Source organism: Pseudomonas cyclaminis, assembly GCF_015163715.1.
GTDB classification, from domain to species: Bacteria; Pseudomonadota; Gammaproteobacteria; order Pseudomonadales; family Pseudomonadaceae; genus Aquipseudomonas; species Aquipseudomonas cyclaminis.
On the sequence record NZ_JADDUM010000227.1, the window covers coordinates 1 to 43,266 of the forward strand.

The 43,266-nt window shown below is 60.1% G+C and carries 33 protein-coding genes and 3 pseudogenes; 19 read left to right on the forward strand and 17 right to left on the reverse strand.

What is annotated here, in order from left to right; all coding sequences use genetic code 11:
- Positions 1-2 precede the first annotated feature (2 nt).
- From IQK56_RS25110 to IQK56_RS25135, 6 genes and pseudogenes are all read left to right on the forward strand, one after another.
- Positions 3-1,375, forward strand: a pseudogene (locus IQK56_RS25110) (UDP-glucose dehydrogenase family protein).
- Positions 1,376-1,378: 3 nt separating this feature from the next.
- On the forward strand, positions 1,379-3,001 hold the full coding sequence (locus IQK56_RS25115) for a phospholipid carrier-dependent glycosyltransferase (protein ID WP_193862515.1): 1,623 nt from the start codon (positions 1,379-1,381) through the stop codon (positions 2,999-3,001).
- Positions 3,002-3,273: 272 nt separating this feature from the next.
- Positions 3,274-3,432, forward strand: a complete 159-nt coding sequence (locus tag IQK56_RS25120) for a type VI secretion system contractile sheath small subunit (RefSeq protein ID WP_279646888.1) — start codon at positions 3,274-3,276, stop codon at positions 3,430-3,432.
- 164 nt (positions 3,433-3,596) lie between these two features.
- Positions 3,597-4,307, forward strand: coding sequence for an HPP family protein (locus IQK56_RS25125; protein WP_193862514.1), 711 nt, complete (start codon positions 3,597-3,599; stop codon positions 4,305-4,307).
- A gap of 142 nt (positions 4,308-4,449) precedes the next feature.
- Positions 4,450-5,553 carry an enoyl-CoA hydratase/isomerase family protein gene (locus IQK56_RS25130; protein ID WP_122305983.1) on the forward strand — a complete coding sequence of 368 codons (1,104 nt, stop codon included), beginning with the start codon at positions 4,450-4,452 and terminating at the stop codon, positions 5,551-5,553.
- A 3-nt stretch (positions 5,554-5,556) separates the two neighbouring features.
- On the forward strand, positions 5,557-6,708 hold the full coding sequence (locus tag IQK56_RS25135; protein WP_193862513.1) for an acyl-CoA dehydrogenase family protein: 1,152 nt from the start codon (positions 5,557-5,559) through the stop codon (positions 6,706-6,708).
- Between the two features lie 347 nt (positions 6,709-7,055).
- Here the strand turns inward: IQK56_RS25135 and IQK56_RS25140 are convergent, their stop codons facing one another.
- Genes IQK56_RS25140 through IQK56_RS25155 form a run of 4 tightly spaced genes read right to left on the reverse strand, consistent with a single transcriptional unit; the run spans position 7,056 to position 10,943 of the window.
- Positions 7,056-7,829 (reverse strand): enoyl-CoA hydratase, encoded by a 774-nt coding sequence (locus IQK56_RS25140; protein WP_150760003.1) that lies wholly within the window; start codon positions 7,827-7,829, stop codon positions 7,056-7,058.
- Between the two features lie 11 nt (positions 7,830-7,840).
- Positions 7,841-8,968, reverse strand: coding sequence for an acyl-CoA dehydrogenase (locus IQK56_RS25145; protein WP_193864343.1), 1,128 nt, complete (start codon positions 8,966-8,968; stop codon positions 7,841-7,843).
- Positions 8,969-8,980: 12 nt separating this feature from the next.
- Positions 8,981-10,165 carry an acetyl-CoA C-acyltransferase gene (locus tag IQK56_RS25150; RefSeq protein ID WP_150760004.1) on the reverse strand — a complete coding sequence of 395 codons (1,185 nt, stop codon included), beginning with the start codon at positions 10,163-10,165 and terminating at the stop codon, positions 8,981-8,983.
- A 10-nt stretch (positions 10,166-10,175) separates the two neighbouring features.
- Positions 10,176-10,943: an SDR family NAD(P)-dependent oxidoreductase gene (locus tag IQK56_RS25155; RefSeq protein WP_122310117.1), complete on the reverse strand. Its 768-nt coding sequence runs from the start codon at positions 10,941-10,943 to the stop codon at positions 10,176-10,178.
- Positions 10,944-11,163: 220 nt separating this feature from the next.
- Between IQK56_RS25155 and IQK56_RS25160 the strand changes: the two genes are divergently transcribed.
- The 4 genes and pseudogenes from IQK56_RS25160 (at position 11,164) to IQK56_RS25175 (ending at position 16,494) form a co-directional block, all read left to right on the forward strand.
- Positions 11,164-12,057 carry a bestrophin family protein gene (locus tag IQK56_RS25160; protein ID WP_193862666.1) on the forward strand — a complete coding sequence of 298 codons (894 nt, stop codon included), beginning with the start codon at positions 11,164-11,166 and terminating at the stop codon, positions 12,055-12,057.
- Between the two features lie 77 nt (positions 12,058-12,134).
- Positions 12,135-13,193: a tetratricopeptide repeat protein gene (locus IQK56_RS25165; RefSeq protein ID WP_150760006.1), complete on the forward strand. Its 1,059-nt coding sequence runs from the start codon at positions 12,135-12,137 to the stop codon at positions 13,191-13,193.
- A gap of 120 nt (positions 13,194-13,313) precedes the next feature.
- Positions 13,314-14,812, forward strand: a pseudogene (locus tag IQK56_RS25170) (ATPase domain-containing protein).
- Positions 14,812-16,494, forward strand: coding sequence for an ATP-binding protein (locus IQK56_RS25175; RefSeq protein ID WP_122310123.1), 1,683 nt, complete (start codon positions 14,812-14,814; stop codon positions 16,492-16,494). Before IQK56_RS25170 ends, IQK56_RS25175 begins: the two are co-directional and overlap by 1 nt.
- Positions 16,495-16,503: 9 nt before the next feature.
- On the opposite strand, the gene IQK56_RS25180 is transcribed toward IQK56_RS25175, so the two are convergent.
- A complete protein-coding gene (locus IQK56_RS25180) occupies positions 16,504-16,662 on the reverse strand; it encodes a hypothetical protein (protein WP_191632485.1) in 159 nt (52 codons plus the stop codon).
- A gap of 507 nt (positions 16,663-17,169) precedes the next feature.
- Between IQK56_RS25180 and IQK56_RS25185 the strand changes: the two genes are divergently transcribed.
- Positions 17,170-17,481, forward strand: a complete 312-nt coding sequence (locus IQK56_RS25185; protein ID WP_193901867.1) for a hypothetical protein — start codon at positions 17,170-17,172, stop codon at positions 17,479-17,481.
- Positions 17,478-20,777 (forward strand): DUF8038 domain-containing protein, encoded by a 3,300-nt coding sequence (locus IQK56_RS25190; RefSeq protein WP_193901868.1) that lies wholly within the window; start codon positions 17,478-17,480, stop codon positions 20,775-20,777. Before IQK56_RS25185 ends, IQK56_RS25190 begins: the two co-directional genes overlap by 4 nt.
- A gap of 40 nt (positions 20,778-20,817) precedes the next feature.
- Here the strand turns inward: IQK56_RS25190 and IQK56_RS25195 are convergent, their stop codons facing one another.
- The 5 genes from IQK56_RS25195 to IQK56_RS25215 form a co-directional block, all read right to left on the reverse strand.
- Positions 20,818-21,195, reverse strand: a complete 378-nt coding sequence (locus tag IQK56_RS25195) for a response regulator (protein ID WP_112195288.1) — start codon at positions 21,193-21,195, stop codon at positions 20,818-20,820.
- A gap of 79 nt (positions 21,196-21,274) precedes the next feature.
- Positions 21,275-22,468 carry a hybrid sensor histidine kinase/response regulator gene (locus IQK56_RS25200; RefSeq protein ID WP_193862662.1) on the reverse strand — a complete coding sequence of 398 codons (1,194 nt, stop codon included), beginning with the start codon at positions 22,466-22,468 and terminating at the stop codon, positions 21,275-21,277.
- Positions 22,462-23,061: a chemotaxis protein CheB gene (locus tag IQK56_RS25205; RefSeq protein ID WP_150760010.1), complete on the reverse strand. Its 600-nt coding sequence runs from the start codon at positions 23,059-23,061 to the stop codon at positions 22,462-22,464. The genes IQK56_RS25200 and IQK56_RS25205 overlap by 7 nt, the downstream gene beginning before the upstream one ends.
- Positions 23,058-23,888, reverse strand: a complete 831-nt coding sequence (locus tag IQK56_RS25210; protein ID WP_224793894.1) for a CheR family methyltransferase — start codon at positions 23,886-23,888, stop codon at positions 23,058-23,060. Before IQK56_RS25210 ends, IQK56_RS25205 begins: the two co-directional genes overlap by 4 nt.
- Positions 23,889-27,386: a response regulator gene (locus IQK56_RS25215; protein WP_122310129.1), complete on the reverse strand. Its 3,498-nt coding sequence runs from the start codon at positions 27,384-27,386 to the stop codon at positions 23,889-23,891.
- A gap of 282 nt (positions 27,387-27,668) precedes the next feature.
- On the opposite strand from IQK56_RS25215, the gene IQK56_RS25220 reads away from it, so the two are divergent.
- The 5 genes from IQK56_RS25220 (at position 27,669) to IQK56_RS25240 (ending at position 36,027) form a co-directional block, all read left to right on the forward strand.
- The gene (locus tag IQK56_RS25220) at positions 27,669-31,187 is read left to right on the forward strand and encodes a hypothetical protein (protein WP_246500288.1); all 3,519 of its coding nucleotides are present in this window, start codon (positions 27,669-27,671) and stop codon (positions 31,185-31,187) included.
- Between the two features lie 218 nt (positions 31,188-31,405).
- Positions 31,406-31,774 (forward strand): response regulator, encoded by a 369-nt coding sequence (locus IQK56_RS25225; RefSeq protein WP_150760012.1) that lies wholly within the window; start codon positions 31,406-31,408, stop codon positions 31,772-31,774.
- Between the two features lie 255 nt (positions 31,775-32,029).
- Entirely contained in the window at positions 32,030-33,430 is a 1,401-nt protein-coding gene (locus IQK56_RS25230) for a DUF1254 domain-containing protein (RefSeq protein WP_193862661.1), read from the forward strand.
- 63 nt (positions 33,431-33,493) lie between these two features.
- Positions 33,494-35,044, forward strand: coding sequence for a J domain-containing protein (locus IQK56_RS25235; RefSeq protein ID WP_193862659.1), 1,551 nt, complete (start codon positions 33,494-33,496; stop codon positions 35,042-35,044).
- Entirely contained in the window at positions 35,041-36,027 is a 987-nt protein-coding gene (locus IQK56_RS25240; RefSeq protein ID WP_150760015.1) for a DUF3829 domain-containing protein, read from the forward strand. The genes IQK56_RS25235 and IQK56_RS25240 overlap by 4 nt, the downstream gene beginning before the upstream one ends.
- Here the strand turns inward: IQK56_RS25240 and IQK56_RS25245 are convergent.
- Complete coding sequence (locus IQK56_RS25245; protein WP_193862657.1) at positions 36,024-36,695, reverse strand: DUF3313 domain-containing protein; 672 nt, start codon at positions 36,693-36,695, stop codon at positions 36,024-36,026. The genes IQK56_RS25240 and IQK56_RS25245 overlap by 4 nt on opposite strands.
- 121 nt (positions 36,696-36,816) lie before the next feature.
- Positions 36,817-37,311 (reverse strand): hypothetical protein, encoded by a 495-nt coding sequence (locus tag IQK56_RS25250; protein WP_150760017.1) that lies wholly within the window; start codon positions 37,309-37,311, stop codon positions 36,817-36,819.
- A gap of 163 nt (positions 37,312-37,474) precedes the next feature.
- On the opposite strand from IQK56_RS25250, the pseudogene IQK56_RS25255 reads away from it, so the two are divergent.
- A pseudogene (locus IQK56_RS25255) lies at positions 37,475-38,163 on the forward strand (aspartate/glutamate racemase family protein).
- Here IQK56_RS25255 and IQK56_RS25260 read toward each other — a convergent pair.
- From IQK56_RS25260 to IQK56_RS25275, 5 genes are all read right to left on the reverse strand, one after another.
- On the reverse strand, positions 38,160-38,672 hold the full coding sequence (locus tag IQK56_RS25260; RefSeq protein WP_122308512.1) for a GNAT family N-acetyltransferase: 513 nt from the start codon (positions 38,670-38,672) through the stop codon (positions 38,160-38,162). The pseudogene IQK56_RS25255 and the gene IQK56_RS25260 sit on opposite strands and share 4 nt — an antisense overlap.
- A gap of 61 nt (positions 38,673-38,733) precedes the next feature.
- Positions 38,734-39,060 (reverse strand): DUF1176 domain-containing protein, encoded by a 327-nt coding sequence (locus IQK56_RS31450; RefSeq protein WP_341869544.1) that lies wholly within the window; start codon positions 39,058-39,060, stop codon positions 38,734-38,736.
- A gap of 61 nt (positions 39,061-39,121) precedes the next feature.
- A complete protein-coding gene (locus tag IQK56_RS31455; protein WP_279649441.1) occupies positions 39,122-39,805 on the reverse strand; it encodes a DUF1176 domain-containing protein in 684 nt (227 codons plus the stop codon).
- 53 nt (positions 39,806-39,858) lie between these two features.
- Positions 39,859-40,998, reverse strand: coding sequence for a glycerate kinase (locus IQK56_RS25270; protein ID WP_193862655.1), 1,140 nt, complete (start codon positions 40,996-40,998; stop codon positions 39,859-39,861).
- A gap of 91 nt (positions 40,999-41,089) precedes the next feature.
- Complete coding sequence (locus IQK56_RS25275) at positions 41,090-42,196, reverse strand: sugar diacid recognition domain-containing protein (RefSeq protein WP_193862652.1); 1,107 nt, start codon at positions 42,194-42,196, stop codon at positions 41,090-41,092.
- 162 nt (positions 42,197-42,358) lie between these two features.
- Here IQK56_RS25275 and IQK56_RS25280 point away from each other — a divergent pair.
- Positions 42,359-43,266, forward strand: a 908-nt coding sequence (locus tag IQK56_RS25280; protein WP_193901869.1) for an MFS transporter, incomplete at its 3' end; no start/stop codon positions are given.

A 43,266-nucleotide genomic window follows, 5' to 3' on the forward strand; every position in this document is an offset into this window, starting at 1 on the left:
AAATCAGTGTATTTGGTAGTGGTTACGTCGCCTGGTACAGGCCACCGTATTAGCCGAAGTCGGTCATGATGTGATCTGCATGGACGTCGATCAAAACAAGGTCAGGCTGCTGCAGCAAGGCCATGTGAGCATCTTCGAGCCGGGGCTGGCCGCGATGGTCAAGGAGAACCTGGAAAGCGGGCGCCTGCATTTCACCTTTGATGAAAAGCTCGCCGTCGAACACGGTGAAGTGCTGTTTATCGCCGTCGGCACACCGTCGGATGAAGACGGCTCGGCCGACTTGAAATACGTGCTGTCGGTGGGTGACGCCGTGGCCCGTCATCGGGTGGCCCCGGTCATTCTGGTGGAAAAGTCCACCGTCCCCGTGGGCACCGGCGACACCTTGCGCGCCCATATTGAAAAAGCCCTGCGGGTCGCTGGTCGCCACCTGGAGTTCGATATCGTCTCCAACCCGGAATTCCTCAAGGAAGGCTCGGCGGTTGCTGACTGCCGCCGCCCGGACCGCATCATCATCGGCTGCGAGCGCGAAGAAGTACGCGAGGTCATGCGCGATCTGTACGCGCCGTTCAACCGCAACCATGACCGCATCATCTTCATGGACCTGCGCAGCGCCGAACTCACCAAGTACGCCGCCAACTGCATGCTGGCCACCAAAATCAGCTTTATCAACCAGATCGCCGAGCTGGCCGAGCACCTGGGGGCGGACATCGAAGCCGTGCGCCTGGGCATCGGTGCCGACTCGCGCATCGGCTATCACTTTATCTACCCCGGTTGCGGCTACGGCGGCTCGTGCTTTCCCAAGGACATGCGTGCCTTGATCCACAGCGCCAAACAGGCCAACTGCTCCAGCGACCTGCTGGAAGCCGTGGAGGCCATCAACCAGCGCCAGAAGAGCAAGCTGTTCGAGCGCATCAATGCGTTCTTCCAAGGCAACCTGCGCGGCAAGACCTTCGCCCTGTGGGGACTGGCCTTCAAGCCCAACACCGACGACATGCGCGATGCACCCAGCCGCGTGCTGATGGAAGCGCTGTGGGCTGCGGGCGCCAACGTACGAGCCTTCGACCCGGAAGCCATGCAGGAAACACAGCGCCTCTACGGCGACGAAGAGCGGCTGATGCTGATGGGGACGCCGGAGTCCACCCTGGTGGGCGCCGATGCGCTGATCGTGTGCACCGAATGGCAGCAGTTCAAGGCCCCTGATTTCGACCTGATCCACCAGCGCCTGAAAACCCCGGTGATCTTCGATGGCCGCAACCTGTACGACGGCGAACGCCTGTCGCGCAAGGGCTTCCAGTATTTCCCGATTGGCCGGGGCGACTCGTGCCAGTTGCCGATTCCGCAGCAGCAGTGGGTGCCACAGGTCGTGGAAGCCTGATACGTGAACACAGCCCGACCGCCTTTGCTGAGTACCACGACCCGCCGCCAATCCCTCGGTTTGGGATTGCTGGCGTTATTGCTGTTTATCGCCGGCAGTTGGCACCAGGCGATTATCGGGTTCGACTCACGCTTCGTGCTGTTCGCCCAGGAAATGCTGCGCCATGGGCCGGGGTTTTTTCCCACCACTTACGGGCAGCCGTATGCCGATTACCTGGCCACCTCGACGCTCATGACCTGGCTGTTGTCGCTGCCCTTGGGCCAGGTCACCAGCCTCACGGCGTGGCTGCCCACTTCGCTGGCCTCGGCAGTCATCGTCATCCTGGTCTATCGCCTCACGGCGCCCTACTCCCAGCGCTGGGGCCTGTTGAGCATTGCGGTGTTGCTGTTGAGCACCACGTTTATCAGCGAAACTCGCGCCGTCTCCCTGGACCAGATGCTCGCCGCCATCACCCTGACGGTGTTCTACCTCGGTTACGCCCACGACCACTTCGCTGCCGGCAAGCGCCTGCACTGGCTGTTCCTGCTTTTGATTGTGGGGTTCGCGATACGCGGCCCGATTGGCCTGGTGGTGCCTACCGGCGTGCTGTGCAGCTATTACCTGATCAACCGGCAATGGCGCCAACTGGTGAGCTTCGGCCTGGTGGCCCTGGCGCTGTTGGTGGCGTGTGTCGGCCTGCTGTTGCTGATGGCCAAGCTCAGTGGCGGTGAGGGCTTCATGCAGGATGTGATCCGCATGCAGTTCCTCGGGCGCATGGATGGCAGCGAAGGCTCCAGCGGCGTGCTGTATTACTTCACCAGTTCTGTGGGCAATTACGCGTTGGCCTACCCGTTGGCATTATTGGTGCTGCTGGCTGTAGCAATCGGTGGGCGGCGCACGCCTGACCCGACCTTGCGACTGGTGCTGTACTGCGCCGCGGCGGGCTTGCTGGTGATGCTTGGCCTGTCGATTCCCCAGGCGAAGAAGGCACGCTATGTCCTGCCGATGCTGCCCATGGCGGCGATTATTGCGGCGTATCCCTTCTGTATCGCGCACGGGCGGCTGTTTGCCTGGTTGCGCGGGCTGATGCTGGGTATATGGACGCTATTGCCCGCGCTGTTGATCGCCGGCCTGCTGTTCGCCCGCCCACGCTATCCGGAACAGTTGAGCGATCTGGGGCTGGTGTTGAGTGTGCTGGGCGTCCTGCAGGCACTGGCACTGGCGGCGTGGTGCGCGCCTCGCCTGCGGCCGTTGGGTCCGGCCTTTGCGGCGGTGTTGGCAGTGTGGTCCACGTACATCCTGGTGGTCGAACCGCTGGAGCGCAGTATCTATGACACCCGCACCTTTACCTTGCGGGTTCACGAACAGGTGATGCAACAGCGCGCCCCCGTGGTATTGCACGGCTTGGGCAAAGACGCCAAGGCCATTAAGTACATGGTCAACCTTGACTGCGACCAGGTGCCGTTGTTCACCCAACAGGCGGCCGACCTGACACCACTGCAAGGCCCGGCCTGGCTGGTGATGAGCCAGGTGGATTTTGAAGGCCTCAAAGACCCGCGCCTTGCCACTATCACGCCGACCTTGACCGGTGAGTTCGACCGCAACCCTTATGTGCTGCTGCACCTGGTCAAACCTACGCAGCCGTGAGTTACCACGCGGAAAACTCCTACGAACCTATACGTAATGGCTGGTGTCATTTCACTTTCCTGCGTCGGAACCCCAACGTTAAACTCGATCGCCAGGTGCGTTAAGTATCTACTGCCACTGGCCATGAATAACTACAAGGACGCTAGAAGGCGCAGCGCCTGCTGCGGCTCACTTCGTGAGAGGACAATGCCGTGCCAAATCATCATTTACTGGATACCCCTGCTTCATTGGCCCGCGATGAAGTGCATATCGGGTACCTGCCGATTCCGCCGCTGGATCGACTGATGGCGCTGCGCAATGCCCTCGTCGCCCTCAAAGGCCCCCTGGCCGGTGAACCTGGCATGCAGGAAAACCTGCAGAAGCAGCTGTTCAATGAAGAAGCGGATAACCGTGTGCTGGGCAAGCTCAATACCCAGTGCATTCGCATTTAATTCATTATTATTGTATTAGAACCTCACTAATATGCATTGGCGCTGCGCTATAGGGCACGGCACACTGCGCAGGTTCCTCCCCCAAATGCAGGAACTTTCAAAGGGCTTTTCCGGGCAACCAGACAAGCCTTTTTTTTTGCCCGCCGTTTATGGATCTCTTTTCAATGCTCGCTCGCTGGTTCCCCGCTGCAATCAACACCCGTCCCACCGAATGGAGCCGTGCTGCCATTGGCATGGCCCTGGGCACACTGTTCAGTGTCTGGCTCTGTGCCCAGGTGTTTGGCATGGAGGTCGCGCTGCACCTGCTTGGCCCGCTGGGCGCCTCGGCAGTTCTTTTGTTTGCGGTCTCGTCCGGTGCGCTGGCGCAGCCCTGGTCGATCATCGGCAGTTACCTGTGCGCTGCCGTTGTGGCATTGCTGGTTGCGCGAGTTCTCGGGCGCACGTTGGGCGGCGCTTGCCTGGCGGCAGGCATGTCGGTGGTGTTGATGTGCTGGCTGCGCTGCCTGCACCCACCCGCCGGTGGCCTGGCCATGACCCTGGTGCTGGCCGACCCGGCCTCGGCCGCGCTGGGCTGGCATGAGTTGGGCGCCGTGCTGCTCGGTGCCGGCGCGCTGTTGGCCTGTGCCCTGGCCTATAACAATGCCACGCGCACGCGCTATCCCAAGGGTGCTGTCGAGTCACCGTCAATGGTTTTGAATACCGCCAATGCGGATCGGGACCCTGCCGTGACCGCCGTCGACTTGAAGCTGGCCCTCGCCGAAATGGAACAGTTCTACGATGTGGCACCTGCCGAGCTTGAGCAACTGATTCACGCGGCCGAAACCCACGCGCGCCGTCGCAGCATCGGCGAAGTATTGGCCAATCGCACGCCCTGACCAAGGCCACAGGCCCCCTGCATAAATGCAACAACCACCTGCATGATTCCGGGTTGTACTGCGCAAATTTGCGCTGGTAGGATCGCGAGAGGGTTCGTCCGCGAACATCTTGATAAAGAACAATAAAAGCAGGGAGTTAGAGATGACTGCTCAGGTTTCATCCGAAGCAAGCCGTGCCGATACGCCTCAGGAAGAGGTCCTCGCCGACGTCCGCAACCATATCGGCCACCTCACCCTCAACCGCCCCGCCGGTTTAAACGCCATAACCCTGGACATGGTTCGCAGCCTGACCCGGCAACTGCAGGCCTGGTCAGATGACCCGTCGGTCTACGCCGTGGTCCTGCGCGGCGCCGGCGACAAGGCTTTCTGTGCCGGCGGCGATATCCGCTCGCTGTACGACAGCTTCAAGAACGGCGACACCCTGCACGAAGATTTCTTCGTCGAGGAATACGCCCTCGACCTCGCGATCCACCATTACCGCAAGCCCGTACTCGCCCTGATGGATGGCTTTGTCCTCGGCGGCGGCATGGGCCTGGTGCAAGGTGCGGATTTGCGCGTGGTCACCGAGCGCAGCCGCCTGGGCATGCCGGAAGTGGCCATCGGTTATTTCCCCGACGTGGGCGGCAGCTATTTTCTGCCGCGCATTCCGGGCGAACTGGGGATCTACCTCGGCGTCACCGGCGTGCAGATCCGTGCTGCCGATGCACTGTATTGCGGGTTGGCGGACTGGTACCTCGACAGCGCGAAGCTGGACGAACTGGACCAGAAGCTCGACCACCTGCGCTGGCATGACTCCCCCCTCAAAGACTTGCAAGGCCTGTTGGCAAAGCTTGCGGTGCAGCAATTGCCCGATGCGCCGCTGGCAGCCTTGCGCCCGGCGATAGATCATTTCTTCGGCTTGCCGGACGTCCCCAGCATGGTCGAGCAATTACAAGCCGTCACCGTTGCCGACAGCCATGAGTGGGCACTCAACACCGCCCACCTGATGCAGACCCGCTCCCCCCTGGCCATGGCCGTAACCTTGCAAATGCTGCGCAAGGGCCGCCGGCTGACGCTGGAACAATGTTTTGCCCTTGAGCTGCACCTGGACCGCCAATGGTTCGAGCGCGGAGACCTGATCGAAGGCGTGCGTGCCCTGATCATCGACAAGGACAAGACCCCACGCTGGAACCCGCCGACCCTGCACGGGTTGGCGGCGGCCCATGTCGAGAGCTTCTTCCAACAGTTCAAGCAGGTTGTGAGATAAGTTATGCAAGATATTGAATACACAGAAGAACAAGTGATGATTCGCGACATGGCCCGTGACTTTGCGCGGGGTGAAATCGCCCCGTATGCCCAAGCCTGGGAAAAAGCCGGTTGGATCGACGACAACCTGGTCGCCAAGATGGGCGAACTGGGCCTGCTGGGCATGGTGGTCCCGGAAGAATGGGGCGGCACCTACGTCGATTACGTGGCCTATGCCCTGGCAGTCGAAGAGATTTCCGCCGGCGATGGCGCCACCGGCGCACTGATGAGTATCCACAATTCAGTGGGTTGCGGGCCGATTCTCAACTACGGCACAACCGCGCAGAAGGAAACCTGGCTGGCCCGGCTTGCCAGTGGCCAGGCGATTGGTTGTTTCTGCCTGACCGAACCCCAGGCCGGTTCCGAAGCCCATAACCTGCGCACCCGCGCCGAACTGCGTGACGGCCAGTGGGTGATCAACGGCGCCAAGCAATTCGTCAGCAACGGCAAGCGCGCCAAGCTGGCAATTGTCTTTGCCGTGACCGACCCAAGCCTTGGCAAGAAAGGCATCTCCGCCTTCCTCGTGCCCACCGACACCCAGGGCTTTGTGGTGGACCGCACCGAACACAAGATGGGCATTCGTGCGTCCGACACCTGCGCGGTGACCCTCAACCAATGCACGGTCCCGGAAGCCAACCTGCTGGGCGAACGCGGCAAAGGCCTGGCGATTGCATTGTCGAACCTGGAAGGTGGACGCATCGGCATCGCCGCCCAGGCCCTGGGTATCGCCCGCGCTGCGTTTGAAGCAGCACTCGCCTACGCCCGTGACCGGGTGCAGTTCGACAAGCCGATCATTGAGCATCAGAGCGTGGCCAACCTGCTGGCGGACATGCAAACCCGGCTCAACGCCGCCCGCCTGCTGATCCTGCACGCCGCCCGCCTGCGCAGCGCCGGCAAGCCGTGCCTGTCGGAAGCGTCACAAGCCAAGCTGTTTGCCTCGGAAATGGCCGAAAAGGTCTGCTCGTCCGCCATGCAGATACATGGCGGGTACGGCTACCTGGAAGATTACCCGGTGGAGCGTTACTACCGGGATGCGCGGATCACGCAGATTTACGAAGGGACCAGCGAGATTCAGCGGATGGTGATTGCCAGGGAGCTCAAGAACTACCAGCTCTGAATGACTCACGCCCCCTCACCGGCATAGGTATCTACATAACTTCCCTTGGATGCTGAATCTATGGCAAATGGGCTGTTGTGGTGAGCGGGCTTGTCCCGCGCTGGGCTGCGCAGCAGCCCCAAAACCAGGCAACTTGGTTTTTCTGAAAAAACGCGGTGGCTTTGATGGGGCTGCTGCGCAGCCCAGCGCGGGACAAGCCCGCTCACCACAGAGTTATGTATAAGCCTTCGAGAGTTGTGTAGATACCTCTGCTTTCACCGGGCAAGCCGTAGCAACTGTAGAGCGCAAGCGAGGCTGCGTTGGCGCCCCCGCAGATCGCAGGGTGTCAATACGTCCGCCCCACACGCTTATTTGTCTTTGAACTCCGCCGCACGCTTGGCCACAAACGCCGCCATGCCTTCCTTCTGATCCAGCGTCGCGAAGGCCGCATGGAACACCCGGCGCTCAAAGCGCACGCCTTCGGACAGGCTCACTTCAAACGCACGGTTGACGCTTTCCTTGACCATCATGCTGATCGGCACTGACTTGCTGGCGATCAGGGTGGCGACTTTCAGGGCCTCTTCCAACAGCTCATCGGCCGGCACGATGCGCGCGACGATGCCGCACCGTTCGGCTTCCACCGCATCGATAAAGCGCCCGGTCAGGCACATTTCCATGGCCTTGGCCTTGCCCACGGCCCGGGTCAGGCGCTGGGTGCCGCCCATGCCCGGCAGGACGCCGAGGTTGATTTCCGGCTGACCGAACTTGGCGCCATCACCCGCCAGGATGAAGTCGCACATCAGCGCCAGTTCGCAACCGCCGCCCAAGGCAAAGCCGTTGACGGCGGCAATGATCGGTTTGCGGCGGTTGGCTACGCGGTCGCTGTCGCTGAACAGGTCATCGAGGTAGATCTGCGGGTAGGTCAGCTCGGCCATTTCCTTGATGTCGGCGCCGGCCGCAAAGGCTTTCCTGGAACCGGTCAGCACGATGCAGCCGATTTGCGGATCGGCTTCCAGGCCATCCAGCGCCTGGTTCAACTCGCTGACCAGTTGCGCATTCAGCGCGTTGAGGGCTTGCGGACGGTTCAGGGTAATCAGTCCGACGCGGCCCTGGACGTCGAGCAAAATGGTTTCGTAACTCATGTATCGGCTCCTTAGAGATTGCGTGAGATGACCATGCGCTGGATATCGCTGGTGCCTTCGTAAATCTGGCAGACCCGCACATCGCGGTAGATCCGCTCCAGGGGAAAGTCGCTCAGGTAACCGTAACCGCCCAAGGTTTGCAAGGCAGCCGAACAGACTTTCTCGGCCATTTCCGAGGCAAACAGCTTGGCCATGGACGCTTCCACCAGCGCTGGTTTGCCGCTGTCGCGCAGGGCGGCGGCGTAATGCACCATTTGCCGGGCCACGGCGATCTGCGTGGCCATGTCGGCCAGGCGGAAGGCAACGGCCTGGTGTTCGATCAGTGGCTTGCCGAAACTTTCGCGCTCGCGGGCGTAGTCGCGGGCCGCTTCAAATGCGGCACGGGCCATGCCCACCGATTGCGAGGCGATGCCCACGCGGCCGCCTTCAAGGTTGGCCAGGGCGATCTTGTAGCCTTCGCCCTCCTCGCCCAAACGGTTGGCCACCGGAACCTTCAGGTCTTCAAACAGGATCTGGCAGGTGTCGGACGCATGCTGCCCCAGCTTGTCCTCGACCCGCGCCACGCTGTAGCCCGGCGAGTCGGTGGGCACGATAAACGCGCTGATCCCGCGCTTGCCTGCTGCGGGGTCAGTGACGGCAAACACAATCACCACCCCGGCGTTTTGCCCGGAGGTGATGAACTGTTTACAGCCATTCAACACGTAGTGGCCGCCGTCCAGGCTTGCGCGGGTTTTCAGGCTGCTGGCGTCGGAGCCGGCCTGGGGTTCGGTCAGGGCAAAGGCCCCCAGCATGGCTCCGCTGGCCAGGGGCGTGAGGAACTGCGCTTTTTGCTGGTCGTTGCCGAACTTGAGGATCGGCACGCAACCCACCGAGTTATGCACGCTCATGATGGTGGAGCAGGCCCCGTCACCGGCTGCGATTTCTTCCAGCGCCATGGCGTAGGCCAGGTAGCCGGTATCGCAACCGCCCCACTGTTCCGGCACCAGCATGCCGAAAAAGCCCAGTTCGGCCATCTCGCCGATGGCCTCCTTGGGAAAACGGTGCTCGCGGTCCCATTCGGCCGCGAAAGGTTTGAGGCGTTCCTGGGCAAATTGCCGGGCCGCGTCGCTGATTTGCAGTTGTTCGTCATTGGGCAGCATGGTGGGCAGTCCTTAATACAGGCATTCAACGGCCATGGCCGTGGCTTCACCACCGCCGATGCAGATTGCGGCAACGCCTCGCTTGAGGCCTTTTTGGCGCAGGGCCGAGAGCAAGGTCACCAGGATACGTGCGCCGGAGGCACCGATCGGATGGCCCAGCGCGCACGCCCCGCCGTGGATATTGACCTTGGCGTGGGGGATTTCCAGCTTGCTCATGGTCACCAGGCTGACCACAGCGAAGGCCTCGTTGATCTCGAACAGATCCACCTGATCCAGGCTCCAGCCGGTCTTGCTCATCAGCTTGCGAATCGCACCAACCGGCGCTACCGGAAACAGCCCCGGCTCGTCGGCAAAGGCGGCGTGCCCGTGGATGACCGCCAACGGCTTGAGCCCACGCTTGTGCGCTTCGGACTCGCGCATCAGTAACAGCGCCGCGGCGCCGTCGGAAATCGAGCTGGAGTTCGCCGCTGTCACCGTGCCGCCTTCGCGGAAGGCGGGTTTGAGGCTGGCGATCTTGTCCAGCTTGGCCTTGGGCGGTTGTTCGTCGTGCAGGATGGTCTTTTGTTCTTTGCCGACAGTGACCTGCACCGGGACGATCTCGGCAGCGAAGTTGCCGTGGGTGATCGCCTCCTGGGCGCGGGTCAGGGAGGCAATGGCGAAGGCGTCCTGGGCTTCACGGGTGAAGCCGTTATGCAGGGCGCAGTCTTCGGCGAAGGTGCCCATCAGGCGGCCCTTGTCGTAGGCGTCTTCCAGACCATCGAGAAACATATGATCAAGGACGCGGCCATGGCCCATGCGGTAGCCGCTGCGGGCACGGTCGAGCAGATACGGCGCGTTGGACATGCTCTCCATGCCGCCGGCAATCACCACATCAACGCTGCCGGCCAGCAGTGAATCATGGGCCAGGATCGTCGCTTCCATGCCCGAGCCGCACATCTTGTTAAGGGTGGTGCAGCGGGTGGACTTGTCCAACCCGGCGCCCAACGCCGCTTGCCGTGCCGGTGCCTGGCCCAGGCCGGCGGGGAGTACGCAGCCGAACAGCACTTCATCCACGGCGTCGGTGGCGATACCGGCGCGCTCGACCGCCGCACGAATCGCGGCCGCGCCGAGTTGAGGTGCGGTCAAGCCCTTGAGGTCGCCCTGGAACCCGCCCATGGGCGTGCGCACGGCGCTGACAATCACGATGGGATCAGTCATGAAGCACTCCTTACTTGGCAGCCATGCGCAAGGCACCGTCGAGACGGATCACCTCGCCATTGAGCATGCTGTTTTCAATGATGTGCCGCACCAGTGCGGCGTATTCGGCAGGCTTGCCCAGGCGCGGCGGGAATGGCACGCCGGCAGCGAGGGAGTCGCGTACTTCGGGGGTCATGCCGGCCATCATCGGGGTTTCGAAGATGCCGGGGGCGATGGTCATGACGCGAATACCGAAACGCGCCAACTCACGTGCGGCGGGCAGTGTGAGGCTGGCGATTGCGCCTTTGGACGCAGCATACGCGGCTTGGCCGATTTGCCCGTCGAACGCAGCGACGGACGCGGTATTGATGATCACGCCGCGTTCACCGTCTGCATTCGCTTCGGTCTCAGCAATGGCGGCGGCGGCCAGGCGCAACAGGTTGAAGCTGCCGATCAGGTTGACGTTGATCACCTGGGCGAAGCTCGCCAGACCGTGAGGGCCGTTCTTGCCGAGGATTTTTTCGCCCCGCACCACACCGGCGCAGTTGACCAGCCCGTGCAAACCGCCAAAGGCCGCGACGGTGGCCTGCACGGCAGCTTCGGCAGCCGCTTCCTGGCTGATATCGGCCACGCTGCTGCGCGCGTTATCGCCCAACTGCACGGCCTTGGCCGCCACGGCCTCGGCGTTCAGGTCCACCAGCATCACCTTGGCGCCCGCCGCAACCAGCATCTCGGCGGTGGCCGCGCCGAGGCCCGAAGCGCCGCCGCTGACCAGAAAAACCTTGTTTTCAATCTGCATCATTGTTTCCTTGAACGATGGACCGGGTAACCTGCATATGGGCCAGATATTCCCTTGCGCGCTGCATAGCGGCAATGGTCAAAGCCTTCAACATGGCTGACTGGTTTGGCCAAGAGTGCCTTGATCATAGACCCCACCAATCAGCCCGTTGGCCCAAGCGATTGGACGCCCTCCCCGCCAGCTTCTAACCTGATGGCCTGCGCCACCAAAGAAGCCTTCCATGATCGTGCGTCCCAAACCCAATCTCCTGGGTATCCTGTTTTCCCTCAAGGGCTCGATTGCCAAGCGCATTGCCCTGCGCAGCCTGCTGGTCACGTTGCTGGCGTCGGTGATTGTGCTTGTGGAGACCCTGCACCCTGCGTATTTCTCCAAGGTCAACGCAACGCCTTTCACCTTGCTCGGGCTGTCGCTGTCGATCTTCATGAGTTTTCGCAACAACGCCTGCTATGACCGCTGGTGGGAAGGCCGCAAGCAATTGGGGCAGATGATCATTGAGGTACGCTCGCTGATTCGTGAAACCCAGGTGCTCACCGATACGGCTGAACGTGCACGCCTGCTACGCGGCTTAGTTGGTTTTGCCCACGGGTTGATCGCACGTCTGCGCCATGAAAATGAAGCCCAGGCGATACAGCCGTGGGCCAGCGTGGAAGCGGACCACCCCAACCTCCCCGACCGTGTGCTGCAGCAACTGGGCGCGCGGTTTTCGCTGCTGGCTGATCAAGGCGTCATCAGCGAATGGCGCTACACCCAGCTGGAAACCCGCCTGGTCAGCCTGAGCCAGGTACAGGCCTCCTGTGAGCGGATCAAGACTACGCCGCTGCCCTTCCCTTACACCTTGTTGCTGCACCGCACCATCTACCTGTTTTGCATTCTGCTGCCCTTTGCCATGGCTGAGCCCCTGGGCTGGTTGACACCCGTGTTCACTGCCATCGTCAGCTACACGTTTTTTGGCCTGGATGAAATCGGCGATGACCTGGAAGACCCGTTCGGCTTCGATGAAAACGACCTGCCCTGCAATGCGCTCCTGCGCACCCTGGAACGTGAAATTCTTGCTGCGCTGGGCGAAACCGAACTGCCACCACCACTGGAGCCAGTGGAGTACGTGCTGACCTGATGCCGGTTTGACACCTGCCCTGGTCTGACCGAAGCTGACGGCCTTTGTAATAGCTGCTCTAGCTTTCGGACGCCTGCATGTCAAAGTCACGCCGTTACGCCATCGTCGGCCTGTGCGCCCTGTTGTTCATTGTGCTGATCACTTGGTACTTCTCCCGCTCCGCCCCGGTGGCGGTGGCGCCTGCAATTGCCCATGGTTATTCCAAGGCCCTGAAGCAGGCGCGCAACGGCGAACCGGGCGCCGCACGTGTGCTGTATCAGCAATTGGGCCGCCCGGACCTGACTGATGAGCGCCGCGCCGCGCTGCATGCCGAACTGCACAATTACCCGAGCCCCCAGGCCCTGAAGCTGGCGGATAAAGACCTGGGCAATGACTCGCCCGTGGTCCGCGAAGCGGCGATCCACAGCATTGTCGGCCTGGTTCCCACGGGCCAGCGCACCCTGTTGCTCGGTCCGGCGCTGGATGACCCCGAACAGAGCGTGCGCTTTGCCGCCGCCAATGCCTTGCTCGGCCTGTCGCCGGACACCCTTGGCCTGTACTTCGGGCCGTTGCAACAGGTGCTGGATGAATTCGTAAAACACCTCAAGACCCAGCCCGAAACCGCCGAGGGCTGGATTCAACTGGCACGCCTCTACATCCACAGCGCCCTGCTGCCTGAGGCGCAACACGCCCTGGAGCAGGCGATGCGTTTGCAGCCGGACAACCTGCAGGCCGTGGTTGCGCAAATCGAGCTGCTGGACAAGCAAGGCAAGACTGACGAATCACGCCAACTACTGGCCCGACAGTTGGCGGCGCACCCCGAATCCGCCTACCTGCAACACGCCCTCGGCATGTGGTTGCTGCACCATGGCGAGCGGCCTTATGCGCTGCTCGGCCTGTCCAAAGCGGTGGAGCTGGAGCCGGACAACCAGGATTACCGCTACGACCTGGCCACCACCCTGCACGACCAGCAGGAACTGGAGGCCGCGCAGCGCCAATTGGAGGAAATCGTCCAGCGTCACCCGGCCAATCGCAAGGCGCGAGTGTTGCTGGTCAACTACTGGAAAGAGAGTGGGCAGTTGCAGAATGTCCAGGTGCTACTGGCTCAGCTTGAGCAACAAAACCCGGACGATCCGGCGTTGCAGCAAGGTCTGTAGAGTCGTCCTGCGCTTACAATTTGAAGCAAATGTGGAACGGTTGCAAAGTGCCACGGTCAAGTAAACATGGCGTGTCGCAACGGGCATGCCTTCTACTTGTACGTGACCCGAGGGCACTTCTTGTCTACATCCAAAGAGCTGTTCAGTGAAAAGGCGGCCATCGGCATCGACGGTCTTGATGACATTCTGTCCGGCGGGCTATCCCGCAGCCATCTGTTCCTGCTGGAAGGCGAACCCGGCACCGGTAAAACCACCGTGGCGCTGCATTTCCTCCAGGCTGGGGCGAAAAACGGCGAGCGATCCTTGTACATCACCTTGTCGGAAACTGAGCGCGAGCTGCGCCAGGGTGCCAAGTCCCATGCTGGGACCTGGATGACAACATCCATATTTTTGAGCTGACCCCACCGGAAAGCCTGCTCAATGCAGAGCACCAGCAAAGCCTGCTGTATTCCTCAGACCTTGAACTGGGTGAAGCCACGCGGCAGATTTTTGAGGTGGTGGAACGGGTCAAGCCGACCCGCGTGGTCATCGACAGCCTCTCCGAGATCCGCCTGCTGGCGCAGAGTTCGTTGCGTTATCGCCGGCAGATCCTCGCAATCAAGCACTACTTCGTGCGCTATGACGCCACTGTCCTGCTGCTGGACGACCTGACCACCGAGTCCCTGGATAAAACCGTGCACAGCGTGGCCCACGGCGTGATCCGCCTGGAAGAATTGACGCCAACCTACGGCGCCGAACGCCGCCGCGTGCGGGTAGTGAAATACCGTGGCCAGAAGTATCGCGGCGGTTTCCACGACTTCACCATCATGCAGGACGGCGTGCACGTGTTCCCGCGCTTGGTAGCGGCTGAGCATCGCGGTGGCTACAACCGCCAGACGCTCTCCAGTGGCATCAGCGAGATGGACGCTCTGCTGGGCGGTGGTATCGAAACCGGCTCCAGCAGCCTGATCCTCGGCCCGGCCGGTACCGGTAAATCGCTGATCTCGATGATCTTTGCCGCCGCCGCGGTGTCACGGGGTGAAAAGGCTGCACTGTTTATTTTCGACGAAGAGCTGGGGCTGCTGTTCGAGCGCATGAAAAACATGGGCATCGACCTCGAAGCGCTGCAGGCCACTGGCAACCTGATGATCGAACAAGTGGACGCTGCCGAGCTGTCCCCTGGCGAGTTCTCCCACCGGGTGCGCCGCGCCGTCGACGAAGCGGGCATCAAAACCGTGGTGATCGACAGCATCAATGGTTACCAGGCAGCAATGCCGGAAGAAAATGCGCTGATCCTGCACATGCACGAACTGCTGCTGTACCTCAACCGTCGTGGCGCGGCCACCTTCATGACTGTCGCCCAGCATGGGCTGGTGGGCGATATGCAAGCGCCGGTCGACATCACCTACCTGGCCGACACCGTGATTCTGCTGCGTTACTTCGAAGCCTTGGGCAAAGTCCGCCGTGCGATTTCGATCATCAAGAAACGTACCGGTGCCCACGAGTCGACCATTCGTGAGTACCGCATCGGCAGCCGTGGCCTGACCGTCGGCGAGCCGCTGGACAACTTCCAGGGCGTACTGCGCGGCATCCCGACCTACATGGGGGCCGGCTCCCCTTTGCTCAAGGATGAGGGATAGTGCCCACTCTACCTGGCATCTCCGAGCGGGCGATCATCCTGGCCCCCGTAGGGCGCGACAGCTCGCTGGCACTGATGATGCTCAACGAGGCCGGCTACACCGGCATCGTCGCGACCCACCTGCCAATGCTGTGCGACGCGCTGGAACACGGCGCGGGCCTGCTGATCATCGCCGCCGAAGCATTGCGCGGTGTCGACCTGGAGCCCCTGCTGGAGTACTTGCACCAGCAGCCGGCCTGGTCGGATATGCCCATCGTGCTGATGACCCACCATGGCGGCAGCGAGCAGAATGGCTCCTCCCAGTTCAGCGGCTTGCTCGGCAACGTCACCTTTCTGGAGCGGCCCTTCCACCCCGTGACGCTGATCAGCCTGGTCAGCACCGCCCTGCGCGGCCGTCGCCGGCAGTATGAGGCGCGTGACCGCCTGATCGACTTGAGCGAAAGCGAACTGCGCCTGCAACGCACCCTGGAAACCCTCGAACAGCAAGTCGAGGAGCGCACGGCCCAACTGCGTCACAACGAAGAGGCCCTGCGCCAATCACAGAAAATGGAAGCCGTCGGCCAATTGACCGGCGGCATCGCCCATGACTTCAACAATATGCTCACCGGGATCATCGGCAGCCTGGAGCTGCTGCGAAGGCGTGTGTCCCGTGGCAAATTGGACGACCTCGACAGCCTGATCGACCTGGGTGTCACCTCGGCCAACCGCGCAGCCGGGCTGACCCATCGGTTGCTGGCATTCTCCCGACGCCAATCCCTGGACTCCAAACCCGTGGAGATCAACACGTTGGTCACGTCCATGGGCGAGTTACTGCAGCGCAGCATCAATGAAAGCATCAAGCTGGACATGCGCCTGACCGACCAACTGTGGACCGCCGAGGCTGACCCCAACCAACTGGAAAGCGCCCTGCTCAACCTGGTTCTCAATGCCCGTGATGCGATGCCCAATGGTGGCAAGCTGATCGTTGAAACCACCAATCGCCACCTCGACAGCGTGTTCACCGCCGCCTTTGGCGCTTTGACGCCCGGGGACTACGTGGAGCTGAGCGTCAACGACACCGGGTGTGGCATTCCACAGAGTGTGATGGGCCGGGTGTTCGATCCGTTTTTCACCACCAAGCCGATTGGTCAAGGCACCGGGTTGGGGTTGTCGATGATCTACGGGTTTGCCCGACAGTCCCATGGCCATGTGACCATTCACAGTGAGGTGGGCGTCGGCACCACCGTCAGCCTGTTTCTGCCGCGATTCAGCGGCGAAGTCACTCAGGATGAAGCGGCTGATACAGCGCTGCTGCCGTCCGCCAATGCTGGGGAAACCGTACTCATCGTCGAAGATGACCCCGCCGTGCGGGTATTGGTCAGCGCGGTGCTGACGGAATTGGGCTACGCCTTTGTTGAAGCGGGTGATGCCGATACGGCGGTGCCGATCATCGAGTCTGACCAACGCATCGATCTACTGATCAGCGACGTGGGCTTACCGGGCATGAATGGCCGGCAATTGGCCGAAATCGGCCGTCAGATTCGACCGGAATTGAAGGTCTTGTTTATTACCGGGTACGCCGAGCATGCGGCGGTACGCGGGGGGTTTCTCGACCCAGGCATGCAGCTGATCACCAAGCCGTTTACCTTTGATCTATTGACGGCGAAGGTACGGGAGATGATTCAGCTGCAGCCCAGGGATTGAGTCAGCGGGTCAGCCTGTCAGCTCGCTGTAGGTTTTGGTGACTGCTGCTGTGTCGGCGGCAACGGTCGACCGTGTTTCATATACATCAGGCACGGGGCACTGATGATCAATGACCATGCAGGCAGCACGTTGCTTGAACTCGCGGGTATAGACCTTTCTTTTGTTCATGGATCCTCCAATTGGGCGAAATCATATCGCCCTTAAGAAGTGTCCGGAATCATTAGGCGAGGTCATTAATGGTTATGGACTGTCCGTAAGTTCCTTTTTTATACGGAGGACAGTGTTGCAAATATTACGAAGCGCAACCGACTGGATCAGGATCGACGCGTTGCGCGTGACCAGACTCTTTCATGGCCTTGAGTAAACATTGCATTGATATATCCAGATACTAAGCGTACTGCGACGGAGGGAACCGAAATACAGCTTTGGGTATAAAGACCTACATCAGGAGAAGGGATTATTTAGCCCTGATGCCCTTTGAAATTACCCAATGAGCCACGAATGATTACGAGCAACTCCACTCACTCCCCACGACCGACCCCTCTTAATCCCACGGCAGTGAATCCCCCGCCAGCAACGCCCCCCATTGATCAGCCACACATTATCAGGCCCGAGCGCAATACCGAGGCACCTGCCACCCCCGCTACCGGCTCCCGAGGCGGGGCCGACAGCGCTTTGGCCGTACTGTTTGCCGGCGAGCTGCGACAGGGTATTAAAGACGGCAGTTTTCCGTTGTTTATCGACAATATTCCAACAGCCTCGACTTTCGGAGAATGGTGGTCGCATCTGCACGATGTCATGAAAAGCCCGCGCGTGATCCAGTGGGTTAGCCAGATGAAGGTTGACCGCTCAAAACCGATTGAAATAGACCCTTTAGCTAACACCATCGCCGCTACGATTGGTGGTAAACGCCAGGTTCTCTGGGGGCCGCAACAAGGCGAAGCCTGGAACGGCACAATGGCCCCCATCATGCGGCCGCCCGTGTGATAGGGGCGGGTAAGTTTCCTGTTTTCGCCCCAACTAGCAATACATCGGCCCCCTACATCACCGTTGCCAATTTTTATGGTGCACCTTCCAGCGCGCAACACAACCCGGCAATTGAGGCGCAGGCCACCTACCTTGAAACAAACAAGGCCTTTCCTCCGATCCCCCTCAACGATCCGCACAGGAAAGTTGCGGATAGATCATCAGACGCTTTGCAAACCGAAACCCAAAAACTCGGGGATACCTACGACAGATATACGCTGGCAAATAAACTAATTAGAGTGATCGTCAACCACAAGGAATTGGAAAAAAACTTGAAGTACCGGTCGAGCGCATCGACCTACGAAAAGCACAATGTACAACCGAAGTTCGCTGAAGAAAAATTAAAACGCGCAATTCTCAATGCGCTGAAAAGCACTCACATGAAAGTCAAGGAAGGCTCCTCTTACAGCGACGCGCATAATCTAAAACCTGGCCAAACGGTGTCCCTGGAAAAGTTCATCAGCGATCATGGTTGGGAAACGCCCAAGACATTTGACGAGATCGCGAATATGGGTCAAATGCTGCTCAACAACGGACTGACAGCACCGCCTCATGCCGATTTGACGGGAGCCATGTCTTGGCCAATACCGTTGGGGGGGATCAGCCACGACAGTCTGCACACCGCCCTGACTGATAACAGCCTGGGGCTCCCGGGGCTGCAACGCAAAATTCATGAGAGAGGGGTACTGGGTTATCTGGCCACGCCCCACAGTTTCAGTGCTCACCAGTTGGGTAATCCACGCGGCGTTATTGAGACGATTTTGAGTTCGCCCGAGGCGCAAAGCCTTGGCAGCGCATTGCAGAGCACGTTTCAAAGCGTGTCGACGCCCAGCAGCATCAACGACTGGACTCTGGCAGCGCTCCACGCCACCCTTGACCCTGAAAGCAGCTCAGACTCGAACAGGACGAAGGTTGCAGGCTTTGATCTGATGCAGAGCAAATACTGGGGCATGCATCCTTCAAAGGTGGTTAAAGGCTTGGCTGATCACCTGATCACCCAAAAGCGCGCCAGCATCGAAATGGCCCCGATTGCCGCCTGCCTGCTGTTGTCACACAAGGCACCGGAGTTACTGGTTAAGGGCATTCCTGAACGGGTCACTTACGGCTCCCATTCATGGGTCACATTCAGTACCGCGGTAGCTCGGGTTGAAGCCGATCTACCCGGATCGTCAGCTACGATGACGTATGCCGATATCATGCGCCGCGCCAATGTGGCACCTGTGAATGCGGGCGGTCGGCAAATTGAATATGCCGCTCAACATAACGCCCTTAAAGATTGGGGAGTCGTGAATGGCATTATCCCGTCGGCCACCGATGATGCGTATACCGAAGAGCAGATGGGGGCTGTTCGAACTGTGTTCAACGAGCAGATGAAGGAGTTGAGTGCGGCCTCCCAGGCTCAAACCATGCCATTTCCGACACGCAAGGAAATGGCGCTCAAGGAGCTGCGACGTGTATATGGCGAGGACATAGGCTTTGAGGAGAAATGTATAACCTCGTATCCTGAGCACCGAGACTACCCGGGGCCTTATTCGATACTTGATCTTTATTTGAATGAAAGTATTAGCAAGCCGCCGGTACTCGACTGGGTCAGCTCCAACAGTAACGTTGATGTCAGGCAGATTCAGGGACAAGCCGACCGCTTGGAAAATATTAACGCCGCCTTCACAGCTGCGCTCCCAACATACTTCGATAACACAGAAAAAAGTATAGCCACGCAAGTTAAACACATCATAGCGACACAGCCTGTCGGCATTCGTAAAGATTTTGAATTCGGAAAGATCACTCTTATTCAAGAGAACACAATTGATTATGAGCCTTTCAGTCAAATTGCGAGTGTCAGGGCGCCCGCGAATAACAACTTGCTGGTAAACATTGAACGGGAAAATCAACTGCGTACTTATGAAGTCGACCTGAAAAGTGGTCAAATCACTGAACGCCCTGAGTTACGCGACGTCCAAGCGGGAAAATTCCCGGCCAACAGCACTCATCCCAACCTTCTACGCTCAGAGGTCATCCCCTCCGGCCAATACCCATCGGATGTGGCCGATGAAAGAATCAGTCCCCCTGACAGATTCAGCAATTTTAGTAGTGAAAGGACAGCCTACATAGCGGACGCTTTTGTAAAAGTCACCAATATACGCGCCTTTGAAGCCGAGGCCCGGGGGACGACGACCTTTGATGAGGAGGAGCCATTTTACGAAAAAGCCCGAGAGTTTCTGCTCAACCTGATTCCATTCAGATCAGCCATTGTCAATTTCCAGAAGGGCAATATCGGTGAGGGAGTTGCAGATCTGTCAATGGACATCTTCGGCTTTTTGATTGGCCTCGGAGCCGCCGCAAAAGGCACGAGGCTTTTATCGTCAGCGACATCGACCTTTAGCAAAGCGCTCCAAGGCGCCAAAATTCTGGGCCGTGCAGCCATCGGCAGCCTTAATCCATTGAGCGGCTTGGACGACCTGGCTCGTTCAGGCTGGCAGGGCTTGAAGTCTGCGCGAAACGGCGCGAGGAAGGTGTACGCGGGGCTAACCAAGGTTGATATGGTGTCTCTGGCTAAACGTCCCGGTATTGTCGAGGGGACTATAAAATCCGTTAATCATGTTGACGATATCAAGATAGTTGCAAAGATGGATGATGCGACAGGTCATTGGCATGCCCTGGATCCTCGCTCCGGAACCCCCTCTGGCAGGCCTCTCGATGATTTTCAGCCCAAGGTACTTTCTACCGACGAACTTAAAGATAACGTAGAAAGTTTATATAAACGTCTTGATCCCAAACGCGAGCTCGATATTTGTTATGGCACTGCCCTGCGCACAGCTCAGGCCGATAAAAAGATCACCGACAAAGCATTCAATACGATTATTAAAGAAACTTTAAATGGTGGTACTCCTCGGTACAACACCCTTATGAATATTCAGCCCGATACGCTGAAAGACACCTTCAATGCCGCCGACATTACCGAATCCGGGGTGATCACATTCGTCAGCAAGAAAGGGTATAACAAAGACAAAATTACTCATGCCGTCTATATCAAGAAAACACCTGAGGGTGATCTCTACCTTTATCACTCCAACTCACACGAGCTGGACAATCAACTGGGAGGGCTGACCACCACGCCGCAAACTGCGGGCAAGGCCAATGTTTACAAACTCGGGAGTGAACAACACGCAGGCATTCAGAGGTTCATGGAGTCCGGACCGGGTTACAGCGTGGTTTTCACACCCGCCAGCGGGATCAACGCACAGGCATTGGCGTAAGCCTGGTCGCATGACTCAGGCTCAGGAAGAGCCTGATCGTTCAGGCCAACAACCGCTGGATATGTTCCTGCAGGGTATCCAGATCAAATGGCTTGGCCAGGATCGGTGCATTGCGCGTGATCGGGCTGTTGCAGTCGAGGATTTCCTGCGGGTAACCGCTGATAAAGATGACCTTCAATTCCGGCCGCAACTGAATCGCAGGTTCCGCAATCTGCACACCGGATATTCCACCCGGCAGGCGGTAGTCGGTGACCATCAGGTCCAGGTGCGGCTTGGTCGCCAGAATCTCAAACGCTTCCTTGCCGTTGATCGCCTTCAACACCCGATAGCCGAGGCCTGCCAGGTATTCGCCCAGCACAAACATAATGGATTCGTCGTCTTCGACAATCAGTACGACATCTTGTGCATCTTCACTCATGGGAAGCCTTTGTCCGGTCAGTTGCTGCATGTACGACCATGGGGTCACGCAGAAGGTTGCGTCGACGTGACGATTGATTTCACGCCGACGTATCGAGGGGCAGGCACACCCGAAACAGCGCGCCCTCGCCTATCTGGCTTTCGACCTCGATGGTGCCACCATGGGCCGCAACGATCTGCTCGGAAATAAACAGCCCAAGGCCCAGGCCTGCTGCCACTTGGCTGGCGGACACGCGCTCGAATTGCTGGAAAATACGCTTCTGGTTCTCTTCGCTGATGCCGATGCCGTGATCGCGCACCTCCACCCGCGCTTCGCCGTGCTCACTGTACACCCGCACTTCAACCGGGCTCTTGGCCCCGTAGCGCAGGGCATTGGTCAGCAGATTGGTGACCACCTGTTCGATGCGGAACTCGTCCCAGCTGCCTTCGACGGGCTCGTCTGCAACCAGTTGCATCGATGAATCGGCGGCCGCCACTTGCGGCGCAAAGTTCTCCACCAGGTTGCTGACCAGTTGTGTGAGGTCAAACCGCGCCGGGCGTATCGATAACTTGCCGGTACGGATACGCGACACGTCGAGCATGTCTTCGATCAAGCGAATCAGGCTTTTGATTTGTCGCTCATCGCGGTCGACCATCGCATGCATCTTGTCCAGGGTGAAGGCGGCGGCGTTGTCACGGGCCAGGTGCATCTTGCGCAGTTGGGTTTCCAGGATCAGCCCGTTGAGGGGCGTACGCACTTCGTGGGCGACGATTGACATGAAGTCGTCACGCATGCGCACGGCCTGCTCCAGCTCCGCCTGGGTGGCCTGCAGGCGGTTCAGCAGCAACTCCTGCTCGCGGCGGCTGCGCTCCAGGGCTTCGACCTGTTGCTTCATGGCCTTGCTCTGGCGATACAGGTCGACAAACACATTGACCTTGCTCTTCACCGCGTGGATATCCAGCGGTTTGTGCAGGAAATCCACGGCGCCGCTTTCGTAGCCCTTGAAGGCGTAGTTGAGTTCGCGGCCAGCAGCGCTGACGAACACAATCGGGATGTTCTTGGTTTTTTCGGTGCCGCGCATCAACTCGGCCAGTTCGAAACCGTTCATGCCGGGCATCTGCACGTCGAGAATCGCCATGGCGAATTCGTGCTCCAGCAACAGGGACAAGGCTTCATCGGCGCTCAATGCCTTGAAGACCTGGCGATCCTCGCGCTTGATCAGCGCTTCGAGGGCCAACAGGTTCTCCGGCAGATCGTCGACGATCAGCAGTTTGGCCTGGACAGTACTTAACATGGGGAAGATTCCAGCAAAGCCAGTAACGAGCCGATTTGGCTCAGCGTAAGAATATGGTCAGGGGTGTGCAGGGCCAGGGCCGCACGGGGCATTACGGCGATGCGCGCTTCGTCCGGGTCCTGCACGATGGTGGTGCCACCCGAGCGCTTGACGTGGGCCAGACCACGGGCGCCGTCCTGGTTGGCGCCGGTCAGCAGAATGGCCAGCAGATTTTTGCCGTAGGCATCGGCGGCCGACGCGAACAGGTAATCGATGGCGGGTCGGGAATGATGCACGCGATCCTCTTGGCTCAGGGACAGGCTGTAATCATGCTCCACCGAGAGGTGATAACCGGGGCCAGCGAAATACAGAGCGCCCGCCTTGATCACCTCTTTGTCACGCGCCTCATGCACCGGGATACGCAGGCGCCGGGCAAACACGTCGGCCAACTGGCTGCGACGCTCATCCGGCAGGTGCAGCACGGCAATGATGGGCAAGCCAAAGCCCTCAGGCAGCTCGTTAAAAATACTCAGCAACGCCTCGACACCGCCGGCAGACGCGCCGACGACGATGGCTTCAATCCCGCGAATCGGGCTGGCTGGCGCTTCGTTCATGATTTGCGGTAGATCCGTTCCTGTTTGACCAAGGGTTCGAATTGCTTGCTGTAGGCCGAAAAATCCAGGGTTTCCTTGCTGCCCAGCACCAGAAAGCCGCGATGGCACAGCGACTCATGAAACAATCCAAACGCCCTGTCCTGCAACTTTTTATTGAAATAAATCAGTACGTTACGGCAGGAAATTAATTGAGTTTCTGAGAATACACTATCGGTCGCCAAGCTGTGATCGGCAAAGGTCACGTTCTCCCGTAGCGTCTTGTCGAAGATGGCGTAATCGTAAGCCGCCGTGTAGTAGTCGGCAAATGAACGTTGCCCACCGGCCTGCTGATAATTGGCGGTGTAGGCGCGCACGTTCTCCAGGGAGAAGATGCCTTGCTTGGCTTTATCGAGCGAGGCCGGGTTGATGTCCGTGGCATAGATGATCGTGCGTTCCAGCAGGCCCTCTTCACGCAGCAGGATCGCCATGGAGTAGACCTCCTCCCCCGTGCTGCAGCCGGCGATCCAGATCTTGATCGACGGATACGTCTTGAGCAGCGGCACCACCTCCTGGCGGATGGCCAGGAAGTGCGACGGGTCGCGAAACATCTCGCTCACCGGAATCGTCAGGAACTGCAGCAGTTGCATGAACGCCGCCGGATCGTGCAGCACACGCTCCTGCAAGGCCGAGATGGTCGCGCAGTCGAACTGGCGCAGGGCGTGCGCCACACGGCGTTTGACCGACGCACCGGAGTAGTCGCGAAAGTCATAGCTGTACTTGAGGTAGATCGCCTCAATCAGCAGGCGCAGCTCGATGTCGCTGCTCTTGTCCAAAAAAACGTGCTCCACTTAAATGCGTTCCATCTTCGGCAGCCATACGCGAATCAGTGAGAACAGACGGTCCAGATCGATCGGCTTGGCCAGGTAATCGTTGGAGCCCGCCGCGAGGCAACGCTCCTGATCGTCCTTCATGGCCTTGGCCGTCACCGCGATGATCGGCAGCTTCTTCCAGCGCGGGTCCTGGCGGATCAAGGCGGTGGCCTCGTATCCGTCCATCTCCGGCATCATCACGTCCATCAGCACCAGGTCGATATCGTCGACTTCATTGAGTTTGTCGATGGCTTCGCGGCCGTTACGCCCGATCACCACCACGGCGCCTTTGTGCTCAAGCGCACTGGTGAGGGCGAAGATGTTGCGCACATCGTCGTCCACCAACAGGATTTTGCGCCCCTCGAACACCTTGTCGCGGCTGCGGGCGGTCTTGAGCATCTTCTGACGGTCATGGGACAGCTGGGATTCGACTTTGTGCAGAAAGAGTGTGACTTCGTCCAACAGGCGCTCCGGTGAACGTGCGCCCTTGATGATGATCGAGCGCGAGTACTTGCGCAGCTCGGCCTCTTCATCGCGGGTGAGGTTGCGCCCGGTGTAGACGATCACCGGCGGGAACGAGCAGATGTCCTCGGTGGCCATGCGCTTGAGCAGTTCATTGCCGAGCATGTCCGGCAGCTTGAGGTCGATGATCATGCAGTCGTAGACGTTGGTGCGCAGCAGGTCCAACGCGGCCTGGGCGAAACCGACATCGGTGATCTCGATGTCATCGTCGCCGATCAGGCGGGCAATGCTGTCGCGTTGCAGGTCATCGTCCTCCACCAGGAGTACGCGCTTGACCTTCTGGGTCAGCTTGGCTTCCAGCCGCGCAAACACGTCCTTGAGCTCTTCGCGGGTGGTGGGTTTGACCGCATAGCCGATGGCGCCCATGTGCATGGCGGCTTCGACGCGGTCTTCCACGGAGATCACATGCACCGGGATATGACGGGTACTGGCATGCTCCTTGAGGCGTTGCAGCACGGTCAGCCCGGAATGGTCCGGCAGGCGCATGTCCAGCAGAATCGCGTCGGGGATGTACTCCTCGGCCAGGCTGTAGCCTTCATCCGCCCCGTGGGCAACCAGGCAGTGGTAGCCCAGTTCGTGGGCCAGGTCGAACAGGATACGGGCGAAGTTGGGCTCGTCTTCCACCACCAGGATGCAGCGGTTGGTGAACGGGGCCTTGTCGCGGTCGTCGGCAAAGCGCGGGATCAGGTCAGCGTCGGCGACCGGTAGCGGCGACACCTTGATCGGTGCCGGGGCAGGCACTACCACGGCGTGGCGCGGCGGCTCGATCGGCGGCGCGTCGTCGGCGCGCTCCAGGTACTGCTCCGGCAATATCAGGGTGAACACGCTGCCCTTGCCCGGTTCGCTGGTCACGCTGATGTAGCCACCGAGCAAGGTTGCGAGGTCGCGGGAAATCGACAGGCCCAGGCCGGTGCCGCCGTAACGGCGGTTGGTGGTGCCGTCGGCCTGGCGGAAGGCTTCGAAGATGCTTTCCTGCTGGTCCGGCGCGATACCGATCCCGGAATCGCGCACGGTAAAGGCAATGCCCTCCTCCGATGCGCGGGATACCGAGAGGCTGACCTGGCCCTGCTCGGTGAACTTGACCGCGTTGGACAGCAGGTTCTTGAGGATCTGCTCCAGGCGCTGGCGGTCGGTAAACAGCATCGCCGGCGCGTCGGCCTGGACCTCCACCTGGAAGCCCAGCTTGCGGTCGGCGGCCAGCGGCTCGAACATCCCGCGCAGACCGTCGACCAGACGCGCCACGCTGGAGTTTTCCGGGCGCACTTCCAGCTTGCCGGCTTCGACCTTGGAGATATCCAGGATGTCGTTGATCAGGTTGAGCAGGTCATTGCCGGCCGAGTAAATCGACTCGGCAAACTTGACCTGTTCGGCACTGAGGTTGTCCTGGGGGTTTTCCGCCAGCAACTTGGCCAGGATCAGCGAGCTGTTCAGCGGCGTGCGCAACTCGTGGGACATGTTGGCGAGGAATTCGGACTTGTACTTGCTGGAGCGCTGCAACTCTTCGGCGCGATCTTCCAGCTCCACCTGGGCCTGGTTGAGTTCGACATTCTTGCGGTCCATGGCGTCGCGCTGATCGGCCAGGGTCTGGGTCTGCTCGGCCAATTGTTCGTTGGTCTGTTCCAGCTCAGCCTGTTGGGTCTCCAGGTGGGCCTGGGATTCCTTGAGGATGCGTGACTGCTCCTCCAGCTCTTCGTTGGCGGTCTTGAGTTCTTCCTGCTGCACTTGCAGCTCTTCGTTGAGCTGCTGGGTCTCGGCCAGCACTTCTTGCAGGCGCTGGCGATAACGCGCGGCCTCGATGGAGGTGCCGATGTTGCCGGCGATCAGCTCCAGCAATTCAATGTCGCGGTCATTCAGCGGGCGCAGGAAGCCGAGTTCGATCACCCCGTTGACACGGTCGTCATCGCTGGTCGGCACCACGAGCACGCTGCGGGTAGCACCTTCGCCGAGGCCGGAGCTGACTTTGAAGTAATCCACCGGCACATCATCCAGGCGGATCAGACGCTCCAGTTGCGCGGCCTGCCCAACGATACCTTCGTCGCTGTAGATTGATTGCTCCAGCTGCTCCTGCTCGCGGGAGAAGCCATACGTGGCCACCCGTTTCAGGCCGCCGTGTTCCTCGCGCACATACAGCGCCGCAACGGCCGAGCCCATGTATTGGGCGAAAAATTGCAGGATATTGCGCCCCAACATGTTCAGGGTCAGTTGGCCCAGCACTTGTTCGGCCAGTTCAGTCTGCCCATTGCGCAACCAGGCCTGCTGTTCGAGGCGCCGTGCAATCTTCTGTTGTGACGCGAGGGTTGCGGCATAACTCTCTGATAGAGCTAACAAATTTCTTCTGCCGATATACGCCAGAAAGCCACTCAAGCCGAGTACGAACGCCAGGTACAGGGAGACGCTGATCACAGTCGTGCGCGTGACATCCTCATTGCGGGTGAGGCGGAACTGCTGCTCCATCGCCACCGCTTCGTCGTATTCCTTGCGAATCTCATCGGTGAGGCGCTTGCCACGGCCGGCCTTGACCGCGTTGCGGTAATCACCGTTCTCGCGCTGCATATCAATCATCGACTGGGCGTATTTGTTCCACTCGGCCTGCATGGCCTCAAGGCGCTTGAGGCGGTCGACCTGCTGCGGGTTATCCGCCACCAGCTCCTGCAAATTACGCAGGTCGGCAATGATGCGCGGCTTGGCCACTTCGTACGGGTCGAGGAAATGCTCGTCACCGGTGATCAGGAACCCGCGCATGCCGGTTTCCAGGTCAACGGTGAGCTTGGAGGACTCGTTAAGGTTATTGATCACCCGATCGGTGTGCTCCACCCACTTGATCACCGTCAGCAAATACGTGATCAGGCACACAAAAAACACGGCGCTGAGCACACCCACACCCAGGGGTAATGCCACGTTTCGGCTCAGGAGGGTACGAAAGCTCTTTTCATCGACTGACGACGCGGGAGTCATGGGCATGCCTTGGCCAAGTGCGGAAAAACCGGGAGTTTGCCCCAAAGTTGCGGTTGAACGCTATTTTTCTAAGGCCGGGAGTGCGAAGAACTGCTGCCACTTGGTGCAAAAGTGCCTCTATCAACGGCATGTCACATCATGTCAACGATTTAACTGCTCACACTGTTGTGCACGTGCAATCGGAACGTGGGCGCGTCGGTTTTCCACCCAATGCTGCGTCTCGGAAACAGGGAGTCTCCATCAGGAGGGCGCTTAATTCCTATCCGTAAAGGTATTTGCAGCATGTTGAATATCTCGACACACGTGTCTACCGCCACGCCCCTTCCCGTCGTTACAGCCACGCCCAGGCCGAGCCTTGCTGAGTCAGCCCCTTCGGCTATCGGCACCCCGGACACCCCATCGTCACCCGGGAAAACCGACCTCCCCCGCAAACTGGCCGATAAGGCGAACTTGAAGACGTTCGGCCAGGCGCTCAGGGACCTGGCGACAAGATTGGGCAAAGACGCAACGCCCGAGGCCATTCTTGAGGGGATAAAAAACACCTCCATGGCTATCGATCCGGCCTCTTCGTACCTCGCGCCGGGCAATGGCAGCGTGGGCCTGGAGGCTTTCATCGAGCACCTGGGAGTCAAGGTGCCCGCCGCCCACTTCCACCTCAATGCACTCGCTGATGCGGTCATCGACAGAGCATTGGAGCACCCTCTGGGCAATCTGGGAGGCGCGCTGTCCTGGCCAACGCCCTTGGCGTCAGACGAACAGCGACGCCTGCGGGCCATTACGCTCAATCACGCCCACCATCTGGGTGACAAACCGTTGGTGATGCAAACCCAAGGCGGTGTACTGGAGTTCCTGCGTTATCGCCAGCCGTTACCGGCGGATGCGCAGAATGATCCCGCGAAGATACTGAATGCGCTGATCAGCTCACCGCAGGCCCAACTGATGGGCAAAGAGATACAAGAGAAAATGCAAGGCATTGACACCGGCAGCAGCGTGACGGATTACCTGCTGGCGGGAATTGCGCTGCAGATGGACCCTGAGTCCATCACCGCGCCTCGTCGCAACAGCATTGCCGGTTTCGATCTGGCAAGCGAGCAACATTGGGGTAAGCCTGCCTCCGCCGTAGTTGAAGGCCTGGCCGCTCATTTGAGCGCGACAAAGCGCACAAGCCCCGCCTTGGCACACGTCGGTGCCCACCTGCTGTTGGCCAGCCGCGCCCCGGTGTTCCTGATCAAGGACATACCCGCCTCTGTGACCTATGGCAGTACGGCGTGGATGAACCTGGCGGTGGCTGCGGCCACAATCGAGGCCCGTACGCCGGGCAAAGTCCCGAACATGACGTTTGCCGACGTCATGCGCGAGGCCGAAAGTGCATCCCTGGCAGACCGTTCGATTACCCAGCACGCCCAGGCTGCGGCCCTGGTGGATTGGGGAGTGGCCAACGGTGTTATCCGCAAAAACCTCAACGACGACTATTCCGACGCACAACTCGATACGGTCAGAACCGCCTTCAACGAACAACTTGACGCTCGGCTCACGGCGACCAAAGCGCTGGACGAGCCAATACCCACCCGAAAAGAAATTGCACTGGCCAGACTCCAAGAGCGTTTTGGCGACCTGGGGCCGCTTTTTGAAGAGAAAGTGCTGAGTACGGACGCTTATCGCGGGACCGATAAGCAAATCAGGCTGGTGGGCAAGCATTCGATGTTGGATATCGCCATGATGGACTTGCCGGATCCGGCGCCCTTCAAGTCGGATGACCCCCGTATTCCGTTGGAAGCATTGAACGCCAACTTGAGTTTTGGCGTGCGAGGCGCCTTCGAACAAGAGTTCAGCCAAAGCATCAAGGAGAAAAAATCCGCTGTAAACACCACGATCCGGCACTTGATTTCACAGCTGCCGTTGGCGGATCGAAAAAATTTCGAATTCGGTAAAGTCACCTTGTTCCAAGAAGGTTCGCATGAGTTAGGCCTGGGGTTTACCGATAAGACCTACGGCCCAAACAAGCCAGGCCTGCTGGTCAGGACTGAACTGAACGGCGTATCGGCAGCGTACGAAATCAACTTCAACAAAGGCACGATTGAACCCACGTATCTGTGGCGGGCGGAGGAACAGAACTCACGTCAATCACGGTGGGTATCCACGACTAAACCCTTCAAGCCTGAGGAGGGAGCCGACCTGCTCAGTGTTGAACGACCGGTGAATGAATCACAGTTGAACACCTTCAATGGCGATCGATCCCATGCCATTGCCAACGCGTTTGTTCAGCACCTTGAACTCGACGACCCGTCTATAAAAGCCAATGCGCTGGGCCAGACCACCCTGGACGAATTGCAAGGCGGCCCCAAGCCACTCACCGAATTTCTGTTGAACCTGATCCCGTTTCGATCGGCCATCGTCAATTTCCAGAAAGGAAACTATGGCGAGGGCGCATTCGATCTGGTGCTGGATGTATTCGGCTTTCTCACCGCCGGCGCCGCAGCCGCAGGCAAACTGATGAAGATAAGCAGCTCCGCGCTCTCCAGCGGCGCCAAGGCGCTACGGGCCGCCAAAGTGATCGGCGCAGCGACCATAGGGGCGCTGAACCCCTTGAGCGGTTTGGGTGATCTGGCGGCGGGAGGCGCCAGGGTATTGGGCCAGGGCGCCAGTTTCCTCGCGACCAAAGGGGCTGAGGCCATTCATAAACTCAGGGGTGCCAGCGGTAGCTATGACCTGCTGAACGCCGTCAGCAAAGAACACGGCACGGCCTTGATCGGTACGTTTACCTCCGGGAACCGCAGCATCGAAACGGTTTCAGTACTCAAGAACGATCAGTGGTACCACTACAACCCCGACAAAAACGAGCTGTATGGCTTGCCGATCAAGGACTTCAAGCCCAAGGGCGCAAGTGAGCCCCCCACGCTTAACGCCCAGGAAGAGCGCGAGCTCTATCATGTGGACTTCAAGAACAACATCCTCGCTGCGCAAACGCCGTCCAATCTGCCGCGGTACAACATGGGGCATTCACGCGGCCTCCTGCAGAATGTCGAGGGGTACCAAAAAGGCATGGGCAGCGCTGAACTCAGGCAGTTGGCATCAAAACCCGAGCGAACCCCGGAAGAAATGGGGGTACTGACAAGGGAAATCAAAAAGAACGACCTCGAGGAGGCTCAGTATGCATCTCGTCTCTTGACCCACGATGTCAACGCGCCCGGCGTTCGCGTCGTCCCGGTGTCACAAGTTCATTACCTGACGAATGTTGATATTACGTCGCGTGGCGAGTGCGCGGGTCTATCCAATGCAATGGCCTTGGCGGTCCACCAGGGGAAAGAAGATAAGCTGATGCAAAACCTCTACAGGGCAGCCGGTAACCCAAGCGATCCCAAAGCTGCTTTGTTCATCCAACAGCTAAAGGATCTTCAAGAGTCGGCCGGCAGGAAAACCACGTTCCATATGGGCAAACCGCATACGAAGACACCTTACCAAGACATCATCGAGGACTTGACCAACTCCCCCCAATCAAAAACCCTGAGAATCACTACCAAAAACCATGCAATGCTCGCCGGGATAAGAGTTGAAGCCGGCAAGACCGATTGGTTTTTCTACGAACCCAACTCCGGGATGGCCACATTCACCACCTTGCAATCGATGCAGGAGGGCATGGAGAAAGCACTGAACAGCGGGAACATTGCCGCCACCCTGTCCCCCTATGGCAGCAAGCGCGGTACACGGGAATACTCTGTCAGCACATTTGACCCAACTGACATGAATGTCGATTTCGTGAACAAGCCGGCTCTACAGCAACTCATCGATGCCCAATTGTAATGCCTTGATTGGCGCTGTTGAGCACCCCAGCCTTGCAGCAAACCCTGCGGGGCTGGGCCTACGAATTCAATTTGTACGGCCCTGGAAAGAGACAACGCCGTCCAGTGTCGTCACAATGCGCGCTTCAGGGGAACTTGCCTGGATCGGGAAGACTCACTAGTGCAGTGTCTTTTTGACTTTTTTATCACCGCCCCCCCCTCTTTTCAGGAACTCCCACTATGTCGTCCGCGCCAACCTCCATCATCCTTGTCGTTGAAGATGACGCCATTGTGCGCATGCTGATCGTCGATGTACTTGAGGAGTTGGAGTTCGAGGTGCTTGAAGCGGCCGACGCTGAAGAGGCCTTGGTTCAGGTTCAGGACAATGGCCAGGTGATTGACCTGATGATGACCGACGTTGGCCTGCCGGACATGGACGGCAAGCAGCTGGCAACGAAAGTCCGTGAGCTGCGACCCTCGCTGCCGATCCTGTTCGCCAGCGGCTATGCCGAGAACATTGACGTGCCCGCAGGCATGCAGGTGATTGCCAAACCGTTCTCGATTGATCAACTGCGTGACAAAGTCAAATCGATGCTGCCGCACGCTTGATTCTGCCGCTGCCCTGAAGTGATCGCCTTCACCCTGTGAGACTGATTCGACTGCTGCGCGGCACCTTGCCCATCGCGCCGTCGGACGTTATCGATGTGCCGCGCCAGCACTCTGCCACAAACTTCACTTCGGACCGCACGCGCCAAAAGACTTCGAGAGCAACTGGGTGCAAACTCTGCCCGGCAAACATGGGTTCAGCTATAAAAGCTGGAAACTGGTCGACATCATCCCCTGCTCATTAAGAGACGCAACAACATGATCAAACAACCGACGCGCCTGCTGTTGGCGAGCCTCTCGATACTCATGAGTACCGGCGCCTGGGCCGACTTCACCGCGACCCCGGGCGAAGCGCGGGCCATCGCCAAGGAAGCCTACCTGTATGGCTACCCGGTGGTGGAGATGTACAAGACGCTCTACACCCAGGCCGTTGATAAAGGCGGCGCCAACTTCAAGGCACCGTTCAACCGGATCGGCAACACCGCCGAAGTGTTCACGCCCAAGGACACGGCGCTTGCGACCCCGAACGCCGACACGCCCTACTCCTTTGTATGGATGGACCTGCGCAGCGAGCCGTTGGTGCTGACGTTGCCGAAGATCGAAGACAACCGTTACTACTCGGTGCAGTTGATCGACCTCTATACGCAGAACATCGCCTACCTGGGCACCCGCAGCACCGGCAACAATGGCGGCCACTACATGATTGCCGGCCCGGACTGGAAAGGTCAGCAACCGGTCAACGTGGACCGCGTGGTGTACAGCGAAAGCAACATCGCCTACGCCCTGTACCGCACGCAGCTGTTCGATGAAAAAGACCTGAACAAGGTCAAGCAGATCCAGAACGGCTACAAAGTGCAGCCGCTGAGCAGCTACGTGAAACAAGCCGCGCCGGCCAAGGCGCCGAAGGTGGCATGGCCCAAGCCCACCGCGACCATGGCTGAAGGCCCGCAACTGTTTCGCTACCTGAACTTCATGCTGGCCTTCGCCGCGCCCCAGGACAGTGAAAAAGACCTGCTGGCGCGCTTTGCCAAAATCGGCGTCGCCCCCGGTGCGCCGTTCAAGTTCAACCAGTTGACGCCTGAGCAGCGCAAGGCCCTGGAAGATGGCATCAGCGATGCCCGCGCCGAGTTTGCAGCGTTCAAGAAGGACAAGCTCGACACCCACCAAGTATCCAGCGGTGATCTGTTCGGCAGCCGCGACCACCTGCAAAACAACTACCTGTACCGCTACGCCGGTGCGGACATGGGCATCTTCGGCAACTCCAGCGACGAGGCCGCGTACCTCGGTTACTACGTCGACAGCGAAGGCAAGCCGGCCAACGGTGCGCGTCACAGTTACACCGTGCATTTCGCCAAGGACCAGTTGCCTCCGGCCGATGCGTTCTGGTCCCTGACCATGTACGACGCCAAGACCAAGCTGCTGGTGCCCAATCACAAGAAACGCTACCTGATCAACTCGCGCATGTTGGGTGACCTCAAGCGCGACGCCGACGGCGGTGTGACCCTGGCGTTGCAGCACCATGAGCCACCGAAAGCCGAACAGAGCAACTGGTTGCCGGCCCCGCCCGGCCCGTTTTTCGCTGTACTGCGGATTTACCTGCCCAAGCCTGAGGTGGGTAGCGGTCAATGGAAGCTACCGCCACTGACACCGCTCAAGTAACGCCACGCGCCCGGCCGCAACAGGGTCAGACCGGGCGCGATTGTTTAGGGAGTTGTACCGCACATGACTTGCTGGAATGTTCTCGGCCTGACGCCGGATGCCGATAGCCGCACGATCAAGCGTCAATACGCCGCCTTGTTGAAAAAAACCCGCCCGGACGATGACCCCGAGGGCTATCAGCGTCTGCGCGAAGCCTATGAGGCAGCACTGGCATGGAACCCCGACGAGCAGGTCGCGGATGACGTGCTTATCGAGACATCCGACCACAGCCTCGCCCAGCATTACCAAGCGGCCATGGCCGATGGCACCGCGCTGTTGCTGGAAGTCCACCTGTTGCAACGCTGTATCGACGGCGACCTCAATGCCGAAGACACGCGGTGGGCCTTCGAGACCTTCAACTGGCTGACCGCCTGGCAGCGGTTGGAATTGCCCAGCGAATTGATCAGCACCCTGGAGTTCCAGCACCGGACCCAGTTGCAGCAACCCTTGCACCAAGCCCTCGGCCAGCAAGACGACGCTGCGTTCCTGGCCGCCTACGCGGCTACAACCGGCACGCATGCCTGGGTCAACAATCATCCCCATGCCGAGTGGTTCAACGAATGGTTGGCCAGGCTGCTTGCCAATCATCATTACTGGTCGAGCACGGTGTTCGACGCAGTGTGCGCCGGACAAAACTGGCACGGCGGCGCGGAGCATGGCTGCCCTGCCGGCGACTGGGCGCTGTTGTTGAAGCGCCAGCAAGGGCCAGCCTTTATGGCACGCCAACGTGCATTGGCCGCAGAACCGCCCTACAGCCCGCAACAGCGCGCTGCCCGTTTACTGCTGGCACCGATGAGCCTGGGCCAGCGCCGTGCTTTCGCCCAACGCTTCGACGAAGACGACTGGCAGGCCTGCAAGACCCTTAGCGCCGATATTTATGCCGATCACGTCAGCGTTGCCGAAGGCATGCCCGGTGGCACGGTGTATTTCTGGCAGGGCTGGGAGTCGGCCATGGACACCTGGCCGTGGATCGTTGCGCTGGTGCTCAGTTGCCTGGTGGGCGTGCTGGCAAAGGCCGACGCCTTGGCCGGCAACGTGCTACCGACCTTGGGCCAGGGGATCCTATGGTCGATCGGTGCCGTGGTCTGTGCGGGCATCGCCTGGCAGGCCTGGCGTCCGTTGGCTCATCAATACCGCGTGCTGGATGAACAGCTGAGCCAACGCTTGCCCCGCTGGATCACCCCGACCCACTTGCCGCTGTTGCCGATACGCGACCTGGTCCCCGGCCTGGTCCTCGCGGCGGCGTTGGGTTATGTGTTCAGCCCGTTCGCCAGCTTGACCCTGGTGGTCGCGCTGGCGCTGGTGGGGTTGATCAAGCGGCCGTTCATGAATCACCACACGCCTTGGACCGCCAGGCATCCACGCTGGGCCGCACTCGGCGGTGCGCTTTGCCTCGTCAGCGCGGTCGCGCTCTACGCTGGCTTGAAGGTGCTCGACAACCAGCACCTGCTCACCCGCAACCAAGGCCTGCAGCAGTGGACCGAACGCCTGTGCAGCCGCATGCCACGCACTGCAGATAACTGCCAAGCTCCTGCCACGAAGGCGCAGTGGTATGGCCAGGAGGTGGGACGATGAACTCCAATTGGTTTATTGCCCTGGGCATTGCGCTGGTTTTTGGCTTGTTCGGCATCGCGAGTGCAGGGAAACAAGTCCATTTGCTGGAGTTGTGGTGGGACCAGCGCGAGGGTCCAGAAACGGCAACTGCCAGTGCATTGGCGCCGATCATCGACTGTGTAAACCGTGTCGATAGAGACACACGGCTGGCGTACTACCAGCTTGTTAACCCTCAGGGTGAAAAGACACAGCAAGCACTCGCCGACCGTGAAGAGTTCGGCGACACCAGGGAACCGCAGCCGGATGTGATCCGCAAAGATGTGTGTGCACCGAAGATTACCGTCAAGTTGGAGCGACTGCTGCCGGATAGTCGGTTGATCGGCGTGACTGAGCGCTACGTGTCAAGCCTGGAGGCGATGACCACGAAGGCCACCGACCTGAAACTGTTCGAGTCCCAGGGCCAGTCGCGGCGGTTCGCGGACAGCACGCAGGCATTCCTGAAAAAAGAGCTGATCGGCACAGGCATTGACTACGCGTCCAAATCTGCAGAACTGCGCCGCTCCCTGGAACGCGAAGAGCAACGCTTGCGTCCCGCGCAACTGGCGTTGCTGGAGGCGCGTTTTGGCCGGGACATGCAGTGGCACCTGCTCAACTACATGATCACGGCGCGCCAGGCGGTCAACCAGATCGAGCAAGGCATGCGCGACGCCAGACTGACCCCGCAACACGTGGCCGACCTGACCGAGGCGGTACGCAAGGCTGCCGAAGACAGCCGAGTCTTTCTGAATGCCATGCCCAGCAGAAGGCCCGACGATGAGGCGATTCACCTCTGGTACAACATCAAGGCGCCTGCCGATGAATACCTCAAGGCCTTGGATACCCTGCGCCAGGACTGGCAGAACCACGCCGCGCCGCAGCAGTTGAGTGACGACTATTACCTCGTCACCCGCCGCTACGATGCCCTGCTCAGCTACTACAACCGGCTGGCCAGGAATGCGTTCTAGTGTTTTCTAAGCTTCACGTAGGACTGATGCAGGTCGGACGCCCAACCGTCGATCACGCTTTTCACGTCATCGGCCTTCATCACCTGCGAATCGTTTTCCAGCGGCTTGCCGGTACCTTTGCGCACCACTTGGGCGATGACCTTGCCACTGGCGCCGTCCAGGAACTGCGCCTCGGTGCCCAAGGTGGTTTCCTGGTCACGGATGCCGGTGCCGGTACTCACCGCCGCCGCCACCAGGGCCACCGGGATGAACTCATAGGGTTTCAGGCCTTCGGTCTTGCTGCTGACGGCGGTGATTGCCGCACGCACCACGATCACACCGGGGCCGGGCGCGTTGGCCAGGGGCAGTGACTTGGCCAACTCACGCTTGAGCGCCTGGTTGTAGTAGGCATTGATGCCGTTGAGGGTGCTGTCGGGGATTTTCGCGGTGGCGTGGGGTTTGGGGAAGAACTGCGTGGGTTCGATGTAGACCGCGTTGTAGCGGCTCAGGTCCAGCTTGGGATCGACCCAGCGCATCACCTCGGCGCCCGACGGTGACTGGGCCTGCTTGAGATGGCTGTAGTCGGAGAGAAAGCCCGAATACTCATCCGGTTGCGTAACCTTGCTGGCGCAGCCCGTCATACCCATCGTGGCGATGCATAGCGTGCTGATCATTAGCCTTAGCTTCATCATTGAACTCCCTGGCGGTTTTCATCGAAACAATGAGCTGTAGGTATAGCCAATCCTGGGGGAATGCACCTTATTTAGCCCCAGGTATCTGGCAGACCAGCGGGTATGGTGACAAGACGACTCAGCTGCGCTCGCGAGGAATCAGGCTCTGCAACTGCGAGGCCAGGAAGTTGGCGTCGAAACCGAAGGTATCCGGGTCCTTCAGGCCATTGGTTTTCTTCCACAGCCAGTCGTTTTTGTCGGCCGCCAGCACCAGCGAAACGCTGCCGTGGCGGGCTGCGGTCAAGCCCATCACTGCCACGGAAATCGAGCCGCCCGCGCCCATCACATCCGGCACGAACTCCACGGTTTTGCCGGTAATCTGCACGTTGAGCTTCTCGGTCTTGAAGGTGGACGTTTCCACCGGCACGCTGGGTCCGCTGGCCACATAGGCTTCACGATGGACCTCCAGCAGCCCGACGGTTTTCACCGGCTCCAACCACTGTTCGATCTGCCCGAACAACTCACCGAGCTTTTGTGCCCAGCGGGCCGACTGCACGTCGAATTGCTGTTTCTTGTGCGCTTCGCTGTCGGCGAAATGACGAAGCATCTCGCCCAGTTGCTGTACATCGTCCATTGCCAGATTCCTTGGGTGAGCCGGGTTGCGAGGGCTGATCATGGCAGATGCGGCGGTTCGGCGTACGGCTTAAAACTGCACCGGTCATTTGGCCGGCAACTGCGTATGACTATTGGCTGGCCAGTGGGTAAGGTGAAACCACATCCCTTGTCAGGAATATCACATGCGCACCATCGGCCTTATCGGCGGCATGAGCTGGGAGTCCAGCGCCGAGTATTACCGGATCATCAACCAGCGCGTGCGCGACCAACTCGGGCCGCTGCGCTCGGCGCAACTGCTGATGTACAGCGTGGATTTCGGCCCTGTGGAGCAGGCCCAGCATGCAGGGCGTTGGGATGACGCCGCGCTGATCCTGGAAGATGCCGCACGTCGCCTGCAAGCGGGCGGCGCCGAGTGTGTGGTGCTGTGTACCAACACCATGCATAAGGTGGCGCCACGTATTGAGGCGGCGGTGTCGATTCCTTTCCTGCACATCGCCGATGCCGCCGGTTTGGCCGCTGTGGAAGCCGGCACGTTGACGGTCGGTCTGCTAGGGACAGCCTTCACCATGGAGCAGGACTTCTCAAGTCGCGCCTGGCCGAGCATGGCCTGACGGTTTTGGTGCCGGACACGGATGAGCGCGAGGACGTGCACCGCATCATCTATGAAGAGTTGTGCGTGGGCGTGATCAGCGACACGTCCCGCCAGATCTACCAACGGGTGATCGAATCCCTGGCTGCCCGTGGCGCCCAGGCCATCATCCTCGGTTGTACGGAAATCGGGATGCTGATCAAGCCGGAACACAGCGACCTGCCGCTGCTGGACACCACCGAGCTGCATGCGCAGGCTGCGGTGGCGTTTGCGTTGGGCTAAGCCCGCTGGCGCAGACGGGCCATGCTGACAGTGTCGACAAACACGCCGTCACGCAAAGCGTAATCGCGCAGCAGGCCTTCCACCTCGAAACCGAATTTACGGTACAGGTGTTGCGCCGCTTCGTTGTCGGCGTACACCGTGAGTTCCACGCGGTGCAGGTTCATCCAGTTGTCGGCCACGTCCAGCGCGGCCGCCAGCAGGCGCGAGCCCACGCCCTTGCCCTGCCAGGCCGGCGCGACGCCCATGCCGAACGAACCCACATGGGCCCGGCGCACGCGCAGGTACTGTTCCAGGCCGAGCTGGCCGATCACCTCGCCCCCGTGCACCGCCACCAGTTGTAGCCGACGCTCGTTGTCCATCACCAGTTTGTTGCGCCAGGCCTCCACGGATTGGAAAGGCATTTGCAGCACCTGTCGACACACGGCCGGTTCGTTATAGAGCGCTGCGACGCCCTCAAGGTGGGCCTCGGTAAAGCGCTGGATCACGATGTGGGGTTCAGGCGTGTGCATGGTGTTTCATCCTTTGAAAGACACGTGGCCAGCCAGTGTAGAGGCCCTGCCCGTCCGATGGCTAGGGCGCCGGCGCTGTCGACCACAGCGCCGGCCAATCGCCGTAACCGACCCCGGTGCAGCGCGGCATGGCGTGCAGTTCACTGAGCTGGAACCCCTGGCCATCAAACACCCAGACGGCACCCGCGCCACAATCGCCGAGCCCGCGCAGCTTGTAGAAATAACTCAAGGTGCCGCTGGCCGGGTCATACCCCACCGAGCCTTGCAGCGGCTCGATCCCCAATGGCAAGGGCTCAAGGTGCATCGGGGTTTGTGCGTACGGCGCCTGGCGCTGGCGGCTGACCACATCGTATTCACAGTTGTAGGCTGCGCAGTCATAACGCACCACCGTCATTGCCTGTTGTGCAGTCAGGGCGCCAGCGTTGGCCTCGGGCGCGCTGCCGGTGCCGTTATCCTCGGGGCGTGATGGTATGCAACGCCGTCGCTACGAGGCCAGCCTGCTCCTGCGCAGTCAACACCGGCGCTCCTGGGAATCTGCGCAACACCGGTGTCTGCAAGCGTGCGGGCACGACGCTGGCCGCGTCCTTGCCCGGCCGGGCCAGGGCGGTGACGTTATCCACCCGGCCCTGCACGGAATCCATCAACAACAGCGAAGCACTCAGCCCACTCAGCAACACATGTGCCTGCTCATCCCCCGGCAACTGCACGCGCTGGCCATTGCGCAAACGCTGTACCCACCGCCGCGCCGCCGCGTCCTCGATGACCCCGTAGGATTGCACCTCGGGATCACCGCCCTGATCGTCGAGTTCTATGTGCAGGTCCCGGGTCAGCTCCAGCCCCAGCGGCTGGCCGTCCAACAGCAGAGTCGACAGGTCTTGCGCCTCGCCGCGATGGTCGAAACGCAAACGCAGGAACCCTTCAGGCCCGGCCTGATGCCAGATGTGCAAGGTCAGCGAGCTGTAGTCCTCTTCGTCAACGCCACGGGGAGCGCTAAGGGCATGGCAATTACGCAGGTTGTCGCAACCCGTGACCCAATTCTTGATTTCCCGGAGCAAGGGTACGGTTTCGGGGTTGGCTTGAGCGAAAGTGGCAGTGCCGGTCAACAGCAGGGCCAGGAATGCGGGACGCAGCATGGGGACTCTCCGTGTCAAAAAAGCGCGGATTGTCCCATGTTCCGGAGGTGACGTCAGTGCTTGGCCGCCGCCCGCCACAGCCGCGCAATATCCGCCGCCCGCTCACGCAACAAACGCGGTGCCTCTCCGCACGCCTGTTCCAGGCTCATCGGGCCGCAAGGCAGGGCGAACGCAGCGTCGACGCCGTGGGCGTACATCTGTTCATAACCGTCGCCCAGGGTGCCGGCAATGACGATTACGGGGACGCCGTGCTGTTGGGCGATACGGGCGACGCCGAAGGGGGTTTTGCCGCGCAGGGTCTGGGCGTCGAAGCGGCCTTCGCCGGTGATGACCAGGTCGGCGCCGCGTACGGCCGCGTCCAGGCCAACCAGTTCGGCGACGACGTCTACACCGGCTCGAAACTGTGCGCCGAGAAAGGCTTTGGCGGCGAAGCCCAGGCCGCCGGCGGCGCCGCTGCCGGGTTCGTCGCGCACGTCCTTGGGCAGAACCTTGGCGCAGTGATCGGCGAAATGGCTGAGGGCGGCGTCCAGCTTCTGGACTTGCTCGGGATTGGCGCCTTTCTGCGGGCCAAAAATCGCTGAGGCGCCGTGGGCACCGCACAGGGGATTGTTGACGTCGGCGGCGATTTCGAAGCGCACCTCGGACAGGCGCGGATCAAGCCGCTCCAGGCTGATATGGGCCAGTTGGGACAAGGCCAGGCCGCCCGGCGCCAGCACGTGGGATTGGGCGTCGGACAGTTGCACGCCCAGCGCCTGCATCGCCCCTGCCCCGCCATCATTGGTGGCACTGCCGCCAATCGCCAGGATGATGCGCTGTGCGCCAGCATCCAACGCGGCGCGGATCAGTTCGCCAGTGCCGTAGGTGCTGCTGATGCAGGCATCGCGCTGCCCTGGCGGGACCAATTGCAGGCCGCTGGCTTCGGCCATTTCAATGATCGCCGTGTGGCTGTCGGCCAACCAGCCCCAACGCGCATCAACCGTGGCGCCCAACGGCCCGCGTACCGCTTGGCGGCGCAACTCGCCATTGCAGGCCGCGAGTACCGAATCCACCGTTCCCTCACCGCCGTCTGCCATCGGGCACTGGATCAACTGCGCATCCGGCCAGACCTGGGCCAGGCCTTGGGCAATGGCCTGGGCGACGCCTTCGGCACTCAGGCTGTCCTTGAACGAGTCGGGGGCGATGATGATTTTCATGGGCTTTCTCCGGTTTTTATGACGCCCATGCTGCCAGTTGGCACCGGGAATGACGCCGGTCCGATGCACAAGTGCGGGTGGGGTTTGTTGTTCATTCCGACAAAGGCTGGGGCAACAGCTGGACGCCCAGGTACAGGGCAAGCATGCCGTCCAGGGTCAGAGGGTCGACGCCACTGAGTTCGGCGATGCGCTCCATGCGGTAGCGCAGGCTGTTACGGTGGATACCCAGTGCATCGGCGCAGGCCTGGCTTTGCCCGTCGTGATCGCACCAACTGCGCAGGGTGGCCAGCAGTTGGCCGTTGTTGTCCTTGGCCAGCACCTTGCGCAGGGGGTTGAGCAGTTCGTCGAGCGCGTCGTCGTTGCGATGGCGCCAGAGCATCACCGGCAGGCGATAACGGTTGAGGGTCAGCAACCGCGAGTGCGGCAGTACATCGCGGCCGTAGGCCAGCAAGTCACCGACGCGCCGGTAGCAACGGCGCAACCCGGCGAGCCCCTCTGCCTGCCCGCCGACGGCCACCCGCAGGACATTCCAGCCCTGGCCTGCGAGTTTTTCCAGCATCCGTGGATTATCCACCTGTACCGCCGCCGGCCGGCACCACAGCAACGAGAACTGCGCCGAGCTGACGCACCAACTGTCCGGATAACGCGACGTCAGCCAGGCACTCAACGCCTCCGCCGACTGGCCGTCACCCAGTTCGAACAAGTACGGCGTGCGCGCCAGTTGGGGCTTGAGTCCCAACTGTTGAGCTTCATCGACCAGGCGCGGCGAGTCACCGGTTTCGGCGAGGAGTAAGGCCAACAGATCGTCGCAACGCTGGCGTCGCCATTGCTGCTCGGCTTGCTGATGACGGTGGCTGACCAGCATTTCAGCGGTCATGCGTACCAGTTCAGCGTAGGTGCGCAGCAGCTCAGGTTCGCCAGTGATGCCCAGCACACCGATCAAGCGCTGATCGTGCATCAGCGGCAGGTTGATACCGGGTTGCACGCCCTTGAGGTGCTTGGCGGTCTGGCCGTCGATTTCCACCACGCGACCATTGGCCAGCACCAGTTGCGCGCCTTCGTGGCGGGTGTTGATCCGCTCGGACTCGCCACTGCCCAGAATCAGGCCCTGGCTGTCCATGACGTTGACGTTGTAGGGCAAAATCGCCATGGTCCGATCAACGATGTCCTGCGCCAAGTCATGATCCAACTCGAACATGAGTCTAAATTCCTGAAAAAAACATGATTGTTCATCGGCACAGCGCAAAGTACCCATCACTGTGCGCGAGCACAAAGACAGCACCCCGCCCGGTGGCCGAGACTCGTTGGGCGATCAACGTTACCCTCGCATCGCGAAAAATCATAATAAAGAGAGAACGCCATGTCACAGAGCGCCGCTGCCACACTGGCCACCGATGACGATAAAAACGCCATCTACAAGCGCATTACCCTGCGCCTGATCCCCTTCATTTTCATCTGCTATCTGTTCAACTACCTCGACCGGGTCAACGTTGGCTTTGCCAAGTTGCAGATGCTTGATGCGCTGAAATTCAGTGAAACCGTGTACGGCCTGGGTGCCGGGATTTTCTTCATCGGCTACGTGCTGTGCGGTGTACCGAGCAACCTGGCACTGACCAAGTTCGGTCCACGGCGCTGGATTGCGTTGATGATGATCGTGTGGGGCACCTTGTCCACGTGCCTGCTGTTTGTCACCACACCGACGCATTTCTACACCCTGCGCCTGTTCACGGGCGCTGCCGAAGCCGGCTTCTTCCCTGGTGTGGTGCTTTACCTGTCGCAGTGGTTCCCGACCTTCCGCCGCGGCCGGATCATGGCGCTGTTCATGTCGGCGATCCCGGTGTCCGGCTTGCTCGGCAGCCCGTTCTCCGGCTGGATCCTCAACCACTTCGCCGCCGGCCAAGGCGGTTTGGCAGGCTGGCAGTGGATGTTCCTGCTGCAAGGCATCCCCACCGTGATTCTCGGCGCCCTCGCTTACTTCCTGCTCAGTGACACGTTTGCCCACGCCAAGTGGCTCAAGCCCCACGAACGTGCGGTGCTGGAAGCCGACCAGGCAACGGACCTGGCCAACAAGCCGAAGACCACCACCGACTCCCTCGCCGAAGTGTTCAAGAACCCGGCGATCTGGGCATTCGGCCTGATCTACTTCTGTATCCAGAGCGGTGTGTACGCAATCAACTTCTGGCTGCCGTCGATCATCAAGAACCTGGGGTTCAGCGATAACCTGGTGATCGGCTGGCTCAGTGCAATTCCGTATCTGCTGGCGGCGGT

Excerpts from the sequence above, each read along its gene's own strand:
- IQK56_RS25125 (WP_193862514.1), top strand. The coding sequence starts at position 3,597 with ATGCTCGCTCGCTGGTTCCCCGCTGCAATCAACACCCGTCCCACCGAA.
- IQK56_RS25130 (WP_122305983.1), top strand. The coding sequence starts at position 4,450 with ATGACTGCTCAGGTTTCATCCGAAGCAAGCCGTGCCGATACGCCTCAG.
- IQK56_RS25135 (WP_193862513.1), top strand. The coding sequence starts at position 5,557 with ATGCAAGATATTGAATACACAGAAGAACAAGTGATGATTCGCGACATG.
- IQK56_RS25140 (WP_150760003.1), bottom strand. The coding sequence starts at position 7,829 with ATGAGTTACGAAACCATTTTGCTCGACGTCCAGGGCCGCGTCGGACTG.
- IQK56_RS25145 (WP_193864343.1), bottom strand. The coding sequence starts at position 8,968 with ATGCTGCCCAATGACGAACAACTGCAAATCAGCGACGCGGCCCGGCAA.
- IQK56_RS25150 (WP_150760004.1), bottom strand. The coding sequence starts at position 10,165 with ATGACTGATCCCATCGTGATTGTCAGCGCCGTGCGCACGCCCATGGGC.
- IQK56_RS25155 (WP_122310117.1), bottom strand. The coding sequence starts at position 10,943 with ATGCAGATTGAAAACAAGGTTTTTCTGGTCAGCGGCGGCGCTTCGGGC.
- IQK56_RS25160 (WP_193862666.1), top strand. The coding sequence starts at position 11,164 with ATGATCGTGCGTCCCAAACCCAATCTCCTGGGTATCCTGTTTTCCCTC.
- IQK56_RS25165 (WP_150760006.1), top strand. The coding sequence starts at position 12,135 with ATGTCAAAGTCACGCCGTTACGCCATCGTCGGCCTGTGCGCCCTGTTG.
- IQK56_RS25180 (WP_191632485.1), bottom strand. The coding sequence starts at position 16,662 with ATGAACAAAAGAAAGGTCTATACCCGCGAGTTCAAGCAACGTGCTGCC.
- IQK56_RS25195 (WP_112195288.1), bottom strand. The coding sequence starts at position 21,195 with ATGAGTGAAGATGCACAAGATGTCGTACTGATTGTCGAAGACGACGAA.
- IQK56_RS25200 (WP_193862662.1), bottom strand. The coding sequence starts at position 22,468 with ATGTTAAGTACTGTCCAGGCCAAACTGCTGATCGTCGACGATCTGCCG.
- IQK56_RS25205 (WP_150760010.1), bottom strand. The coding sequence starts at position 23,061 with ATGAACGAAGCGCCAGCCAGCCCGATTCGCGGGATTGAAGCCATCGTC.
- IQK56_RS25215 (WP_122310129.1), bottom strand. The coding sequence starts at position 27,386 with ATGACTCCCGCGTCGTCAGTCGATGAAAAGAGCTTTCGTACCCTCCTG.
- IQK56_RS25220 (WP_246500288.1), top strand. The coding sequence starts at position 27,669 with ATGTTGAATATCTCGACACACGTGTCTACCGCCACGCCCCTTCCCGTC.
- IQK56_RS25225 (WP_150760012.1), top strand. The coding sequence starts at position 31,406 with ATGTCGTCCGCGCCAACCTCCATCATCCTTGTCGTTGAAGATGACGCC.
- IQK56_RS25230 (WP_193862661.1), top strand. The coding sequence starts at position 32,030 with ATGATCAAACAACCGACGCGCCTGCTGTTGGCGAGCCTCTCGATACTC.
- IQK56_RS25235 (WP_193862659.1), top strand. The coding sequence starts at position 33,494 with ATGACTTGCTGGAATGTTCTCGGCCTGACGCCGGATGCCGATAGCCGC.
- IQK56_RS25240 (WP_150760015.1), top strand. The coding sequence starts at position 35,041 with ATGAACTCCAATTGGTTTATTGCCCTGGGCATTGCGCTGGTTTTTGGC.
- IQK56_RS25245 (WP_193862657.1), bottom strand. The coding sequence starts at position 36,695 with ATGAAGCTAAGGCTAATGATCAGCACGCTATGCATCGCCACGATGGGT.
- IQK56_RS25250 (WP_150760017.1), bottom strand. The coding sequence starts at position 37,311 with ATGGACGATGTACAGCAACTGGGCGAGATGCTTCGTCATTTCGCCGAC.
- IQK56_RS25260 (WP_122308512.1), bottom strand. The coding sequence starts at position 38,672 with ATGCACACGCCTGAACCCCACATCGTGATCCAGCGCTTTACCGAGGCC.
- IQK56_RS31455 (WP_279649441.1), bottom strand. The coding sequence starts at position 39,805 with ATGCTGCGTCCCGCATTCCTGGCCCTGCTGTTGACCGGCACTGCCACT.
- IQK56_RS25270 (WP_193862655.1), bottom strand. The coding sequence starts at position 40,998 with ATGAAAATCATCATCGCCCCCGACTCGTTCAAGGACAGCCTGAGTGCC.
- IQK56_RS25275 (WP_193862652.1), bottom strand. The coding sequence starts at position 42,196 with ATGTTCGAGTTGGATCATGACTTGGCGCAGGACATCGTTGATCGGACC.